At 31.1% G+C, this 57,671-nt stretch carries 55 protein-coding genes (2 of these 55 cut by a window edge); all 55 read right to left on the minus strand.

All coding sequences use genetic code 11. The features are described from left to right. Window positions 1–87: the beginning of a TIGR03936 family radical SAM-associated protein gene (locus B2694_RS07865; RefSeq protein WP_346885266.1), read on the minus strand. It extends 618 nt beyond the left edge of the window; only the first 87 of its 705 coding nucleotides appear in the window; its start codon is at window positions 85–87; its stop codon lies beyond the left edge, outside the window. Beyond that, complete coding sequence (locus tag B2694_RS07870; RefSeq protein WP_346885267.1) at window positions 59–1,918, minus strand: TIGR03960 family B12-binding radical SAM protein; 1,860 nt, start codon at window positions 1,916–1,918, stop codon at window positions 59–61. The genes B2694_RS07865 and B2694_RS07870 overlap by 29 nt, the downstream gene beginning before the upstream one ends. A gap of 104 nt (window positions 1,919–2,022) precedes the next feature. Beyond that, on the minus strand, window positions 2,023–2,871 hold the full coding sequence (locus B2694_RS07875) for a site-2 protease family protein (RefSeq protein ID WP_346848391.1): 849 nt from the start codon (window positions 2,869–2,871) through the stop codon (window positions 2,023–2,025). Between the two features lie 22 nt (window positions 2,872–2,893). After that, complete coding sequence (locus tag B2694_RS07880) at window positions 2,894–3,709, minus strand: M23 family metallopeptidase (RefSeq protein ID WP_346885268.1); 816 nt, start codon at window positions 3,707–3,709, stop codon at window positions 2,894–2,896. A 234-nt stretch (window positions 3,710–3,943) separates the two neighbouring features. Continuing rightward, a complete protein-coding gene (mgsA, locus tag B2694_RS07885) occupies window positions 3,944–4,312 on the minus strand; it encodes a methylglyoxal synthase (RefSeq protein ID WP_035128787.1) in 369 nt (122 codons plus the stop codon). A gap of 11 nt (window positions 4,313–4,323) precedes the next feature. After that, entirely contained in the window at window positions 4,324–5,430 is a 1,107-nt protein-coding gene (gene rodA / locus B2694_RS07890) for a rod shape-determining protein RodA (protein ID WP_346885269.1), read from the minus strand. A 74-nt stretch (window positions 5,431–5,504) separates the two neighbouring features. Beyond that, a complete protein-coding gene (minE, locus tag B2694_RS07895) occupies window positions 5,505–5,774 on the minus strand; it encodes a cell division topological specificity factor MinE (RefSeq protein ID WP_150843815.1) in 270 nt (89 codons plus the stop codon). Window positions 5,775–5,776: 2 nt separating this feature from the next. After that, complete coding sequence (gene minD, locus B2694_RS07900; RefSeq protein WP_035128778.1) at window positions 5,777–6,586, minus strand: septum site-determining protein MinD; 810 nt, start codon at window positions 6,584–6,586, stop codon at window positions 5,777–5,779. Between the two features lie 16 nt (window positions 6,587–6,602). Then, window positions 6,603–7,235 (minus strand): septum site-determining protein MinC, encoded by a 633-nt coding sequence (gene minC / locus B2694_RS07905; RefSeq protein WP_346885270.1) that lies wholly within the window; start codon window positions 7,233–7,235, stop codon window positions 6,603–6,605. Between the two features lie 156 nt (window positions 7,236–7,391). Next, on the minus strand, window positions 7,392–10,217 hold the full coding sequence (locus B2694_RS07910) for a penicillin-binding transpeptidase domain-containing protein (protein ID WP_346885271.1): 2,826 nt from the start codon (window positions 10,215–10,217) through the stop codon (window positions 7,392–7,394). 7 nt (window positions 10,218–10,224) lie between these two features. After that, window positions 10,225–10,740: a rod shape-determining protein MreD gene (gene mreD / locus B2694_RS07915; RefSeq protein ID WP_346885272.1), complete on the minus strand. Its 516-nt coding sequence runs from the start codon at window positions 10,738–10,740 to the stop codon at window positions 10,225–10,227. Beyond that, entirely contained in the window at window positions 10,727–11,572 is an 846-nt protein-coding gene (mreC, locus tag B2694_RS07920; RefSeq protein WP_346885273.1) for a rod shape-determining protein MreC, read from the minus strand. Before mreC ends, mreD begins: the two co-directional genes overlap by 14 nt. A 3-nt stretch (window positions 11,573–11,575) precedes the next feature. Then, complete coding sequence (locus tag B2694_RS07925; RefSeq protein WP_346885274.1) at window positions 11,576–12,583, minus strand: rod shape-determining protein; 1,008 nt, start codon at window positions 12,581–12,583, stop codon at window positions 11,576–11,578. 18 nt (window positions 12,584–12,601) lie between these two features. Continuing rightward, window positions 12,602–13,288, minus strand: coding sequence for a RadC family protein (gene radC, locus B2694_RS07930; protein ID WP_346885275.1), 687 nt, complete (start codon window positions 13,286–13,288; stop codon window positions 12,602–12,604). A 12-nt stretch (window positions 13,289–13,300) separates the two neighbouring features. Then, a complete protein-coding gene (locus B2694_RS07935) occupies window positions 13,301–13,876 on the minus strand; it encodes a Maf-like protein (RefSeq protein ID WP_150843821.1) in 576 nt (191 codons plus the stop codon). Between the two features lie 9 nt (window positions 13,877–13,885). Continuing rightward, window positions 13,886–14,146: a DUF4321 domain-containing protein gene (locus tag B2694_RS07940; protein WP_035128757.1), complete on the minus strand. Its 261-nt coding sequence runs from the start codon at window positions 14,144–14,146 to the stop codon at window positions 13,886–13,888. 207 nt (window positions 14,147–14,353) lie between these two features. Beyond that, complete coding sequence (locus tag B2694_RS07945; RefSeq protein WP_346885276.1) at window positions 14,354–15,118, minus strand: SPOR domain-containing protein; 765 nt, start codon at window positions 15,116–15,118, stop codon at window positions 14,354–14,356. A 157-nt stretch (window positions 15,119–15,275) separates the two neighbouring features. Next, the gene (locus B2694_RS07950; protein WP_346885277.1) at window positions 15,276–15,764 is read right to left on the minus strand and encodes a hypothetical protein; all 489 of its coding nucleotides are present in this window, start codon (window positions 15,762–15,764) and stop codon (window positions 15,276–15,278) included. 69 nt (window positions 15,765–15,833) lie between these two features. Then, window positions 15,834–16,808 (minus strand): tyrosine-type recombinase/integrase, encoded by a 975-nt coding sequence (locus tag B2694_RS07955; protein ID WP_346885278.1) that lies wholly within the window; start codon window positions 16,806–16,808, stop codon window positions 15,834–15,836. Between the two features lie 68 nt (window positions 16,809–16,876). After that, window positions 16,877–17,131, minus strand: a complete 255-nt coding sequence (locus tag B2694_RS07960; RefSeq protein ID WP_035128745.1) for an HPr family phosphocarrier protein — start codon at window positions 17,129–17,131, stop codon at window positions 16,877–16,879. Between the two features lie 23 nt (window positions 17,132–17,154). Next, entirely contained in the window at window positions 17,155–18,348 is a 1,194-nt protein-coding gene (locus B2694_RS07965) for a pyridoxal phosphate-dependent aminotransferase (protein ID WP_346848378.1), read from the minus strand. 375 nt (window positions 18,349–18,723) lie between these two features. Then, entirely contained in the window at window positions 18,724–18,993 is a 270-nt protein-coding gene (locus B2694_RS07970) for a stage V sporulation protein S (protein ID WP_035128739.1), read from the minus strand. A 198-nt stretch (window positions 18,994–19,191) separates the two neighbouring features. Then, entirely contained in the window at window positions 19,192–20,745 is a 1,554-nt protein-coding gene (gene rny / locus B2694_RS07975; protein ID WP_346885279.1) for a ribonuclease Y, read from the minus strand. Between the two features lie 389 nt (window positions 20,746–21,134). Then, window positions 21,135–22,169: a recombinase RecA gene (recA, locus tag B2694_RS07980; RefSeq protein ID WP_346885280.1), complete on the minus strand. Its 1,035-nt coding sequence runs from the start codon at window positions 22,167–22,169 to the stop codon at window positions 21,135–21,137. A 164-nt stretch (window positions 22,170–22,333) separates the two neighbouring features. Then, window positions 22,334–22,876 (minus strand): CDP-diacylglycerol--glycerol-3-phosphate 3-phosphatidyltransferase, encoded by a 543-nt coding sequence (pgsA, locus tag B2694_RS07985; RefSeq protein WP_035128734.1) that lies wholly within the window; start codon window positions 22,874–22,876, stop codon window positions 22,334–22,336. A gap of 236 nt (window positions 22,877–23,112) precedes the next feature. Next, window positions 23,113–24,432, minus strand: coding sequence for a 30S ribosomal protein S12 methylthiotransferase RimO (rimO, locus tag B2694_RS07990; RefSeq protein ID WP_346885281.1), 1,320 nt, complete (start codon window positions 24,430–24,432; stop codon window positions 23,113–23,115). Window positions 24,433–24,507: 75 nt separating this feature from the next. Further along, window positions 24,508–26,817: an FtsK/SpoIIIE family DNA translocase gene (locus tag B2694_RS07995; RefSeq protein ID WP_346885282.1), complete on the minus strand. Its 2,310-nt coding sequence runs from the start codon at window positions 26,815–26,817 to the stop codon at window positions 24,508–24,510. A gap of 168 nt (window positions 26,818–26,985) precedes the next feature. Next, complete coding sequence (locus B2694_RS08000) at window positions 26,986–27,813, minus strand: ClpP family protease (protein ID WP_346885283.1); 828 nt, start codon at window positions 27,811–27,813, stop codon at window positions 26,986–26,988. A gap of 53 nt (window positions 27,814–27,866) precedes the next feature. Continuing rightward, window positions 27,867–29,054, minus strand: coding sequence for an aspartate kinase (gene dapG / locus B2694_RS08005; protein WP_346885284.1), 1,188 nt, complete (start codon window positions 29,052–29,054; stop codon window positions 27,867–27,869). Between the two features lie 13 nt (window positions 29,055–29,067). After that, window positions 29,068–29,343 carry a YlmC/YmxH family sporulation protein gene (locus B2694_RS08010; protein WP_150843834.1) on the minus strand — a complete coding sequence of 92 codons (276 nt, stop codon included), beginning with the start codon at window positions 29,341–29,343 and terminating at the stop codon, window positions 29,068–29,070. A 189-nt stretch (window positions 29,344–29,532) separates the two neighbouring features. Beyond that, window positions 29,533–31,641 carry a polyribonucleotide nucleotidyltransferase gene (locus tag B2694_RS08015; RefSeq protein ID WP_150843835.1) on the minus strand — a complete coding sequence of 703 codons (2,109 nt, stop codon included), beginning with the start codon at window positions 31,639–31,641 and terminating at the stop codon, window positions 29,533–29,535. A 109-nt stretch (window positions 31,642–31,750) separates the two neighbouring features. Further along, window positions 31,751–32,014, minus strand: a complete 264-nt coding sequence (rpsO, locus tag B2694_RS08020) for a 30S ribosomal protein S15 (RefSeq protein ID WP_035132815.1) — start codon at window positions 32,012–32,014, stop codon at window positions 31,751–31,753. Window positions 32,015–32,160: 146 nt separating this feature from the next. Further along, on the minus strand, window positions 32,161–33,126 hold the full coding sequence (locus B2694_RS08025) for a bifunctional riboflavin kinase/FAD synthetase (RefSeq protein WP_346885285.1): 966 nt from the start codon (window positions 33,124–33,126) through the stop codon (window positions 32,161–32,163). A gap of 11 nt (window positions 33,127–33,137) precedes the next feature. Beyond that, complete coding sequence (gene truB, locus B2694_RS08030) at window positions 33,138–34,025, minus strand: tRNA pseudouridine(55) synthase TruB (protein ID WP_346885286.1); 888 nt, start codon at window positions 34,023–34,025, stop codon at window positions 33,138–33,140. Then, window positions 34,012–34,986 carry a bifunctional oligoribonuclease/PAP phosphatase NrnA gene (locus tag B2694_RS08035; RefSeq protein ID WP_346885287.1) on the minus strand — a complete coding sequence of 325 codons (975 nt, stop codon included), beginning with the start codon at window positions 34,984–34,986 and terminating at the stop codon, window positions 34,012–34,014. The genes truB and B2694_RS08035 overlap by 14 nt, the downstream gene beginning before the upstream one ends. Beyond that, complete coding sequence (gene rbfA / locus B2694_RS08040) at window positions 34,976–35,338, minus strand: 30S ribosome-binding factor RbfA (RefSeq protein WP_035132809.1); 363 nt, start codon at window positions 35,336–35,338, stop codon at window positions 34,976–34,978. The genes B2694_RS08035 and rbfA overlap by 11 nt, the downstream gene beginning before the upstream one ends. 18 nt (window positions 35,339–35,356) lie before the next feature. Next, window positions 35,357–37,441: a translation initiation factor IF-2 gene (gene infB, locus B2694_RS08045; protein WP_346885288.1), complete on the minus strand. Its 2,085-nt coding sequence runs from the start codon at window positions 37,439–37,441 to the stop codon at window positions 35,357–35,359. Window positions 37,442–37,458: 17 nt separating this feature from the next. After that, window positions 37,459–37,773, minus strand: a complete 315-nt coding sequence (locus B2694_RS08050) for a ribosomal L7Ae/L30e/S12e/Gadd45 family protein (RefSeq protein WP_346885289.1) — start codon at window positions 37,771–37,773, stop codon at window positions 37,459–37,461. Beyond that, the gene (rnpM, locus tag B2694_RS08055; protein WP_035132803.1) at window positions 37,763–38,032 is read right to left on the minus strand and encodes an RNase P modulator RnpM; all 270 of its coding nucleotides are present in this window, start codon (window positions 38,030–38,032) and stop codon (window positions 37,763–37,765) included. Before rnpM ends, B2694_RS08050 begins: the two co-directional genes overlap by 11 nt. A gap of 16 nt (window positions 38,033–38,048) precedes the next feature. Then, complete coding sequence (gene nusA / locus B2694_RS08060; protein WP_035132801.1) at window positions 38,049–39,134, minus strand: transcription termination factor NusA; 1,086 nt, start codon at window positions 39,132–39,134, stop codon at window positions 38,049–38,051. 16 nt (window positions 39,135–39,150) lie between these two features. Then, complete coding sequence (gene rimP, locus B2694_RS08065; protein WP_346885290.1) at window positions 39,151–39,612, minus strand: ribosome maturation factor RimP; 462 nt, start codon at window positions 39,610–39,612, stop codon at window positions 39,151–39,153. Between the two features lie 271 nt (window positions 39,613–39,883). Continuing rightward, window positions 39,884–40,015 carry a hypothetical protein gene (locus B2694_RS08070; protein WP_346848367.1) on the minus strand — a complete coding sequence of 44 codons (132 nt, stop codon included), beginning with the start codon at window positions 40,013–40,015 and terminating at the stop codon, window positions 39,884–39,886. Between the two features lie 121 nt (window positions 40,016–40,136). Next, complete coding sequence (locus B2694_RS08075; RefSeq protein ID WP_346885291.1) at window positions 40,137–44,468, minus strand: PolC-type DNA polymerase III; 4,332 nt, start codon at window positions 44,466–44,468, stop codon at window positions 40,137–40,139. 15 nt (window positions 44,469–44,483) lie between these two features. Next, window positions 44,484–45,533 carry a flavodoxin-dependent (E)-4-hydroxy-3-methylbut-2-enyl-diphosphate synthase gene (ispG, locus tag B2694_RS08080; protein WP_346885292.1) on the minus strand — a complete coding sequence of 350 codons (1,050 nt, stop codon included), beginning with the start codon at window positions 45,531–45,533 and terminating at the stop codon, window positions 44,484–44,486. 9 nt (window positions 45,534–45,542) lie between these two features. After that, window positions 45,543–46,544 carry an RIP metalloprotease RseP gene (rseP, locus tag B2694_RS08085; protein WP_346885302.1) on the minus strand — a complete coding sequence of 334 codons (1,002 nt, stop codon included), beginning with the start codon at window positions 46,542–46,544 and terminating at the stop codon, window positions 45,543–45,545. Window positions 46,545–46,608: 64 nt separating this feature from the next. Then, the gene (locus B2694_RS08090; RefSeq protein ID WP_346885293.1) at window positions 46,609–47,763 is read right to left on the minus strand and encodes a 1-deoxy-D-xylulose-5-phosphate reductoisomerase; all 1,155 of its coding nucleotides are present in this window, start codon (window positions 47,761–47,763) and stop codon (window positions 46,609–46,611) included. A gap of 259 nt (window positions 47,764–48,022) precedes the next feature. Then, window positions 48,023–48,817: a phosphatidate cytidylyltransferase gene (locus B2694_RS08095; protein WP_346885294.1), complete on the minus strand. Its 795-nt coding sequence runs from the start codon at window positions 48,815–48,817 to the stop codon at window positions 48,023–48,025. Between the two features lie 15 nt (window positions 48,818–48,832). After that, window positions 48,833–49,591, minus strand: a complete 759-nt coding sequence (locus B2694_RS08100; protein WP_414632722.1) for an isoprenyl transferase — start codon at window positions 49,589–49,591, stop codon at window positions 48,833–48,835. A 90-nt stretch (window positions 49,592–49,681) separates the two neighbouring features. Next, window positions 49,682–50,239, minus strand: coding sequence for a ribosome recycling factor (frr, locus tag B2694_RS08105; RefSeq protein WP_035132788.1), 558 nt, complete (start codon window positions 50,237–50,239; stop codon window positions 49,682–49,684). A 17-nt stretch (window positions 50,240–50,256) separates the two neighbouring features. Beyond that, a complete protein-coding gene (pyrH, locus tag B2694_RS08110) occupies window positions 50,257–50,979 on the minus strand; it encodes a UMP kinase (protein ID WP_035132786.1) in 723 nt (240 codons plus the stop codon). A 192-nt stretch (window positions 50,980–51,171) separates the two neighbouring features. Further along, window positions 51,172–52,092: a translation elongation factor Ts gene (tsf, locus tag B2694_RS08115; protein ID WP_035132784.1), complete on the minus strand. Its 921-nt coding sequence runs from the start codon at window positions 52,090–52,092 to the stop codon at window positions 51,172–51,174. A gap of 128 nt (window positions 52,093–52,220) precedes the next feature. After that, a complete protein-coding gene (gene rpsB / locus B2694_RS08120; protein WP_035132782.1) occupies window positions 52,221–52,922 on the minus strand; it encodes a 30S ribosomal protein S2 in 702 nt (233 codons plus the stop codon). A 473-nt stretch (window positions 52,923–53,395) separates the two neighbouring features. Continuing rightward, entirely contained in the window at window positions 53,396–54,172 is a 777-nt protein-coding gene (gene codY, locus B2694_RS08125; RefSeq protein WP_035132780.1) for a GTP-sensing pleiotropic transcriptional regulator CodY, read from the minus strand. A 232-nt stretch (window positions 54,173–54,404) separates the two neighbouring features. Continuing rightward, a complete protein-coding gene (gene topA / locus B2694_RS08130) occupies window positions 54,405–56,489 on the minus strand; it encodes a type I DNA topoisomerase (RefSeq protein WP_346885296.1) in 2,085 nt (694 codons plus the stop codon). A gap of 181 nt (window positions 56,490–56,670) precedes the next feature. Beyond that, a protein-coding gene (dprA, locus tag B2694_RS08135) for a DNA-processing protein DprA (protein WP_346885297.1) crosses the window boundary here: on the minus strand, window positions 56,671–57,671 show its 3' portion. 79 nt of this gene lie beyond the right edge of the window; 1,001 of the gene's 1,080 nt are visible here — the last part of the coding sequence; its start codon lies off the right edge, out of view — the gene reads right to left on this strand; the stop codon is at window positions 56,671–56,673.

Here is a 57,671-nt window from a genome sequence, read left to right on the forward strand (position 1 = left end):
AACCCTCTGTATAGTTCTCATTAAATCTAAATGAGATAAAAACTTTATTTCACTTTCTTTAGTGTATTTTATTAAATAACGCACCATGAAAGCACTCCCTTTCCTTAAAGCTAGTATTGATTCCACATCCTGTACATCTCTCTCTACAGTCTGGTGTTAAAACCATTTCTTTAGCTTTTTCATTTTCACTTATTAGATAGCTTTTACTTACCCCTATATCAATGAAGTCCCATGGTAAGATTTCATCATAACTTCTTTCTCTATAAGCATAGAATTCTCCATCTACCCCACATTCTTCAAAAGCTTCTTGCCACAATTCAAAGTTGAAGTACTCGTTCCAACCATCAAATCTAGCTCCCTTTTCAAAGGCCTTTACTAGAACATCACAAAGTTTTCTATCCCCTCTTGCAAATACTGCTTCTAGGTAGCTAAGTGCTGATTCATGCCAATTGTAGTTAATAGCCTTACTTTTTATAGCATCTCTCAGACTTGAAATTTTTTCTCTCACTTCAGCCACTTGATTCATTGGAGCCCATTGGAAAGGTGTAAATGGCTTTGGTACTAATATAGAAGTACTTACTGTAACTCTTAAGCCCCTCTTTCTTACATCCCTAGGTACATGGAAGTATTCCTCTACTACCTTTTCTGCTAAGTGTGCAATTCCTTCTACGTCTTCTACGGTTTCATAAGGAAGTCCTATAACAAAGTATAACTTTATAGTTGACCAACCTGATTCAAAGGCATTTCTAGCAGATCTTAATAAGTCTTCTTCTGTTACACCTTTGTTTATTACATCTCTCATCCTTTGAGTTCCAGCCTCTGGAGCAAAGGTTAATCCTGTCTTTCTTACCTTTTGTATCTCCTTTATTAAATCTACAGAGAAGGCATCTATTCTAATTGATGGTATAGATACTCCTATTTTTTCTTCTCCATACTTTTCAATTAAAGAAAATATTAAGTTTTGGATATTAGAGTAATCACAAATACTTAAGGAACTTAGAGAAATCTCCTGATAACCTGTGTTTTTTACAAGAACATCGATTTCTTCCATAAGTTTTTCTGTGGTTTTTTCCCTAACTGGTCTGTATATCATTCCTGCTTGGCAGAATCTACATCCTCTTGTACATCCTCTAAAGGTTTCTATAACTATTCTATCATGAATAATTTCTGTATAAGGAACTATGAATTTTTCTGGAGAATTGTTAGCATTAAAATCTGAAACTATTCTCTTTTTAACAATTTTAGGTACATCCTCATACTTTGGAGCCATCTCCTTAATAGTGCCATCTTCATTGTAATTTACGTCATAAAGGGATGGTACATAAACTCCTTGAATCTTTGAAATAGCTCTTAGGTATTCAGCCTTTGATTTACCCTTTATTTCCTTGTAAACATCTAAAACATCATGGGTAACTTCTTCTCCTTCACCTAATATGAAGACATCCGCTATATCATATAAAGGCTCAGGGTTATAGGCACAAGGACCTCCCATCATGATGATAGGATATTCTTCTCCCCTTTTTGAAGCTCTAACTGGTATATTACACATATCTAACATATTTAAGATATTAGTATAGCTCATTTCATATTGAAGGGTGAATCCTAAAATATCAAATTCACTAAGGGAATCCTTAGTTTCAAGAGTTCCTAGTGGAATGTTATTTTCTCTTAGTAGTTTTTCCATATCTGGCCAAGGTGCAAAGCATCTTTCACAGAAGGTATCCTCTCTCTCATTCATAAGATGATATAGAATTTTTGTTCCCAAGTGGGACATAGCCACTTCATAAACATCTGGGAAACAAAAAGCATATCTAATATCTACACTGTTTTTATCTTTATTATATGAGTTTAATTCTCCACCTATATATCTAGCTGGTTTCTCAACTCTGTACAAAATATCGTCGGAAATTTTATTCATTGAGTATCCTCCTTAAGTTAATTCAACTTAGCTTCAGAGGATTTTACATCCGCTGAAACTAAGTTTCATTTTAGCACAACTATATAATATTTCAAGTAACTATACTATTTTTCATAGCTTTCTAGAAGTTCTTCAAGAGTTATATTTCCCAATTCCTTAATTCCATTTAATATGTCCTCTTCATATAAAACTCCTATCATGTTCATTTCATCATCAAGTACAGTAAATACATTATACTTGTTTTTATCTATTAATTCTATTAATTGTAATATATTTATTTTGTAATAAACAGAAATACTTTTATTTTCTAGGTATCCTCTACCTATTAGCTTTTCCTTTTTTTTGATGATATATCCCATTATTATATAAGCTATCCTCCCTTTTTCCTTATAGGAAATCATTAATATAAATATAGAAAAAAAAGCAAAATCTAAAACCAGTCGCTCCATGCATAATCCCATTAAAAAGATTGCTCCAAATATATATCCTATTACTATACTTATATTTAGCGCAATCTTATTAGCTTTTTTATATATGAGCTTAATATTAAGAATATCTCTTAATATACGACCTCCATCTAAAGGAAATGCTGGTATAAGATTAAATATGCCTATAACTAAATTATAATTGCAAAATTCAATAAAATTAGAATTAGAAAAATATCTGCCTAAAAAATAACTAGTTAAAGCAATTAAAAAATTCCCTATAGGACCACTTAAGGATATAATAATATCTTCCTTAGGAGTTGCCTCTTCTAGCTCCTTTAATTTTAGTGTAGTACCTATTGGTAATATATCTATAGAAAATCCTGAATAACCTAATATTCTTGCTGTTATTAAATGAATGATTTCATGGATGATTATGATTATAAAACCTATAATTAACTCACTTTTAAATCCTATAATCAATATTAAAATTATATAGGGTATTAAGTATTTGCTTATTCGTATCAATGATTTCCCCCTAATAATCTTGCTATATCATAGTTTCAAAATTAAAGCATTTCTCTGGGTTTAAAATATTTCCCATATAAAATACTTCTATACTTAATATATTGCCTTCATCTCCCTTAACTGTACCAATAACTTCTCCTGTATCAACAGCATCTCCAATTTTAACTTTGCTACCACTTAGACCAAAATATTTCATCTCAACACCATCACCATAGTCTAGGATTAAGGTAATTTCTTTTCCTTCTGTGACACTCTTTACCTTTCCTGGAAAGGATGCCTTTATATCACTTTCACTAGTTAAACTTAAAGAAAGTCTGTTATCTTTTATAGTGATTTGATTTTTATCCTTTATGGCTATGGGGTTTACATAATTTTCTTTTATATAATTTTCTTTCTTTTCTTCAAAATTAACCATAGACTTTACTTCATTAAAAACTTCAGTTATTTTTTCTTCCTTAAATATATCCAATATACTTTTCTCTTTAAATGCTTGGACTATATTCTCCATAGTTATATTTTTTTCCTTCAATAAACCATTATTTATAATTGCTATACTCTTATCATATACCTTATTAACATGACTGTTAGGATATGTTCTAGCTAGAAATAGTCCAGCTAGAAGAACTAGAATTATTACGCATTGAATAATCAATATATTAGCAAAGCCTTTCCCAAAAATGTTTAAATAAATAGGGAAGGTATTTCTTCTACTATTTAATTTATAGTTACTACCTTTAGTACTATTTCCACTATATTTTGTAGGTTTATACTCACTAGTTCCTGATTGCTTTTTCATATTAGAATAATATTTTTGATAATATTCATTATAAATCCCCATAAAATATCCCCCCATAATTTATTATTACTAATTTATATATATTAAAAAAAACTAACTTTATGATGGGTATGAAAATTTATTTTCATCAGAGCCTAATAAAAAAAGGCTGTCTCAACATATACCAATCCAAAAATAATGTTAATCATGGACTTATATTAAAGTACAAATTCAACATTTTGAAAAGATTGACAAATTGTCTTGAGACAGCTTCTTTTATTAATATTATTAATTTTATTATCTGTTTTTTAAAGCCTTCATGAATACTTCTGCTGTACCTATATTCGTTGCAAGAGGTATACAGTGAACATCTGAGAGTCTTATAAGGGCTGTTACATCAGGTTCATGGGGTTGAGCTGTAAGAGGATCTCTTAAAAAAATTATCATATCCATATTTCCTTCTGCAAGTCTTGCTCCTATTTGTTGGTCGCCACCTAAGGGGCCTGATAAAAATCTATATATAGGAAGACCAACTATTTCATTAATAAGTTTTCCTGTAGTGCCTGTAGCATAAAGTTCATGATCCTTTAGCACATCCTTATATCTTTTAGCAAAATCAATGATGTCATCCTTCTTTTTATCGTGTGCAACCAATGCAACTCTCATTTTAATCACTCCTAAAAATTAATTTTATTCTTTCTCATACCTATATTTAAAGCTAATCCTAAAGATATAAAATAAGTTAACATAGAACTTCCACCATAACTAACAAAAGGTAATGTTATACCTGATATAGGAAGTAATCCAATGGTCATCCCGATATTTTGAATTATTGAAAATAGTATAGATGCTATTACACCTACTACTATAATACCTCCAGCTATATCTTTTGAGTTCTTTGCTATATTTATAAGTTTGTATAAAAGTATTCCATATAACATCATAAGTACTAGAGCCCCAACTAATCCCCATTCTTCACCTAATACAGCAAAGATAAAGTCTGTATGGTTTTCTGGTACAAACTTATATTGTTTTCCTTTCATAAATCCCATACCAAATATTCCACCAGAACCTATGGCTATTTTAGATTGAATTAACTGCATCCCTTCTGTTTGTGCATAGTCTTCCGGGTTAATAACTGCTAAAAACCTTGCCTTCCAGTATAAAGGCATAATATCAGACCTCAATATTCCCACAACTGCCAATGTCACTGCGGAAAGGCCTCCAACTATGACCTTCCAATTTAAGTTTGCCACAGTTACAATTCCCAACATTATAAAAAATGAAACCATGGTAAGCCCCATATCTGGCTGTATTACAATTAGTATCATTGGAATAGCTGCATAAAATAAAACCTTAAAAAATGTTTTTAAATTATTTATATCCCCTTCAGCATCCTCTATAACCTTTGCAACCATAAGAATCATACCTATTTTTGCAAACTCTCCAGGTTGAATGGCTCTATTTCCTATTTGAATCCATGCATTAGCCCCATTTACTGCTTTACCGGTTATATTATTGAAAATCAAAAGTATAACTGCTGCCCAGTATATAATAGGTGCATAATTTAAAAGTTGAACATAGTCTAAAGTTAATATGAAGTATATAGTTATCATACCTACAATCATCCAAGCAAATTGAAGCATGGCATATTTAGCTCCAATGGCAGAGTAAATATTAACTATACCAAAGGCTACAATTAAAAATACTAAAATTAAAATACTAAAATCTATATTTTTAATTAACTTATCATTAATTTTAAATTTCTCTAATAATTTATTCATTTGCATCTCCCTCCATACCTGTTCCTATTATATCATAACAAGGAAAAAAAGCTATGAAAACATAGCTTTTTTGATTACCTTCTCTTAACTTTTTTAATAGGTATACTAGCCACTAAAGCTGGGGAATTCCCATCATATTCATCACTAGTAGTTATTCTTATTTCAATTTCTTCTCCACTTTCAATTTCTGCATAATTAGATATAGTCTTAAGCAACTCCATTTTAATATTCTCTAAAAAATCTGGCGAAACGGTAGCTCTATCATGGACTAGAATAAGTTTTAATCTATCTGCAGCAATATCCTTTGAAGATACTTTGCTTGAAAAAATTTTAAACAAGTCCATATCTAATTTCTACCTCCTCCAAATAATTTTTTTATTGCACCCATAAATCCTTTTTGACCGTATATTTCATTAAAATCTAGGAATGGTACTTCTTCTCCTAAAATTCTACTTCCTATATTCTTAAAAGCTTGACCAGCATAAGCAGAACTGTCTAACACTATAGGCTCACCTTTATTGGTAGATATAGTTACTTTTCTATCATCAGGCACTACCCCTATAACTTTAATAGCTAAACACTCCTTTATATCTTCTATAGTCAACATTTCCCCATTTTTAGCCATATCAAAGTTCATTCTGTTAACTATAAGCTCCTGTCTTTCTATCCCCTTAGCATCTAACTTTCCAATAACCCTATCTGCATCTCTGACAGATGTGATTTCTGGATTTACAACAACAATAGCCCAGTCTGCCCCTACAATGGCATTTTCAAAGCCTTGTTCAATACCAGCAGGACAGTCTAAAATTACATAATCAAACTCTTGTTTTAACTGTGTTACCACTCTTAACATTTCATTTATATCTACATCATTTTTATCTCTAGTTTGTGCTGTTGGAAGAAGAAATAAATTGTTAAACCTCTTATCTTTTATAAGTGCTTGTTTCAATCTACACTTTTCTTCAATAACATCAACTAATGTAAATACTACTCTATTTTCAAGTCCCATGAGAACATCTAAGTTTCTTAATCCTGTATCTCCATCGATAACAACTACTTTTTTATCCATTGATGCTAAAGCTGTACCTATATTTGCTGTAGTAGTAGTTTTTCCTACTCCACCTTTCCCAGATGTTATAACTATGGCCTCTCCCATTTACTAATACCTCCGATTAAATATATTTATTTATTGAATATGGTTCTAAAACAATATTTCCATTTTTAATTCTTGCCAATTCTGGATACCTAGGTTTGTCCATGTCTTCTGGAGATCTAGTGATAAGATCAGCAATTTGCATTATTTGTGGTGTTAAGGCAAAGGCTGCTATTATAGCACCACTATTACCATTAATCCCAGCGTACACGCTACCTTTAACAGAGCCTAATACTACTATATTTCCTGCGGCATATACCTCTGCTCCAGAATTTACATCTCCTACAATAACTATATTTCCTGAATATTCAAATCTTTGACCACTTCTTATAGTTTTTCTGACAAATTTAGTTTTCCCTTCATGTATACCATTAAAAACCTTTTTATTACTATCTTCTAAATTGATAAATGAGCAATCCTTTATCATAAATTCCGTTGATAAAAAGTCTCGTATTGCTCTTAAATCTCTAGCTTCTAATTGCCTCATATCTACAGTTATTTTAATGGAGGCACCCTTATAGAACCTTCTACCCTTTCGAAGCTTTACTCTCAATGCTTCAATTAAGCTTTCTATAGAGCTAAAGAGTTTAATATTTACAACTAAATTAAGTCCATCTTTTTCGCCTTTAAATTTTATACCATCATCTTGCATATGTAACCTCCACATATCGAGATATTCTTACTATTTCAACGTATAGAGCCTAAATTCCTTCTTTATATTGAGAAAAAATAATTTTTTGTTGAAATACTTATTATATAACAATATTCCTTTAAAAAAATAACAAATGGTAATCCATTTGTTATTTTTTTATTTATATTTAAATTCATAATTAGGATTAGTTTTTAATATTTCTTCCTTAAAATAAGCTTCGAACATTGCCTTGGCAATAGTTCCATCACCATGAGCAGCATCGAATACTATAGAACATACTACAATCTCTGGATTATCATAGGGTGCAAACCCTACATATACAGAAGCTGCATCCCTTCCAAGGGGTTTTTGCAGATCATAAGTTACAACGTTAGAAGTACCGGTTTTACCTCCAGTAGGTATAGGAAACCCATTAAATACAGCTGAAGTTGTACCATTTTCTCCTTGGGTAACCTTTCCCATTCCCTCTTTAATAATATCAATATTTGCCTTATTGAAACTAGCTTTGCTTATAAGCTTTGGTTCTATATCTTCAATAACTTCTTTAGTTTTACTATCGATAATTTTATCAACTAGCTTTACCTCATATCTTTCTCCACCATTTAAAAGGGTAGCAAGATAACTAGCTAGTTGTAGTGGTGTAAATTGATTAATACCTTGACCTATGGATGCATCATAGGCATTAGCTGGAGATTTTATATATCCATTAGTATCATTTACAGCATTATAAATTGCTAAAACAATATTATCTATATCTGCTTCAGAATATCCTAATGCCTTTATCTCTTCGTTAGTGTTAATAATATCTTCAACTAAAGGTTTCAATTTTTTCATAATATTATCATAGTCAGGTTTTTCATCTTTTTTCATTTCACCCTTAATCATATCCACTAAAGTCTTTTTCTTAGTGTTAGTAAGCTTTATTTGATCTAATTCTTTTCCATTACCACTTTCATCCTTTTGAGTAATATCAAAAGGTTTATAATGTGATGCTGCATTCACTGAGCTAATTCCCTTTTGTAAATATTCAACCATTTGATTTGTAAAGGTATTAACTTGAACATTTTTATTTGATTCATAATTGTACACTTGACCGAAGTACTCTTCAATTTCTATGCCCGTAGATGCCTTTAGTTCACTACCTTGTGGTAACCCTAAACCTAGTTTCCAACCATATTCTGCTATTAAATTTAAAGCACTTTCAGGGTTTTTCATTCCACCACCTTTTGTAAAAAGACGATCTGCTACATCAAAGAAAAAATAGTTACAAGAAACTTCTAAGGCTTCTTTAACATTAATTCGACCATGGGAACCATGTCGATTATTCATATTATATATCCAACAAGATCCCCCGTATCCGTATTTTCCATATATACCATCATCTAAAATATCAGTATCTCCAGTAATAACACCTTCCTCTAGCCCTGCAAGAGCTGTAACTGGCTTAAAGGTAGATCCTGGTGGAACTAGTGATAAGGTTCCGTAATTATAAAAAGGTTTAGGGAAAATATCATATCTATCTTCTCTTTTTTTAGTATTTCCTGGTATGCTTTTATCTATTGGGAACATTCTATCAAGCAATAGTTTTTCTCTCTCTGCTAAACTTAAAGTTAATTCCTTATCTGTTAAAATACCCTTTATATTTGCAAGACCTCTTTTTTTAATATACTCTTTTCCCATAGCTTCTAAATCTGGGTTAAAGTATTGCTGTGACAATTCAGTAGTTAATTTTCCAGGGTCTGTGAATATATTAGGATCAAAACCTGGTTTACTAACAAGGGCTAACACTTCCCCCTTAGTACTTATGGCTACTGCTGCTCCTCTAGTGGCATTAGTACTATCTCCATAATAATTTTTTCCACTTTTTTGAAGATTAGTCATCACTTCATCTAGCGCCTTTTCTGCAGCTCTTTGTACATCCATATCAATATTTAATTGCACAGTTTTTCCTTGATAAGCTTCTACCTGTCCTAGAGTTCTAACTCTACGTCCCTGCTTATTAATTTCTATACTCTCTTGTCCCTTAGTTCCCTTCAAATAGGATTCATAGGCTGCTTCAATACCTGCTTTCCCTATGTTATCAGTACTTACATCATAACCCTTTTCTTCATATTTACCTTGTTCCCAAGGATTAATTTGAGACATATACCCTAGAAATGCAGAACCTAACTCTCCATTCGGATAAGATCTCATAGGCTGAGTATCAACTATTATACCTGGCATATCTGGTTGTAGTTGCTCAAATACAAAGGCAGTTTCTTGATCTAAAGTATTTGCAATTACTACTGGGCTATACCCTGAAAAACTTCGCATCTTCATAGCATCTTTTAATAGTAAAAATCTTCTTCTTTCATGAAGTGTTAACTCATAGTATCTATCTACACCATAATCTTTCTCTAAAGTTTTATAGGCCTCTTCTGCAGTTATCTGTAATAACAAAGTATCCATATATTTTTTTTGCTCTTCCGTAAGCTCTGAACCCTTCTTACCCTCACCATATTCTTTCTTTACTACGTTCTCTAAAAAACCTCTATCCTTTTTAAATCTAAGTTCTAGCCATTTTCTACTTGATTCATCAGCAGCTTTGAAGTTATATTCTAGTTTTCCTTTATTATTTATAATTATAGGAAATTCATCTACAATTGGTATTTGCTTTTTATCTAATATTTCAAAAACTTTAGACATAGTTTTAAAGAAATGCTTTTTACTTTCTTCCGTCTCACTAAATTGTAATACATAATTTTGTATACTCTCAGCAAAAACTTTACCATTTCTATCTACTATATCTCCCCTAGCTGCTGCAACGGATACTGTTTTATATTTATTGCTATTTGCTGTTTCTCTATAATCATCTACCATTACTATTTGTAAAAAGAGCAGTCTTGATGTAATTCCAACGAAGATAGCTACCATAGCTATATAAAATAAATTATATCTTGAAAAACTTTTTTTATTTTTAATTGATTTTTTATTTTTTTTCATACTTTCTTTAGAATCTCCATTCCTTTTTTATAGTTTTGGTTTCACTAAACTTAAGTATAATCCTATATATCAGTAAAGCTATTACCATCTCATAAATAGCTTTATATATGATTAAGTGTAAAAAATTATTACTAGCTCCTATTAATATAAATATAGCAAAAATAGCAATACTCTTTAGTAAACTTAGTAGAAATGTTGAAAAAATAGGTATTATAACCTTATCCTTGAAAATTCCTTTTCCAATTTTAGCTGCCATTAAACAAATTAACATGTTTATTAACATGTTAATTCCCATGACTCCCGGAAAATAAATATCTTGAAGAATCCCTGTTATAACACCAATAATCATTGCTTCATCATATCCATTTATCATGGAATAACAAACTATAAATACAAAAAGAACGCTTGGATATATATTTTTAATAGCAAAAAAAGTTATAATGGTATTATCAAAAATAAAAAGAATGGTGATTATTAAAAATAAATATAATATTTTTTTAAATTTATTATTAGTTTTTAACATCTCTTTTTTCCTTTGGCACTATTATTACAAGTTGCTCTACCTTATTAAAATCTACTGCAGGCTTCACAATTGCACTCTTTACAACCTTTGCTCTATCCTCATAACTTTCTAGAACTTCTCCTATTTTAATTCCTTTTGGATATATGCCACCTAGTCCAGAGGTTAGTATAGTGTCCCCTTCTTTAATTTTTGAATCTAAGGAAAGTCCTGTAATTTCCGTAAGAAATTTATCTTCATTTCCCTTATAACCCTTTACAATACCATTACTTTCTTCAGTGCTCAATACATATCCTGCTACAGCCATATTCTCATTACAAATAGATTGAACTATACTCCAATTACTACCAACACTAGTAACTTGACCAACTAGTCCTTCTCCTTCCAATGCAATCATACCTTTTTCTATCCCATCTTTTTCGCCTTTATTGATTACATATCCATCCAAAAAATTATTTCCAACTAAACCCAAAATATCTACACCTATATAATTATACTGACCATTTGCATCAGCAAAGTTTAACATGCCTCTAAGTCTGTCATTTTCTTTTCTTAAAATATCATTTTGAATATCATTAAATTTCAACTTCTCATTTTGTTTTTTCAACTCATCATTTTCACTTTTTATGTTTCCTATATTAAGTACTAAACTAAAAGAACTTTTTATTTTACCACCTATTTTATAAACAACACCTTGAACAGAGTTTATAGCACTTCCTACACCATTTTCCACCATGGACATCTTGTCTTTTTGAACTGAATAACCAATTAACCCCAAAAAGGACACTGACAGTAGTATAACTATTACTGCCAGCTTATTCTTGAATATCTTCATTTTTTATCTTCTACTCATAATATCTACATTATCTAATGCTTTTCCAGTTCCTACAGCTACACAATCTAATGGTATTTCTGCTATATTTACTGGCATATGGGTTTCATGGGATATTAGTGCATCTAATCCTTTTAATAAGGCTCCGCCACCTGTAAGCATTATACCTTTATCCATAATATCTGCTGCAAGTTCTGGTGGTGTTTTTTCTAGTGTTGTTTTTATAGCCTCTATAATAGAGTATACAGGTTCTCTTAAAGCTTCTCTTACTTCATCTTCACCTATTTCTACTACTTTAGGAAGACCACTTATCAAATCTCTTCCTCTAATTTGCATATTCTCTGCCTTTTCTTCTACCTCGTAAGCTGAACCTAATTGTATTTTTATATTTTCTGAAGTTCTCTCACCAATCATTAAGTTATACTGTTTTTTTATGTATGCTATTATTGCTTGATCTAATTCATCACCTGCAACTCTTAATGACATACTTGTAACAACTCCACCTAAAGATATTATTGCTACTTCTGTAGTACCTCCACCGATATCTACAACCATACTTCCTGTAGGTTCTCCAACCGGAAGTCCAGCACCTATAGCCGCTGCCATTGGTTCCTCTAATAATCCAACTTCTCTAGCTCCAGCACTCTTGGTTGCTTCTTCAATTGCTCTCTTCTCTACTTCAGTTACCCCAGATGGGAAACAAACTATGATTCTTGGACTTTTAAAGGAATTTTTACCTCCAACCTTTTCAATAAAATGTCTAAGCATTTTTTCAGTCACATCAAAATCTGCTATAACTCCATCTTTCATTGGTCTTATTGCTACAATATTTCCTGGTGTTCTACCTATCATATTTTTAGCTTCATTACCTACAGCTAAAACTTTTCCTGTATTTTTATTTATTGCTACAACGGAAGGTTCTCTAAGTACGATACCCTTTCCTTTAATATATACTAATGTGTTTGCAGTTCCTAAATCTATCCCAATGTCTCTAGAACTTCCAAAAAAACCCATAAAAACTCTCCTCTCAATCTATATAATACCTTTTTCTTTTAAGCTTATATAAGCTTTGTTACCAATAATAATATGATCTAAAACTTCAATTCCTAGTAATGTTCCACACTCCTTTAGTCTTTTAGTTATTAGTATATCCTCTTTGCTAGGTGTTGGATCACCTGATGGATGATTGTGACACAATATCACTGATGCACTACTAAGCTTTATAGCTTCTATAAAAACTTCTCTCGGATGAACAATGGAACTATTTAAATTTCCTATAGAAATATCTTTAACTGATATAATTATGTTTTTAGTATTTAACATAATTAGCTTAAAATATTCTTTTTTTAAACCTTTCATTTGTCTCATCATATAATTAGACACATCTTTAGGACTACTCACAATATGATCTTCACCGGATTTAAAAGAATTAAATCTGGTAGCTAGCTCTGCAAGGGCTAAAACTTGAGTAGCTTTAACCTCCCCTATTCCTTTTACCTGCTTTAAATCATTAATACTGGGGCTGGAAATTCCATTTATGCCTCCACAATGAGATAATAACCTATCACATAGATTTAAAACACTATCTTCCTTTGTTCCAGTCCTCAATATAAGGGCTAAAAGTTCAGAATTAGACAGGTATTCTGCCCCATACCTTAACATTTTTTCTCTAGGTCTTTCATTTTTAGGTAAATCTTTAATCTTTAATTTATAGTTCATAAACTAACTCCTTTATTGATTTACCCCCATCTCCCTTAGTGATAAATATAAAGTATTTAAAGGCAATCCTACTACATTGTAATAACAGCCATTAATATTCTCCACAAAAATAGCAGCATTATCTTGTATCCCATAGGCACCAGCTTTACCATTACATTGACCTGATTCAATATACCTAAGTATCATATCCTCAGATAGGTTCATAAATTTAACTTCAGTACAAACGCTTTTTCTTATTAATTCATTGGTTTTACTGTTTATTAAAACTAGCCCGGAATAAACTTTATGTACATTTCCACTGAGTGACCTTAGCATTTCAAATGCATCTTTATCATTTATTGGTTTCCCAAGAATTTTCCCATTTAAATATACTACAGTATCACAGCCTATGACAATACTATCTTTCTGCACTTTATTCAAAATATTTCTAGCTTTTCCTTCAGCTAAATCACACACATGTTTATCTATATCACCTTGAAATTCAACAGAATCCTCATCAAAGTTACTAATCTCTATTTTAAAATTATCTACTAACCTTTTTAATAATTCCTGTCTTCTTGGTGATGCAGAAGCTAATACTATATCCATAACTTCCTCCTAGAATCTCTTAAATAATACTATTGCTAAAACCATACCTACTATAGCCATTAAATTCAGACCAAATCCTAGTCCAAAAGTTAATTCTAAGACCTTTAAATCAATGACTAAAGGATTTTTTAATCCTATAAAGTAGTTTTTTCCTAAAAAATCTAAGGCTTTAAAAGTATTTCCTAAAAATTCTCCAATAAAGCTTCCAGAAATAGCCCCCAGAAGAGTTATAAATACATACTCTTTAGCGGTTTTATATGATTTTCCCATAAAAAACATCCCCCAGTATATTTAAAATGTGCAATATACTATTTGTATTAACCAATATAACATTTTATATCTAATATAGTGTAACATTTAATATTTTTTTACACAAGACTATAACAAATTTTTTAAACTTTTTTTATAAATTAAGGCTATCTGTGAACTTTTGTTCACAGATAGCCTTATATCAACTTATTAAAAATAATATATACCTTATTTTTTAAACTTTATTAGCTGGTCATAAACATATTTTAATACTTCTCCATCCTTATTTTTATCTACTTCATCTGGAAGAGCCTTTATATATTCCTTCAAAGAATTAACTTCATTGTATTGTTTCATGTTCTCATCTATTTTCTCCAATCCATCTATCCACTTTTTAAGTTCACTGGTATTAATAGATTTTACACCACTTTCTGAAGTCTTATTTACAACTTGCAACAAACTATCTACAATTTCACAAAATTGTTTTGTAGAATTATCTTCCATAGGTATATTTATAGTTACTTTAGTATTATCTATTCCCTTTTCTTTTAATATTGAAGCTCCATTTTCTATGTTTTTATCAGAATACATTCCAAAATACACCTTAGATAGCTCTCCCTCTTGCCCTATAAAAGGATTACCAAAGGCTGATAATTTATTTAATGTTTCATCAGCATTACTTTTAACTTTAAATACACCACACTGTAGTATATAAAAATTATATTCTGACACAGCTTTTTCTTCCTTTGTTCCAGTTGAATTTCCTTCTTCCTTTACTTCACTTTTACCAGGCACTTTACCACTATTTTGTTGTTGTTTAGAATTATTCATATCTATGCCTTTAATGAATCCTATTTTACCTGAGTCTTTAAGTACAAATTTAAATATAAAAGTTCCTAATAGTAATGCCAAAAGTAAAGTTATAGCTAAATAAAATAAAAAACTGTTACTACTCTTTGGTTTAGATTTAATATTGTATCTTGTGTACTTCATTTTATACCCCCATTTCTAATTAATAAACATTAATTTATAATTTAAACCTTAAAATAATGTGTCCTATTAATTTATATATATAATTAAAGGTAAATATTACTATATAATTCATTATAAAAATTAAAAAAAATCGACATAGTCGATTTTTTTATTCATGTTATTCATTATAACGAATTGATAGCCTTACTACTCTTCTAATAAATTTTTTTGCCTTATCATAAGGCATTCCATTAACTTCTAAAAATTTGAATACTCCTAGATTATTTCTTTCTATGGATTTAATAACTTTTTCTATCCTCATAAGTTCATCATTATTATCTTCTTTTGATGAAATCGGTGTAGAATTAAAGTCTTTTTCATCATCAAAGTCTTTCAATAATCTATTTCCATTCTCCTCTACATATCTCTCTACATCATCTTCAAAGTCTTCATCTAAATAAGTCTCCACAGGAATATCTATGTCCTCATTAGTTTCTTTTAAATCTATAACTTGAGCCAGCTCTTTTTGCATTGGATGTATAAAATTATTTCTTGGCATTATTCCCATCATACCACATACAGATATGAAATCTTTCATTTCATCGGGCAAAGAATTATGTGTCATAGGCGCCAAGGGTACAAATTCATATTCATTATCAAAAGCCATGAACATACCTCCATTTTTTATATTACATTAAAAATGTATGCCTTTAACCTCTAATAAATTCCTATAACTTTATATTATATCCATATTATCTCCTGGATTATCTTTAAGCTTGTCTATAGAGTGAACATATCTATTGGTAGTAGCAATACTACTATGAGCTGCAAATTCTCTAACTTTTTCTATGGTAGCTCCTTGAGTAATGGCCATAGTTATAGCTGTATGTCTAGTGGAGTGAACTTTTAATTTTTTATTTATATTGCACTTACTACATATATTTTTAAGCATATAGTTTAAAGTACTAGGATTTAACTTCTCTCCATTTCTATTATTAGATGAGTGTCCTATAAATAAATAGCTATTGTTAAACTCTTCCTTATCTCTTCCTGTAACTAAAATATATTTTTTAATTAAACTTTTCACCTTAGGTTGAAGCTTTACTAAATCTTTTTTATTTCCTTTTCTAGTGACTTCTATAACATCATACTCTCCATACTTTTTTATATGACATATTTTTATATTTATCATTTCTGATTTTCTTAGTGCAGTGGTGAGTGCTAATGCTAATATAGCTTTATTCCTAAGTCCTAGTGCAGTTGTAGTATCAATACTTCCCAGTAAAATCTTACTTTCTTCCTCAGTCAAAAATTCTGTAACTTTATTAGTTACAATAGGTTTTTCTTCCTTCACATTAGCAAAAGGATTAAACTTAATAATTCTTATATCGCTGTAATTATCTTCATACTTCATAAGCCACTTATAAAGAGCAGAAAGAGATGATATCTTTCTATTAATAGTTGCAGAAGATAATCTTTGATTTTGCAAATCAAGGATAAATTTTTGAACATGAAATATGTTTATTTCTCTTATATTTTCTATGGTTATTTCAGTTACATCAGCCTTATTAAAAAAATCCTTTATGTCTTTCTCATAGCTAATGGCTGTATATTTACTTCTTCCACCCTTAATATCTAGGAAGCATTGAATAAAATGTTTATTTTTTTCTAAATAAAGTTCCTTTTTACTATGTAATATTATTTCATTCATAAAATCCTCCTCCTTTACAAAATCTACTATAGAACAAAAGAACCGCCTAAGCAGTTCTTTTATTTGAATTATAATCCTTCTACAGTAGAAATGATTTCTGTAAGTGCAAGTTCCTCATCAGTTCCGTTAGTTATAATTTTTACTGTATATCCCTTATTAACTCCTAAGGATAATACTCCAATGAGACTTTTTGCATTAGCTCCTTTACCATTACATTCTATAGTAACTTCACACTTAAAAGTAGTAGCCTTTTGAACTAATAAAGTTGCTGGTCTTGCATGCAATCCCTGTGGATTATTAATGATTATTTCCTTTGTTAGCATATTATCACCTCATTTACGAGAAATTATTTTATGCCATTAACAAAGTCTTCTATTCTATTCAATCCTTTTTCTATGTTTTCCATAGATGTAGCATAAGATAATCTTATAAAATCATCTACTCCAAAAGCAATACCAGGTATTACTGCAACCTTCTCCTTCTCAAGAAGTAAGTCACTGAATGTAAGAGAGTCTTTTATAATCTTTCCGTCCACTTCCTTATTTAACACCTTTGATATGTTTACCATAACGTAGAATGCACCTTCTGGTTTAACGCAGGATAAGTTATTTATAGAATTAATTTTATCTACCATAAAATCTCTTCTCTTTTTAAATTCCTGTTTCATTTTTTCAACTTCGCTTTGATCTCCATTTAAAGCTTCTACAGATGCATATTGAGATATTGAACATGGATTTGAAGTAGTGTGACTTTGTATGTTTGACATTAATGAAGTTATCTTTTCACTAGCTGCTGCATAACCAATTCTCCATCCAGTCATAGCATAAGCTTTTGAAACCCCATTTATTACTATTGTTCTATTATAAGCATCTTCAGATAAACTTGCTATAGAAATATGACCACTTTCTCCATATAAAAGTTTTTCATATATTTCATCTGATATAATTATTATATCATGTTTTTGTGCAAAAGTTGCAATTTTCTCTAACTCTTCTTTCGTATAAGCTGTTCCTGTTGGATTATTAGGGCTATTTAGTATCATAGCTTTAGTTTTTTTAGTTACTGCTTTTTCTAAAGATTCAATTGTTAGTTTAAAAGAATTACTTTCTTCTGTGTCAACAAAAGTTGGAACTCCATCAGCCAATTGTACAAGTTCTGGATAACTAACCCAATATGGAGCACCTATTAAAACTTCATCTCCCGGATTTAATATAGCTTGAAAAATATTTGCTAAGCATTGTTTAGCTCCTGTTGAAATAATAATTTGAGAAGTTTTATAAGTTAAGTTATTATCTTTTTTAAACTTATTTACAACTGCTTCCTTTAATTCAATTATACCTGAAGCCGCTGTATATCTTGTTTGACCTGCTTCAATTGCCTTTATAGCAGCTTGCTGTATATTTTTTGGAGTATTAAAATCTGGCTCTCCTGCACCGAAGCCTATAACGTCAATCCCCTCTGCTTTCATCTTTTTAGCCTTTGCTGTAATTGCTAATGTAAGTGATGGTGAAATTTCCATTGCTTTTTTTGATAGCATCATTATAACTACCCCCATTAATATTTATTCTTTACGATATAAAATAATTAAAACTATCCAAATAAAAGAAATATTATTTAAACCTTTTCATTCAATTATATTCTCAAAAATATAATAAACAAATTGGATATTCTACATCTAATGAATTTTAAAATGCATTAGAACTTCATATGAAAGATATACTTCATATCTGTATAATAACACTTATTCTATATAGTGTAAAGATTATATGGTAATTTTAACTTACTATTATTATTCTCATTTTTTATATTTACATACTAACTTTTTATAACATTTGTCCAAAGTTCTGAAGCTTATCTACATACATATAAAGACTAAAGACATGAAATTAAATTTTTAATTTCATGTCTTTATAACCTAAAAATTATTTTTAGATTGTACTATCAATTTAATTGCAGTTCTTTCTTCACCATCAATTTCTACATCTGTAAATGCTGGCACACACACCAGGTCCATTCCACTAGGCGCTACAAATCCTCTAGCTATAGCTACAGCCTTTACTGCCTGATTGATTGCTCCTGCTCCTATAGCTTGAATTTCTGCCCCACTACTTTGTCTTAGTACTCCTGCCAGTGCTCCTGCTACTGAATTAGGATTAGATCTTGCTGAAACTTTTAATACTTCCATATTAAACCTCCTACTACTATTACTACTTATTAAACTAATATTATTAGAATCCTATATATTATTTCTACATTTAATTGAAAATTCCTTTTATTGAAAATACAATTTTAGATTATTGCAAATTATAGTTTCACTTAATATAATAGACAAAAATAAAAGCCTCCTATTAAATAGGAGACTCACCTTTTTCATTACCTAATTTTACTTTGCATATTCTACTGCTCTTGTTTCTCTGATAACATTAACCTTTATTTGGCCTGGATATTCTAGTTCTGATTCTATTTTCTTCACAATATCTCTAGCCACTTCAATAGCACCTGCATCATCAACATCATCTGGTTTAATCATAATTCTGATTTCTCTTCCGGCTTGAATTGCATATGACTTTTCTACACATTCATATGAGTTTGCGATTTCTTCTAATTTTTCTAACCTTTTTATATAAGCTTCTAGAGTTTCTCTTCTAGCACCCGGTCTAGCTGCTGATATAGCATCCGCTGCTTGAACTAGTACTGCTTCTAGAGATTGATACTCTACATCTCCATGATGAGCTGCAATAGCGTTTACAACTATTGGAGATTCATGACATTTTTTAGCTAACTCAGCACCTATTAGTGCATGTGGTCCTTCTACCTCATGATCTACAGCTTTGCCGATATCGTGTAATAATCCACACCTTTTTGCCATGGTAGGATCCATTCCAAGCTCTGACGCCATAAGACCCGCTAAGTATGAAACTTCTATAGAATGTTTTAATACATTTTGACCATAACTAGTTCTATATTTCAATCTTCCTAAAAGTCTGATTATTTCCACATGTAATCCATGGATACCAGTTTCGAAGGTGGCTTGCTCGCCCTCTTCTCTTATGTCATTCTCAACATCTTTTTTCGCTTTTTCAACCATTTCCTCAATTCTTGCTGGGTGTATTCTTCCATCAACTATTAGTTTTTCTAAGGCAATTTTAGCGACCTCTCTTCTAATAGGATCAAAAGCTGAAAGAATAACCGCTTCCGGAGTATCATCTATTATTAAATCAACTCCAGTTAAAGTTTCAAGGGCTCTTATATTTCTACCTTCACGCCCAATAATCCTTCCCTTCATTTCATCATTAGGAAGTGATACAACATGTACTGTAGATTCAGCTACATGGTCTGCTGCACATCTCTGTATAGCATATGTTATAACTTCTCTTGCCTTTTTATCGGCTTCTTCTTTAGCTTTAGCTTCAATTTCTTTAATCATTATTGCTGTTTCATGTTTAATTTCTTTTTTTACTTCGTCTAATAGTATTTGCTTTGCTTCTTCTGAGGTTAATCCTGCTACTCTTTGTAATTCTTCTCTTACACTATTATATAATTCTTGTATTCCTGATTCTAATGTCTCAACCTCTTGTTGTTTTTTAGATAATACTTCTTCTTTTCTTTCTATTGTTAGGGTTTTCTTATCTAAAGTTTCCTCTTTTTGAAGAACCCTTCTTTCTAATCGCTGAATTTCATTTCTTCTTTCTCTGGACTCTTTATCAAAATCAGCTCTTAATCTATGAACTTCTTCTTTAGCTTCAAGGATTGCTTCTTTCTTTTTAGATTCTGCTTCTTTTTGTGCCTCACCTAAAATCTTTTTAGCATCTTCCTCTGATTTAGATACATTAGCTAAAGATATATTCTTTCTTGTATAAATAAAAACAAAAATAGCGACTAAACAAACAACTAGCGCAATAGCTATTATTAAAATAATTTGACTTGGTTCAGTCAATTTCCAACACCTCCTTTGCTTTTTTTATGACATATATTAGCAGTAAAATGAAAGCTCGAAAAGGTGCATATTCTATTCAATTCCTCTTATATTAAACCAGTATTTGTATTCATTTTATATTACTTTAACATCATTGTCAAGGTTATTACTAAATACTACAAATTCTCTCAACTTAGCTCTTAGGCTCGACTTGAACCTTTTTAAAAAAATTTTTAATTAGAATATCACCTTTAATTTTTACATTAAAATATCACATACTTTAATTATACATTTATTTGTATATTTCATACACAATATTTAAAATTTTAATTAAAAAAGATATGTAAAGCTTAAGTTATATATTTTTACTTAAAGCTTCACATATCTTTTATCTGATTTAATAAAGTAATTTACTTTTCTTCTACTTTATTCTCAGCTTTTACTAAATTGTTATTTAGTGGCAAAGAGTATTTTTCTCTTATTTTATTTTCTATTTCATTAGCAATTTCTGGGTTTTCCTTAAAAAAGTTTTTAGCATTTTCTCTTCCTTGGCCTAGTCTTACGTCTCCATAGGCAAACCAAGCGCCACTTTTTTGGACAATTTCTTCTTTAACACCAATGTCTAATATATCTCCAACCCTAGATATTCCTTCACCATACATAATATCAAATTCTGATTGTTTAAATGGTGGTGCAACTTTATTCTTAGTTATCTTAGCTCTAGTTCTATTTCCTAAGAAGGTTTCTCCTTGTTTAATAGTATCTATCTTTCTTACATCAATTCTTACAGATGCATAGAATTTAAGGGCTCTTCCTCCTGGAGTTGTTTCTGGATTTCCAAACATAACTCCAACTTTTTCTCTCAATTGGTTTATAAATATAGTAGAGCATTTTGATTTGTTTATAGAACCTGTAAGTTTTCTTAAAGCTTGAGACATAAGTCTAGCTTGAAGACCTACATGGGCATCTCCCATTTCACCTTCAATTTCAGCCTTTGGAACTAAGGCAGCAACAGAGTCTATAACTACTATATCTATTGCACCAGATCTAACTAAGGCTTCTGTAATTTCAAGAGCCTGCTCACCTGTATCTGGTTGAGATACTATTAAGTTATCTATGTCTACGCCTAATGCCTTTGCATAAACTGGATCAAGGGCATGTTCTGCATCTATATATGCTGCACAACCACCGTTCTTTTGAGCTTCTGCAACTACATGTAAAGCTACAGTAGTTTTACCAGAGGATTCTGGTCCAAAAATCTCAATTATTCTTCCTCTTGGAACTCCGCCAATTCCCAGTGCAATATCTAGCCCTAAACATCCTGTAGATATGCAGTCTATATTTAAAGTGCTCTCTTCCCCTAATTTCATTATTGAGCCTTTACCAAATTGCTTTTCTATTTGACCCATAGCTGCTTCTAATGCTTTTAATTTATCGTTATTCATAAATTCCCCTTTAGGGTTCACATCCTTCCATCACGAACAATAGTTCTTATATATTTATTATATAGTATTTAATTTATCAGGTCAAGTGTTATAGTAAAGAGTTCCTTTAAATTTCTTTCAAGGAACTCTTTACCATTTTTGACACAGTTATAGAATTATAAACATTATTCATTAATATTTATAATATCTTTTCCTTTAATAAAATAATCCACTCCAGATCCAATAGTTATAACAGCTGCTAGGTATATGGTAACCTGGGTTGTAATATTAAGCCACCCTGGATTATATACTAGAGATAATAGTCCCATTATGATAGCTATCATCTGAATTACAGTCTTCAGCTTTCCCCAATTACTTGCAGCTATTACCACGCCTTGTGAAGCAGCTAATGTCCTTAATCCTGATACTATAAATTCCCTAGCAATTATTACAACTACTACCCAGGCTGCAACAATTCCTTTTTCAACTAAAAGTATTAGAGCACAGGTAACTAAAAGCTTGTCTGCTAGAGGATCCATGAATTTTCCAAAGTTAGTTATCTGATTTCTGCTTCTAGCTATATAGCCATCTAATTTATCTGTTGCTGAAGCTATAATAAATATTGATAAAGCAATAATATTAGTTGTGGTGGTATCAATCATTGCACATATTAAGAATATCGGAACTAACATTATTCTTAGCACTGTAAGCTTATTTGCAAGATTCATCATTAACATCTCCTACTCCTGAAATTTAACAATCTTATAATCTGTTTACCTAATTAAAATTTAATTCTTATTGTAAATAGAAAAACAAATTTTCTATAATAGTAATTATTTTATCTTATACAAACATTATACAATAAAATCTAAAAATTATTTAGTTTATTAATACTAATTTTACTTTATATCCTTATCTATATTATTAATTAATATTTTTTATTATAAATATATAAATCTAAAAATTATTTAAGGATTTCTCCTATTAAATCATACTCTAGTGCATCTTTTATTCTTACCTTAACAAAATCACCTATACTTAATTTATTAGATTTTACATAAATTTCTCCGTCAATTTCTGGAGCCATTTCATAACTTCTTCCACAACATGTTCCTTTTTCTTTACTTTCAATCAATACATCATAGATTCTACCTATTTTATTTTCATTTATTTCTGTTGAAATACTTTGCTGAGCCATCATTATAGAGTGAAGTCTTTCTTCTTTAATATTTTCTTCTATTTGACCTTCCATTTCTGCTGCCACAGTACCTTCCTCTTGAGAGTAAGTAAATACTCCTAGCTTATCAAATTTAGTTTCTTTGACAAAATTTAATAATTCTAAGAAGTCCTCTTCTGTTTCTCCTGGAAATCCTACTATAAGAGTAGTTCTTATAGTTATATTAGGAACTGCATCTCTAAGCTTTTTAATATTTTCAGTGATTATTTTCTTTCTTCCTTTTCTTCTCATAGCCTTTAAAACATCATCACTGATATGTTGTATAGGAATATCTATATACTTACACACCTTATCATTGATAGCTATTTCATTTATAACTTCATCAGTTAGCTCTTCTGCATAACAATAAAGAAGTCTTATCCATTTTATACTTTTAATTTTACCTAGCTCTTTTAAAAGAATATGTAAAGTTTTTTCTCCATATATATCTACCCCATAATTAGTAGTATCTTGAGCTACTATAATTAACTCCTTATATCCATTTAAAGCTAACTCTTTAGCTTCTTTAAGGATATCTTCCATATCCCTACTTCTGTATCTTCCTCTTATTTTAGGAATTGCACAGTAGGCACAAATATTGTTACACCCTTCAGATATTCTTATATAAGCAGTACTTCCTCCTGTTGTAACCTGTCTCTTACCAATGTTTATATTGGTATCACTATAAGTTGTAATACAGCTCTTTTCTCCGGTTTTCATAGATTTTTCAATACATTCATGCAATTTATCATAATCATTTACACCTAAAATTATATCTAGTTCCGGCATAAGTTCTAAAAGCTCATTACCGTATCTCTGAGTTAAGCACCCAGTAGCTATGAGCACCTTACATTTATCTTTCTTATATTTTGCCATTTCTAATATGGTATCAATAGATTCTTGCTTTGAAGTTTCTATAAATCCACAGGTGTTAACTAGCAATATGTCTGCCTGCCTTTCATCTGTCACCGCTTCATATCTACTCTTCAAACTACTTATTATAATTTCTGCATCTATTCTATTCTTGTCACAACCTAAATTTATTACTCCAAATTTTAATTTTTCCACCTTTATCCTCCTAAGTTATCTCTATATTATTTAAAACCTCTTCTTTTGTGTTGTACTGAAAGTTTCTTTAAGAAGTTATTGTCTCATGGTATCATCTCTTCCAAAAACCTGTCTTGGCTTACTTCCATTACGACCAGAGATAATCCCTTCAGCTTCCATTTCATCTATAATTCTAGCCGCTCTATTATACCCTATTTTTAGTCTTCTCTGCAACAAGGATGTTGAAGCTTGCCCTTCTTCTAATACAATTTTAATAGCTTCATCTATTAACTCATCACAATCTTCTCCACCCTTAGATTTGGAAACACTATTTTCTATTTCATCCATGATTTCTTTTTTATACTCTAATTCCTTTAATCCATTACGAATAAATTCTACTACAGTCTCTACTTCTTCCTCAGACACAAAGGCTCCTTGAATTCTAAGTGGCTTCGATTCACCTACAGGATAATATAGCATATCCCCTTTACCTAAAAGCTTCTCTGCTCCCGAAGAGTCTAGTATAGTTCTTGAGTCTATTTGACTTGAAACAGCAAAGGATATCCTAGATGGTATATTAGCTTTAATTACCCCTGTAATTACATCTACAGATGGTCTTTGTGTTGCTATTACTAAATGCATTCCTGCAGCCCTAGCCATTTGAGCAAGTCTACCTATATATTCCTCAACATCATTTGGACATACCATCATTAAGTCTGCTAACTCATCGATTATGATTACAATCCATGGAAGCTTTTCTTCTATTATTCCCTTTTCTACAAAGTCGTTATATCCCTCAATATTTCTTACGTTATTATCTGCAAAGAGTTTATATCTTCTAGTCATTTCATTAACTGCCCAATTTAATGCTCCTGCAGCTTTTTTAGGTTCTGTAACTACTGGAATTAATAGGTGTGGTATTCCATTGTATATATTAAGTTCTACCACTTTAGGATCTATTAACAGCAATTTAACCTCTTGAGGTGTATATTTATATAATAAGCTTATTAAAAGAGTATTAATACATACACTTTTTCCTGACCCTGTAGCTCCTGCAATCAAAAGGTGAGGCATCTTAGATAAATCTCCCACTACACAATTTCCTGCAATATCCTTTCCAAGAGCAAAGGCTAATTTTTTCTTAGTGAGCGTAAACTCTTCACTTTCTATTACCTCTCTTAAAAATACTGCTGATAAATCTTTATTCGGTACTTCTATCCCCACTGCTGCCTTTCCGGGGATTGGAGCCTCTATCCTAACTCCTGAGGCTGCTAAGTTTAGAGCTATATCATCTGATAGATTAACTATCTTACTAACCTTAACTCCTACATGGGGTTGTAATTCAAATCTAGTTACAGATGGACCTTTTGTAACCTGTATTACCTTAGCTTCAACTCCAAAACTTTCTAAAGTTTCTTGAAGTTTATTAGCACTATTAAGGAGGTCTTTTTTATCGCTATTTTTACCTATGCTACTTAAATTTTTATGAAGAAGTTCTGGCGCAGGATGTTCATAAGCATATATTTTGTTTCCATCACCAAAGGAAATGTCAATATCTATATCCTCTATATTATTTCTATTTTCCTTTGACTTATTAGGTTGTTCTATACTTGTTTCTGTTTTTCCTTCAAATCTATTCTCTTCTTCATCCATCTTCATAAAATCTATAATTTTAATCTTCGACTCATCACTGCTTCCATTGTCTCTAGTATTCCCATCTGCTGATACATATTCCATAGCTTCATCAATTGCAATATTAGTTGGCTTCAAATCCCCTGACTTTTTCTTGCTTTTTACTTTTCCAAAGGTAAATAACTCTTTTATAGTAATATTATTAATTAAAACTAAAGATATTATATATAAAGCAAATAAAACTATATAACTACCTACCTTTCCTAAAAGTGAACTTATAGGAACAGTAATTATTAAAGATATAATACCTCCGTGAAGTACAGACTTAGATTTAAATTGATCTATAATAGCACTTGCCATATTTCCTTTTACATAGTAAGCAGGTAATACTATAAGTTCAACAAAAATCATGGTAGTAACTATAAATATTAAAATTCCAAGGGATTTTTTTGTTACCTTTAGATATTTATCTATTTTTATGTAACTTACTCCCATGTAAATAAGCACAAAAGGTAAAACATAGGCACCAATTCCAAGAAGTCCTATAAAAATTCTATTAATAAATACCCCCATGGAACCTGCCAAAGATGTTGGGTCCGAAAACATAACTGATAGTAAAGCTAAAAATATTAAAACACCTAGGGTTATCAGTATAATTCCATTAAAATCAAAAAGTTTATCCTTTTTTGCTCCCTTAGCTTTTGAACTATTATTTTTAACAGTGCTTTTTTTACTACTGTTTTTCTTTTTTAAAGGCTCTTTTCCTTTAGTCATAGTATCTCCTCCAAAACTCTTCCTAAGATTCATGAAAATAATTTCCATTTATCCATCTCAATATATTGTACATTGAAATCCACCTATATTTCAAATTTTTTTACAAATAAAAAGTTGCCAACATGATTTTGCTGACAACTCGATGGTTAATTGTTAAATTTTGTCTATTTATTCACTAATATTTTCTTCCGAACTTATTTCTAGTTGATTTTTTTCACCTTCACTTATTAACTCTTCTAATTTATCTAAGGCTTCTCTAATTCCACCTACTTCATCAATAAGACCACATTCTACGGCTTGATCCCCAATCAATATAGTTCCTATATCATTTAGTAATTCATCTGTTTGACTCATAAGTTTTCTAAAATCATCTGAATCAATTTTTGAAGTTCTAACTACAAACTCAACTATTCGCTCCTGCATCTTTCTAAAATATTCAAAGGTTTGAGGCACACCTATAACAAATCCATTCATTCTTACAGGATGCACTATCATTGTAGCTGAAGGAGTTATAAAGGAATAATCTGATGCCGTAGCTAATGGAACTCCTATAGAGTGTCCTCCACCTATGACTATGGATACTGTAGGTTTACTAAGACTAGTTATCATCTCTGCAATGGCTAAGCCTGCTTCTACATCTCCTCCTGCAGTATTCAATACTATGAGTATACCTTTTACATTAACATCTCTCTCAATAGCTATTAACTGGGGAATAATCAACTCATATTTAGTAGACTTAGTTTGATTACCAGAAATATTATGACCTTCAACCTGACCTATTATAGGTATAACTTGAATCCTGTCATCAGCCTTTGCTACAGACATGACCCCTACTTCTTTAAGGTTTGCAACTTCTTTACTTACTCCTTTAGAGTTATCATCTTCATTTTGTTCATCTTCATTTTCTTCATTTATTATAACTTTACTTTTATTATTTTTTTTGTGTTTAGTATCTTTATCTTCCTTATGTTTTTTATTTTCCGCTTCATTAATCATGGAAAAACACCTCCTAATGTTTCTTATTCTGTGCATTAAGAGGTGTTTATATACTACCCTAATTTAAATTCATTATGAAGTAAATTTATAGCATCTTCAACTTTTTTACTTTCTACAAGACACCAAATAGTTGTATGTGAATCAGCAGTTTGAAGAATATCTATATTGCCTTCTTCTAAAGCCTTTAGAATTCTAGACATAACTCCAGGTATTCCTCTCATCTTTGAACCTATTATAGATATTTTGCTACAATTTTCTGTATACTGATAATCAATTTCATAGTTAGCTGCTATATTCTTAAACTTATCTAAATCTACTTCGCTTATAGTAAATATTTTATCATTTACAAATACACTTATCAAATCAATACTTATTTCATTTTCAGCTAAAATATGAAATATATTATTGCAGTGCTCCTTTGAGCCTCCATTAATTCTTATTTGAACTCTATTACCCATATGAGTAATTCCAGTAATAATTCTTTCATTGTCCTCCCCATAAGAAGAAATAGTAGTCCCTTCACAATCACTAAGAGTATTTTTAATTACTAATGGAATATTATATTTTCTAGATATTTCAACAGCTCTAGGATGTATTACTTTAGCTCCTTGATCAGCAAATTGGAATACTTCATCATAGCTTATACTCTCAATTAATGAAGCCTTAGAAACTATTCTTGGATCTGCTGTCATTATACCATCAACATCTGTATATATTTGAACTTCCTTTGCCTTTAGTGCTGCTCCTAAAATTGCCCCTGTAACGTCACTTCCACCTCTTCCTATGGTAGTGATGCTACCTTCTTCACTTATACCTTGAAAACCTGCTACTACAGGTACTTTCCCCTGCTCTAATACCTTTAGTACATTTTTCGGATTAACATCTAAAATAGATGCATTATTAAAATTATTATCAGTCCTTATACCAGCTTCTCCACCCATAAGTGGAACTGCCTCTACACCTTCTCTTAATAAATCATTACACATTACCACTGTACTTAAAGTTTCACCACAGGACAAAAGTAAGTCTAAGGCCCTTGGATTATTTATCTTAAATTCTTCACTAACTAAAGATAATAATGTATCTGTTGCATAAGGAGAACCTTTTCTCCCCATAGCTGATACTACTACTACAGGTTTATATCCATCATTTATAGCTTTTTTTATCTTTTTTGTAACTAATATTCTATTATTTTCACTAGATACTGATGTACCACCAAATTTCTGAACAACTATATCCATACTTACCTCCATATTATATATGGGATTTTCTTAGTGTTTCCCCATCAACATCGATGATTATAGTTTTAGAGCCTATCTTCTTTACATAATCCCATGAAACTTCCAGCATCTCATTATTTCTAAAAAACATCTTACTAGACTTTCCATCTCCAAGTAATAGTAGCTTTAGCTCACCATTTTCATTTATAACTATATCATTATTGCCCAGGACACTATACTTATCTCCATCATTAATGTTTATTATTTCATATCGTTCCATTTCACTTAAAAATCTATATTTTTCTTCCATCACATATCACCTCATACATAATTATATAAATTACTATGATTAATATGTTTTCTATTATATATTTATGAGTAAATTAACGAAACTTAATACAATTATAATATAATTTATGAAATTATACACTAGTATGTTCTTATGTTTTATAATAAAAAAAAATAAAAAGGCATTTTACCTTTTTATTTTAACTTCTATTTACTCTTCTGTTTTAGACTCTTCACTATCTTTTAATGCATCTTTTCTTGAAAGATTTACTCTTCCTTGAGAATCGATTTCTGTTACTTTTACAAGTATTTCATCACCTATAGCTACTACATCTTCTACTTTATTTACTCTTTCGTTAGCTAATTTAGATATGTGTACTAATCCTTCTTTACCAGGAAGTATCTCTACAAAAGCACCAAAAGCCATAATCTTAGTAACTTTACCTAAGTATATTTCTCCAGCTTCTACTTCTTTAGTGATTTCTTTAATGATTCTTAATGCTTCATTAGCACTTTCACTATCAGTAGACATTATAACTATCTTACCATCATCATTAGTATCAATTTTAACACCTGTATCTGCTATTATTTTCTTAATAGTTTTTCCACCAGGTCCTATGATATCTCTAATTTTATCTGGTTTTATATTTATAGTGTACATTCTTGGAGCATATTGAGATAGCTCTGCTCTTGGCTCAGCTATACATTCATTTATCTTATCTAAGATATATAATCTAGCAGTTCTAGCATCTTCTATAGCTGTTCTTATACAATACTTAGATAATCCTTTTATTTTTGTATCAACTTGAATTGAAGTTATTCCTTTTTCTGTACCAGCAACTTTAAAGTCCATGTCTCCAAAGAAGTCTTCGATTCCTTGAATATCTGTAATTACAGCTTCTTCACTTAAATCTTCGCTAGTTATAAGTCCCATGGCAATTCCTGCTGCTGGTCTCTTTATTGGAACTCCAGCATCAAGTAATGCTAATGTACTTCCGCATACACTTGCTTGAGATGTAGATCCGTTAGAGCTTAAAACTTCTGAAACAAGTCTTATTGCATATGGGAATTCCTCTATAGAAGGAATTAGTGGTTCTAAGGCTCTTTCAGCTAAGGCACCGTGTCCTATTTCTCTTCTTCCTGGTCCTCTAAGTGGTCTTACTTCTCCAACACTGTATGCTGGGAAATTGTAGTGATGCATATATCTCTTGAAGTCTTCTTCTCCAATACCATCTATGATTTGAACATCACCTAAAGCTCCCAATGTAGCTACAGTCATTACTTGAGTTAATCCTCTTGTAAATAATCCTGTACCATGAGTTCTTGGAAGGAGTCCAGTTTCACAAGATATAGATCTAATTTGATTAAATTCTCTTCCATCTGGTCTTCTCTTATCTCTAAGTAACATATTTCTTACAATTTCCTTTTGAATATTGTAAACAACTTCTCCTATGTCACTTCCACCCTCTGGATACTTCTCAGAAAATTCTTCATTTATTTTAGCTTTAATTTCACTTACTTTAAGATTTCTTTCATCTTTATCAGTGATATACATAGCTTCTTTTAACATATCAAAAGCAAAGTTTCTTACTTCACCTTGGATTTCTTCATTTGCTTTGTATAGTACTGGCTCAGGTTTAACCTTTCCAAATTTAGCTCTAGCCTCTTCTTGGAACGCTATGATAGATTGACACTGATTAAATCCAAAGTCTATAGCTTCAATCATAGTTTCTTCTGGAATTTCATCTCCACCAGCTTCTATCATCATAACTCTGTCTTTAGTAGCACATACAGTTAATTGCATTGAGCTTAATTCTCTTTCTTTAGATGTAGGGTTAACTACAAACTTTCCATCGATTAATCCAATTGATACTGTAGCTACTGCATCAGTAAATGGTATACTTGATAAAAGTAATGCTATTGAAGCTGCATTCATAGCTAATATTTCTGGAGAATTATCTTGGTCTACAGATAATACCGTACAAACCACTTGAACATCATTTCTATATCCTTTTGGGAATAGAGGTCTTATAGGTCTATCTATAGCTCTACAATTTAGTATAGCTTTTTCTGATGGTCTTCCCTCTCTCTTTAAAAATCCCCCTGGGATTTTACCTACTGCATATAGTCTTTCTTCATACTCTACACTTAGTGGGAAAAAATCTATTCCTTGTCTTGGTTCTTCAGACGCATTTACATTTACAAGGATTACAGTCTCTCCATAACTAATAAACATAGCACAATCAGATAACTTTCCAATTTTACCAATTTCTATCTTCATTTCTCTTCCTGCTACAGAAGTACTTAACGTATTTGTCATTTAATCTCCTCCTTTCGGTTATTAAAAAAATATATATATAGATATATACTTATTATTATCTTTTTTTTGCTATTTAATTAAAATAATAGAGCGGCTTTGCCGCTCTTAATTATTTTCTAATTCCTAATTTAGCAATTATAGCACGGTATCTTTCGATATCTTGCTTCTTTAAGTAGCTTAAAAGTCCTTTTCTTTGTCCAACCATCATTAAAAGACCTCTTCTTGAGTGGTGGTCTTTTTTGTGAACTTTTAAATGCTCAGTTAATTCTTTAATTCTTTCTGTTAATAATGCTATTTGTACTTCTGGAGAACCTGTATCTCCTTCTGTTCTTGCAAATTGTTGCATTATTTCTTGTTTTCTTGCCTTTTCCATATTGTATGCACCTCCAATAGTTAAATCGCCATATGCCATGTATCCCGTTGGCATTCAGAATACATAGCATAAGGTTCATATGAAATTATATCAAACTAAATTTATTTTGTAAATAGAAAAACTAATTAAAAATTTGTAAAAATTAGTTATTTATGAATTTTATCTATATATATAGAATAATCCTTGCCATTTACATAATTTTTATCCTTTGATAGTTGATTCTTCAGTTCATCAATGGATCCGAATCTTTTTTCTTCTCTTATTTTCTCTATAAAATATAGTTTAATTTCTTCTCCATATATATTTTTATCAAAATTTAAAATATTAGTTTCAATACTTAATTTAATACCTTCTAGGGTAGGATTGTATCCAATATTAGTTATGGCTTTATAAAAGCAATTTTTATACTCTACAATAGTTCCATAAACTCCACCCTTGGGTACTACGAATTTTTTATCATAATTTAAGTTTACAGTAGGGAATCCCATGGTTCTACCTATCTGCTTACCCTTAATTATATTTCCACTTAACATAAATGGTCTACCAAGAAACTTATTAGCTCTTTCTATATTTCCTTCTTGAAGATTATGTCTAATGGCAGAGCTACTTACCACTTCTCCATCTGAAGTTATGGGCTCTACTACAAAAAGTTCATAGTCTAATATTTCACTATATTTTTTAAGAATTCCTACATCACCTAAATTTTTATATCCAAAACGATAATTAAAGCCAACTACTATACCTTTAGCATTATAATGCTTCTTTATACTATTAATAAATTGTTCTGGTGAAATTGACATGAATTCCTTATTAAATTCCATAAAATTTAATATATTCACTTGAAGTTTTTCAAATAAAATAGCTTTCTCTTCATTGCTCATTATTAGTTTTGGACAAATCTCTTTATTAACAACAGACAAAGGATGATTTTTAAAGGTACATACCATGACCTTTACATCTTCTATCTTTTTAGTTAATTTAATCTTCTCTGCTAATTCCTTAGCACTATTAATTAATTCTCTATGACCACTATGTATACCATCAAAACTTCCCAGAACAATTATACTAGGAGTTTCAATGACTTCATTAAAATTATCTTGTATAATTTTCATAAATATATCCCCTAAAGAAAAAGTTTTATTAATTTAAATCCTGAATCGCTTTCTGCTCCAATTCCTATAAGCTTATTTGAATTGTTGTATACTGCATATTTGCAAAACTTTTCAATTCTATTTAAAAGAGTTCTATCATTTATGGTTACACCATTTAATATTAACCTTTCAAACTTTTCATTAACTACAAGTTTAGGAAACTTACTAAATACTTCATCTAAGGAAATAATATAATCATTTATATTATCCTCTGTTAAATCTTTTAGTTCCACACTCCTATCTATAGTAAAAGGACCAGTAGCTGTTCTCTCTAACTCCCACATCATAGCTCCACAACCAAGTTCTTCTCCTATATCATAGCATAAACTTCTTATGTAGGTTCCTTTAGAACATCTAACTTTTATGTGGATTATAGGGCTATCTATGGATAATATATCAATACTATGGATAGTAACTGTTCTTGGCTCTCTATAGACTTCTTTTCCTTCTCTAGCTAACTCATAAAGTTTTTTCCCATTTTGTTTAAGAGCAGAATACATAGGTGGAACTTGAGCAATAGTTCCTACAAATTTATTTATAACCTTAGTAATTTCTTCTTCTGTAGAATCTACCTTACTCTCACGAAGTACTTTTCCTTCTCTATCGTAAGTATCTGTTATAACTCCCAATTTAACCTTTGCTATATATTCTTTCTCGCCTTCCATGATAAAGTCTATGGCCTTTGTTGCTCTTCCTATACATACTGGAAGCACACCACAAGCTTCGGGATCTAAGGTACCACCATGTCCCACCTTTTTCTCTTTAGCTAGCTTTTTTATTTTTCTCACTACGTCAAAGGAACTAATGCCAAGAGGTTTATTTATATTTAAAACTCCAAAGGGTTTATTATTTTCTATCATAAGATATCAACTCTTCTTCTAATATTTTGTATATTTTATCCTTTACTTCAATGATGGAACCCTCACAAAAAAGACCAGAAGCTCTTTTATGACCTCCACCATTAAAATTTTCTGCTACTTTACTAACGTCAACTATTTCTTTAGACCTTAAGCTTACTTTTATTCCACCCTTACTTTCTTTAAATAAAGCTACTACTTCTACTCCACTTATCATAGTTCCAAAGTGAATAACCTCGGAAGAATCCATGGATTCTAAGCCTACTTCATTAAGCATAGCATCATTAATCTCCATAAATACAACTTTATTATCAAGGTGTAATGTCAAAGTATCGATGACTTTCCCAAAGAACTTAACTTTATTAAATTCTTTATTTTCAAAGACTTGTCTTTGAATTTTATTAAAGTTAACTCCAGTTTTAATAATTTCCCCAGCTATCTCATGAGTTCTGCTTGTAGTATTAGAATGCTTAAAGGAACTTGTATCTGTTAAAATAGAAGTATAAATTGATTTACCTATATTCTTTGTAATATCTACTTTTAACTGATTTAATAGGTCATAAATTATTTCTCCAACTGCTGAAGAATTTATATCCACATAATTAAAATCACCATACTTTTCATTACTTAGATGGTGATCTATATTTATAAGCTTATATTGCCTATTCTCCGCATCTAAATTGGCATTTATTCTCTTGAAATCTCCACAATCTAGTACAATTACTAAATCTGTACCATCCTTTACCTGTTGAAGTAATCCTGTGATTTCCTCACTACAAGGCAAATACTCAAAAGTATCTGGAATTTTCTCCTTTGAAAGTATATATGCTTCTTTATTAAGTGCCCTCAGCCCTTGAAGTAGGGCTGTGGCACTTCCTAGAGAATCACCATCTGGTGATTGATGAAAAGTAATTCCTATGGAATTACTTTTCTCTATGATATCTGCTATATTCCTAGTTATCATTAGAATCATTCTCCTTTATCTTTCTAAATAAAGACTCTAAATGATTAGCTTTATCTAAAGTTGTATCTAACTCTATGATAACTTCTGGAACATGTCTTAACTTAACATTTTTTCCTATCTCTTTTCTTATAAAACCTGTTGAGCTTTTAAGAATTTTAAGAGCATCTGTCTTTTGATCCTCTGTACCAAATATACTAACAAATACTTTAGCATAGCTTAAGTCTCTTGTTACTTCTACATCTGTTACACTTACCATTGCTGTAAGTCTAGGATCCTTTATTTTGTTTTGAATAGTGTTGCTAACATCTTTTTTTATCTCTTCATTGATTCTGCCGCCTCTATAGTTAGCCATGGAGATCACTCCTTCCTATTACAATTGTTTTGGTTTAATTTCTTCCATGATATAGCCTTCTATAATGTCTCCTTCTTTTATATCATTGAATTTCTCAATGCTAAGTCCACATTCGTATCCAGCTGCTGCCTCTTTAACGTCATCTTTAAATCTCTTTAAAGATGCAAGAGTAGATTCTGTAATTACTATACCATCTCTTAGTACTCTAACTTTACAGTTTCTTGTTATCTTTCCATTAAGAACATAACATCCTGCTATAGTCCCAACGTTAGAAATTTTATATACCTGTCTTGCTTCACAACGTCCAGTAATAACTTCTTTGTATTCAGGTTCAAGCATACCAATCATTGCTGATTTAATATCATCCAAAGCATCATAGATAATTCTATAAGTTTTAATTTCTACATTATCTCTTTCTGCAACTGTAATAGCATTATTGTCTGGTCTTACGTTGAAACCAATAATAATAGCATTAGAAGCATAAGCTAGAGATACGTCTGTTTCAGTTATAGCTCCAACTGCTCCGTGGATAACTCTAACTTTTACGTTATCTGTAGAAAGTTTTTCTATGGATTGTTTAACCGCTTCTGCTGAACCTTGAACATCAGCCTTAACTATTACGCTTAATTCTTTAACCTTACCTTCTTGAATTTGGTTATATAGATTTTCCATAGACACTCTATTAGAGGTTTGGAAATGTTCTTGTCTAATCTTTTCTTTTCTTGACTCTGCCATTATTCTAGCTGTCTTTTCATCTCTAACAACAGTAAATCTATCTCCTGCTGCTGGAACTTCTGAAAGTCCTAATATTTCTACTGGCATAGAAGGGCCAGCTGCTTTTGTAGTTTTACCTTTATCATCAATCATTGCTCTGATTCTACCATAAGTAGTTCCAACTATTATAGAATCTCCTGATTTTAAAGTTCCATTTTGAACTAGTATACTAGCTACAGGTCCTCTACCTTTATCTAATTTAGCTTCTATAACTGTTCCTTTAGCTCTTCTGTTAGCATCAGCTTTTAATTCTAACATTTCAGCATTTATTGTAATCATTTCAAGAAGATTATCTAAGCCTTCCTTAGTGTGAGCAGATACTGGTACACATATAGTATCTCCACCCCAATCTTCAGATACTAATCCATATTCTGTTAACTCTTGCTTAACCCTATCTGGATTTGCACTTTCTTTATCCATTTTATTTATAGCTATAATCATAGGTACTTCTGCAGCTTTACAGTGATTTATAGCTTCAACAGTTTGTGGCATAATTCCATCATCTGCTGCTACTACTAATATAACTATATCTGTAACTTGAGCTCCTCTAGCTCTCATAGAAGTAAAAGCTTCGTGACCTGGAGTATCAAGGAAGGTAATTCTCTCACCATTTACATCCACAGTATAAGCACCTATGTGTTGAGTAATTCCACCAGCTTCTGTTGCTGTAACTTTAGATTTCTTTATTGCATCTAGTAATGATGTCTTACCGTGGTCAACGTGACCCATTACTGTAACTATTGGTGGTCTTTTAGTTTCTTTTGCTTCTGATGCTTCGTCTTCTATCTCATCAATCTCATCCTCTTGTTCTTTAGCAATGTCACCAACATTTTGCTCTTTTAATACTGCAATAGATCCAAAGCTATCTACAAGCTTTTCGGCTGTATTAAAGTCAATCTCTTGGTTTACACTTGCCATAACTCCTTGGAATATTAAAGCTCTTATAACTTCTACCACTGGTTTTTTTAGCTTATCAGCTAAGTCTTTTACAACGATAGTTTGTTCCATTTCGATTACTTCATCTGGAGTTTCATCAACTTTTTCTTCGTTTCTCTTATTTCCACCTTTTCTCATTTTGCTATTTTTTCTTTGCTGCTTACTTATATCTTCATTGATTTTTGATTCATATTCTTCAATGATTTCTTTCTTTTCAGCTGCTTCTTTTTTCTGTTCTTCATATAGCTCTTTTATAAGATCAGCATCCTCTTCATCGATGACACTCATGTGATTCTTAGCTTCTACACCGAACTCTTCCATTAATACACTTATAAGTTCCTTGTTTGTAACTTCTAATTCTTTAGCTAACTCATATATTCTTATTTTCGACAAAACTTTCACCCCCGAATTTACATTCCGTAATTCTCTTTCCATAACTTTATTAAATTTTCACAAATTTTTTCATCTCTTACTGCTAACACATTGATTTCTTCTCTACCTATGGCCATACCCAATTCATTTTTAGGTATATTTCCTATTACAGGCACTCTTCTGTCATCACAGTATTTTTCAAATTTTTTCTTAGTGTTTTCTGAACACTCTAAGGATAAAATACATAGACGGATTTTATTTCTTTTTATCTCTTCTTCGCATCCATTATATCCTTCTACTAAGTTTCTAGATTTTTTTGCAATTCCTAGAAAACTTAAAAATTTATTCTGCATTAACTATCTCTTCCTTTAGTTTATCATATATTTCATCATTTATCTTAGTTTCTAGATTTCTTTCTAGTCTTTTAGTCTTTACGGCTTTTTCTAAACATTGAATATTTCTGCAGATATAGGCTCCACGACCAGGTTTTTTACCATGTAAATCTATAGATATCTCATTTTCCTTATTTTTAACAACTCTTATAAGTTCCTTCTTAGGTTTCATTTCCATGCATCCTGTGCACATTCTTTGAGGTATCTTTTTTACCTTCATAAAATATCACCTACCTTTAAAGGTTACTTTCTTCGTTTTGTAAGCTTTCAGCTTGACTCTTACTCTTAATATCTATTTTCCATCCAGTAAGTCTTGCTGCTAATCTAACATTTTGACCTTCCTTACCTATGGCTAATGATAATTGATTATCATCTACTACAACCTTAGCACTCTTTCCATCCTCATCTACATCAACTGATAGAACTTTAGCTGGACTTAGTGCATGAGCAATATACTCTTCTGGTAACTTACTCCACTTTATTATATCAATTTTTTCATTTCTGAGTTCATTTACTATGTTTTGAACTCTAATTCCTTTAGGTCCAACACAAGCTCCCATAGGATCTACTTCTTCATCGTTAGACCATACAGCTATTTTAGTTCTTGAACCTGCTTCTCTAGCTATACTTTTTATTTCTACAATTCCACTGTATATTTCCGGAACTTCTAACTCAAATAATCTTTTTACAAGGCCTGGGTGTGTTCTTGAAACTACAATTTGTGGTCCCTTAGAACTTTTCTTTACTTCTACTATATATAGCTTTAATTTCTCATTAAATATATAAGATTCTCCTGGCATTTGCTCATTTGGGCCTAATACAGCTTCTAGTTTACCTAGATCTATAAATACATTTCCTCTATCTTTTCTTAGAACTATACCTGTTATTATGTCAAATTCCTTAGTTATAAATTCATTATATATAAGAGTTCTTTCAGCTTCCTTAATTCTTTGAATAACAACTTGCTTCGCAGCTTGAGCCGCAACTCTTCCAAAATCTCTTGGAGTAACTTCAATTTCCGCAATATCTTCTAAGTTATATTTGGCACTGATTTCTCTAGCATCCTCTAAGGATATTTCTATTACATCATCATATACTTCTTCTACAACTTCTTTTAATGAGTATACATGAGTTTCTCCTGTATCTCTATTAACCCATACTCTTACGTTTTGTTCCTTGGCATGAGACTTTGCAAAATTTTTCTTATATGCTGCTACTAAAGCATCCTCTATGGTAGTAAAAAGCATTTCCTCACTAATTCCTTTTTCAACAACTAGTTGTTTTACAGCATCTATAAATTCTTCCTTAAATCCGGTGCTCATTATATTTATATCCTCCTTATAAAGTTGGGTTTAACGCAACTAAAGAAACCTTTGACATTGGTATTGCAACTTCATTGTCATTGATTTCTAACATTAAGTTTTCGCTATCTAACCCCTTCAATATCCCTTCATATTTTTTCTTTCCTTCAAATAATGCTGAAAGTTTTACAGCTACATCATGATTTATATACTTATTAAAATGTTCTTTTGTATATAAGGTTCTAAATATACCTGGAGATGATACTTCTAAATTATATTCTTCTGTTATAGGATCTTCTTTATCTAGCATTTCTCCAACAGCCTTACTTACTTCTACACAGTTATCCAAAGCAACGCCTTTTTCATTATCTATAAAAACTCTTAAAATATTTTGTCCGCCTTCACGTACATATTCTAAGTGATAAAGTTCAAATCCGAGTTTTTCTACTATATTAGTAATTTTACTATGGAGTTTTTCCACAACACCGCTACTGTTCATAATACATTTCCTCCTTTTTATTATATTTACTTTAAATCTTTAGTAATAAACTTAATATTTTTTATTGCTACACAACTTCCATCTTTTTATGAAGTTGAAAGTATTTGGTCAAATAGTCATGGGATAATATTTACATTACCACAGTACCCTTTAAGGTATGAGTTCAACTAGCTTTAGTGAGATGTAAAACCTCAGTTCAAACTAAGGTTCACTTTATAATTAAAACGCAACTTGGGGTTGCGTTTTAATAAATAGAGAGTAGGCATAAATCCTACTCTCCCTCAAAGATTATCATAATAACTAGCTCATTAAGTACAATTATATCATAGCTATTTTCAATATGCAATGATTTTAGCTCCTTTGAGGTATTTATGCCGATGACTACCATCTCTAATACTCCCATTTTATTTAAAATTGGAGTAAAGAGCTGCTACGTCCCTGGATAACGATTTCTAAGCTTCAAAGAAGCTAAGAAATCTGTTAATGAAATGGCACCTAACTTAAATTATTTAAATAAACAGTTGTTAAAAAAGACTTAATTGATTTGTTTCTGGTAAATCCCCTATGGCTCCGTGATTTGCCAAAGCTTCTACTACAGTCTTTGTAGCTTTACTTCTTATACGAAGATCTTCCTTAGATATAAATTCTCCATGATTTCTAGCTTCTGCTATAGCCTTTGCTGCATTTTCCCCTACTCCAGTAAGTCCACTTAAAGGAATTCTTATATTATCTCCTTCTATTGTAAATTTTACTGCCTCTGATTTATATACATCTACCGGTAGAAATTTTATACCTCTTTTGTACATTTCATAACAAAGTTCTAAGGTGGTAAGAAGACCTTTTTCTTTCGTACCTATATTGTTCCCCAAAGCATTTAATTCATCCATAGTATCTTTCATTGCTTCTTCACCCTTTATAACTAAATCACCATCAAAATCGTCTGCTCTAACAGTAAAATAAGTTGCATAATAAGCCTTTGGGTGATGAACCTTAAAATAAGCTATTCTCATAGCCATCATTACATAGGCAACAGCATGACCTTTAGGAAACATGTATTTAATTTTTTTACAGGACTCTATATACCAATCTGGAACATTATGTTCTCTCATTATGGCTTCAAACTCTTCTGATACCCCCTTTCCTTTCCTAACCTTCTCCATGATGGTAAACGCAGTCTTGGGCGGAAGGCCTTTATATATAAGATAAACCATAATATCATCTCTGGTAGATATACAATCTTTAAGAGTAGTATATCCTTCTTTTATATAATATTGAGCATTATTAAGCCATACGTCAGTACCATGAGAAAGACCAGAAATTCTAACTAAGTCAGAAAATGTTTGTGGTTTTGTATCTAATAGCATCTGTCTAACAAATTTAGTTCCAAACTCTGGAACACCATAACATCCAACTTCACAACCCAGTTCTTCAGGAGTTATTCCAAGAGCTTCTGTCCCTGTGAAAAGACTCAAAACCTTTGGGTCAGATAAAGGTACACTTTGAGGATTTATTCCAGTTAAATCTTGAAGCATCCTAAGCATAGTAGGATCGTCATGGCCTAGTATATCAAGTTTTAAAAGCCTACCACTAATAGAGTGATAATCAAAGTGAGTTGTTATTATATCTGATTTTGGATCATCTGCAGGATGTTGTATTGGACAAAAATTAAATATTTCATTGTCACTAGGTACAACCATAATTCCTCCTGGGTGTTGCCCTGAAGTTCTCTTTACCCCAGTACATCCAATAGTTAATCTTTCTATTTCTGCATTAGTAGTATTTATATCTCTTTCATCTAAATACTTTCTAACATATCCATAGGCAGTCTTATCTGCAATAGTCCCTATGGTTCCTGCTTTAAAGGTATGACCTTTTCCAAAAAGAACTTCTGTATATCTATGAATATCACCTTGGTTATCCCCTGAGAAATTTAAGTCTATATCTGGTTCCTTATCTCCCTCAAAGCCTAAGAAAGTTTCAAAAGGAATATCATGACCATCTTTTATATAAGGAGTTCCACATTTTTCGCAGTTTTTATCTGGTAAGTCAACTCCCGAACCTATGGATCCATCTAAAATGAATTCACTATTTTTACAATTAGGACATACATAATGAGGTGGAAGCCCATTAACCTCTGTTATATCTGACATGGTAGCTACAAAGGAAGATCCAACAGATCCCCTAGATCCAACTAGATATCCATCACTGATAGACTTTGCCACTAATTTTTGTGCTATAAGATAAAGCACCGCATATCCGTTATTTATAATAGAGTTTAATTCCTTATCAAGTCTTTTCTGAATAACTTCTGGAAGATTATCTCCATATATAGATTTTACTTTATTTAAAGTCATGTTTCTAATGTCATCCTCTGCACCCTCTATTTTAGGAGCATAGGTTTCATCTGGAATTGGTTTAACCTCTCCAACTAAGCTTTGTATATACTCAGGGTTTTCCACCACAATTTCCATGGCCTTTTCTTCACCTAAATACGAAAACTCTCTTAACATTTCTGTAGTGGTTTTGAAATATAGTGGAGGTTGATTATCAGCATCATCAAACCCTTTTCCAGCCATTAAAATTCTTCTAAAGACTTCATCTCGTGGTTCTAAAAAGTGTACATCCCCTGTGGCAACTACTTTTTTATTATAGAAATCTCCAAGTTCACATACCCTTCTATTGAGATCCCTAAGTCCTTCTTCATCCTTAACCATGTTCTTCTTTATTAAAAACTCATTATTCCCAATGGGTTGTACTTCTAAATAATCATAAAACTCCACTATATGTTCCATGTCTTCTAGGGATCTTCCTGCTAGAACTCCCTTAAATATCTCTCCAGCCTCACATGCAGAACCAATAATAAGTCCCTCTCTATATTCTTCTATTAGACTCTTAGGAAGCCTTGGTCGTCTTTGATAATAGTCTAAGTTAGAAAAGGATATTAGCTTATATAGATTTTTTAATCCAATCTGGTTTTTGGCTAAAATTATTACATGGTATGTAGGAGCTTTTTTTACATCAAAGGATTTTAAATATTCCTTATTAACTCCATCTAAATTATTAAAACCCTTCTCTATTAACATATCAAAGGATTTTAAAAGAATATCTCCAGTAGCCTTAGCATCATCCACAGCTCTATGATGGTTTTCTAAGGATATCTTTAAGTGTTCACATATTACATTAAGCTTATGCTTTTTAAGTTGTGGAAATAAAAATCTAGCTAAAGGTAATGTATCTATAATTCCATTTTTAAATTGCAACCCAAGATTTCTGCACTTAGACTTAATAAATCCCGTATCAAACTCCGCATTGTGAGCTACTACTACAGAACTCCCTACAAAGTCTAAAAACCTAGGAAGAACATCTTCTATGGTTTTGCAACCCCTCACCATATCATTACTTATACCTGTAAGCTCTGTTATTTTATATGGAATGCTCATCTCTGGATTTATAAGTTCATTAAAGCTATCAATAACATGTCCATTCTCTATTTTAACAGCTCCTATTTCTATAATACGATCTTGGTGACTTGAAAATCCTGTAGTTTCAATATCAAATACTACAAAGGAACTATTAAAATCTATTCCTCTACATCCGGTAGCTATACCTACTCCATCATTAACTAAATATCCCTCTATTCCATATATAATTTTTATATTATGTTTCTTCCCTGCATCCATGGCCTCTGGAAAGGCTTGAGCTACTCCATGATCTGTTATAGCAATTGCCTTATGTCCCCATTTAGCAGCTTTAGCAATAAGATTTGAAGGTGTAACCACTGCATCCATGGAGCTCATGGTAGTATGAGCATGAAGCTCTATCCTCTTAACTTCACAACCATCCATTCTTTCACTAGGTTTCAACTTTACAATAGACTTTGCATTAATCACTAAATCTTTAGAAAATCTATCAATTTCTACTTCCCCATAAACCTTGCAACATACCCCTGGTTTTAACTCTTCTAGCAGCTTTTCTACTTCTTCATTACTTCTTGGATATATTTTTATAGTTATAGAGCTAGTGTAATCAGTAATATATAAAGAAGGATATATTTTTCCACTTTTAGCTTCAAATATATTTACCTTAAATACATCTCCAGCCACAGCTACTCTCCCAGAGCCCATATTTAATTCACACATTTCTGTGGTTTCTTCATTTATATTTCTATTACCATATACCACATTGTCATCTAAAGGCTCTTTGCTCTTTCTATAATTCTCCTTCCAAGGACTAGCTTTTTTATCTCCCTTAGTTTCTTTAGCCTTTTCTTTAGCTTTATCACTAGATCTACTAGAAATCTTAGGACTATTTGCTATAATATCACTTACTATTCTCTTTTCTTCAATTTGCTTTTCTAGAATATAATCTTCTTCAATAGCCGATTCATCATAGTATATTTTTACTTCTACTTTAATGTTGAACATATTATAAATTTCGCTTTGTATTAACCTATCTATATTCTTATGACAAAGCATCTTAGATATAAATTCATTGGATATACCTATATTAATTCTGTCATTTTCTAGCTTTTTAACTGCTTTTAGTAAACTAGTCTTAGCAGAAGGAAAAGATGAGGCAAGAGAGTTAATCACATCTATCCAATACTCCCCCACCACATCTTCTAAAGCAACATGTTCTACATCTCTATACCACAAGATATCTATAGTACCTAAATCACTAAGTTTATCCTTAATAAGATTACATATATTCTCCTTCATAGGATCATCTAAGGAACTCTTGTGTTTTAATACTACCTTAACCATCTCGCTTTGTTTTAGATATTGAACTTTATTTATGATGATATCTTCATAAATAGGCAATCTACTATCATATCCTAGTAGTTCTGACAATGTCATTTAGATTCCTCCTATCTATAAACTTTCAATCTCCTTAATCAATTCATCCAGTAAATCTTCTTCTTTTACTTTTCTTACAATCTCACCTTTTCTAAAGATGAGACCTTCTCCATTACCACCAGCTATTCCTACATCTGCTTCTCTAGCTTCTCCTGGTCCATTAACTACGCATCCCATAATAGCTACCTTTATATTTTTATTTATGTGGCTTAATTTTTTTTCTGCTTCTTCTGCTATGCTAATAAGATCTATTTGAGTTCTTCCGCAGGTTGGGCAAGATACAAATTTTATTCCATCCTCTAACATGCCAATGGATTTTAATATTTCTCTTCCCACCTTAACTTCTTCAACTACATCTCCTGTAAGGGAAATTCTTAAGGTATCTCCTATGCCCTGTGCTAAAAGCGCTCCTACACCTACGCTGGATTTAACAGTGCCTCTCCATGTGGTACCTGCCTCTGTAACTCCAATATGCAACGGATAATTAACCTTACTAGAAACTATATTATAAGCCTCTATCATTTGAACTACGTCAGAAGATTTTATAGATATGATTATATCTTCAAAATTTACTGCTTCTAGAATTTTCACATGATTAAGAGCACTTTCTGCTAAAGCCTCACTACACACTCTACCGTATTTATTTAAAACTTCTTTTTCTAGAGATCCAGAGTTAACCCCAATCCTTATTGGTATATTTCTTTCTTTTGCAGCTTTCGCCACCATCTCAACTCTACTTATGTCACCAATATTTCCTGGATTAATTCTAAGTTTAGAAACTCCATTTTCTATAGACTTTAATGCTAATCTATAATCAAAGTGTATATCTGCAACTAAAGGAATGTGAATTTGTTTTACAATTTCCTTTATAGCTTCTGCAGCCTCCATACCGGGAACTGCACATCTTACTATATCACAACCACTTTCTTCAAGTCTTAAAATTTGCTCTACTGTGGAGGGTACATCTCTTGTATCTGTATTAGTCATGGATTGTACTGTAATTGTAGAATCTCCTCCAATGTATATATCTCCAACTTTAACTTTTCTTGTTTCTTTTCTCTTCATAATTTCCTCCTAAAACTGAATAGGATTTATAATATCTTTTAGCAATACCAAAACCATAAGAGACATCAATGCTAAAAATCCATAGTAATTAATTGTTGCAACCTTTTCTTTATTTACTTCCTTACCAGTTATGATCTGGAATAGTAATAGAAATATCCATCCACCGTCTAAGGCAGGGAAGGGAATTACATTAAATATTGCTAGTTGAACACTGAATAAAGCCATAATATTTAATAATGTAAGAATTCCTTGCTGAGCAGCTCTTCCTGAAATTTTCATAATGCTTATAGGACCTCCTACATCATCAGCAGAAACATTTCCTTTAAACAGTTGACCAAAAAAACCAAAGGTCTGTCTTATGGTGCTTCCCGTTTGATTAAGTCCATATTTTATAGATTCAATAAAGTTAGGCTTTACAACCTTAGAATATATCCCAACTTGAAATCTTTCTTCTCCTTCATTATAGGATGGTACTAAATCAAATTTTATTTTTTGTCCAGCTCTCTCTATTTCCATATTAACAGGCTTTCCTTCTCCTGTAAAAATCTCAGTAAGAAATTCTTCCCAGGTAGTAACCCTCTTACCATTGACTTCTGTAATCTTATCTCCAGCTTTTATTCCCACTTCCATGGCTGGTGAATTTTCTATTACTTTATCTACAACGTTAGTAGAATGTCCTTGAATACCTCCTACTAAACTAAAGAATAGTATAGCTATTATAAAATTCATTATAGGACCTGCTGCTACAATAGTTAACTTCTGAAAGGAAGTCTTATTAGAAAAAGCCCCGTCATCCACTACAGTTACATCATCTTCTTCTCCATACATTTTTACATAACCACCAATTGGAAGTGCTTTAATAAGATACTCTGTCTCCTTCCCCTTAATAGAAAATAACTTTGGTCCCATACCTAAGGAAAATTCGAGGACCTTTACACCATTAACTCTAGCCATTATAAAATGTCCAAACTCATGACCTATAATTAATACACTAAATGCAAGTAAAGCCATTAAAAAATACGGTATATTACCTATAATACTTTGCAATATTTTTCTCCCCTTCCACTCTATTCACTTATACATATCTCTTTAAAACATATTCCCTAACCTGCTTATCTATGTCTAAAACTTGTTGTAAATCTGGATTTTTCACATGCGGAAACTTATTCATGGCATCTTCTATTATTTCTTCAATCTGTAGATACTTAATCCTTGCATCCAGGAATAATTCTACTGCAATTTCATTAGCTCCATTATAAATTGCTGGCATATTACCACCAAGTTTTCCTGCTTTAAATGCTAATTCTAAGCATCTAAAAGTGTTTATATCGGGCTGTTCAAAGGTTAGACTTGAAACGGTTTTAAAATCTAACTTATCTGCTATAGCTGTCCTTCTATCAGGATAGCTTAGGGCATATTGGATAGGTAACCTCATATCTGTGCTTCCTAATTGAGCAATAATTGAACCATCTTTATACTCTACCATGGAATGTACAATACTTTGTGGATGAACTATAACTTCAATGTCATCATAAGAAACTCCAAATAAAAAGTGTGCTTCTATAACTTCTAATCCCTTGTTTACCAAGGTTGATGAATCTATAGAAATCTTTCTTCCCATGTTCCATTTAGGATGTTTTAAAGCCTCTTTAGGGGTAATTTCCTTCAAATCATCTCTAGTTTTGCCTCTAAATGGCCCACCTGAAGCGGTAAGTATTATCTTATTTATATCTTTTTTTTCATTACCCTGAATACATTGAAATATAGCTCCATGCTCTGAATCCACTGGAAGAATTTTAACACCATTTTCCTTTGCCTTTGCCATAACTATATCTCCAGCAACTACTAAGGTTTCTTTATTAGCTAATGCTATATTTTTCTTAGCTTCAATAGCCTTAATAGTTGGTTTCAATCCTGCAATTCCTACTACAGAAGTCAAAACCGTATCTATTTCTTTTAAAGTAGCAACTTTTTCTAGCGCTTCTTCTCCACCAAATAGGTTTACTTGTTTATTTTCTCTTTCACAATACTCCTTTATAGCTTCATAACATTTCTCATCTGTTATACCTATATATTTTGGACTAAACTCTTCTATAATATCCACTAATCCATTAAAGTTTCTATGAGCTGTAACCCCTATTAGGTTTACTTTATTTTCTTTATTTCTTATTATATCTAACGCCTGTGTTCCAATGGAACCAGTAACTCCAAGTATGCTTATGTTTTTCACTATTAACGCTCCTTTAATTTTATCTAAAAACATTATACCCTATAATATGTAATAATACAAAATACTAATAGTTAAATTAATTTTAATGCCAATAGCTAAATTAATTTTAAAGAATCAAAAATTAAAAGGGATTTCCCAAAACAAGCTACTCTTAAGTAAATGTTGAGCATCACTTATCTTATTCCTGCTCAGTACTTAAAGGCTTGTAAATTTTTCGAGAAATCCCTTAAATTAATAATACCTTAATAATTTCTTATAATTACGCTACAAAAATATTAATATAATAATATACCACCACGGATACTAGCAATATACTATCGAACCTATCTAATATACCACCATGTCCAGGAATCAAATTTGAGTAATCCTTAACACCCGCATGTCTTTTTATTGAAGATGCCACCAAGTCTCCACACTGTCCAAAAATTCCACCTAATAGACCAATTATCATATAGTTATATAGTGGGACTACTACTCCAAATTTAGTTATGATATATCCATAAATTGTACATCCTAAAATACTTCCTATAAGTCCGCCTACGGCTCCCTCTATGGTTTTTTTAGGGCTAACCCTTGGATTTAATTTGTGTTTTCCTAGATATCTACCAAAATAATAAGCTAAAGTATCACATCCCCATGAGGATATAAATATAAGCCATATGAAGAAGTTTCCATTTTCCATATTATTAAGTAATAATATAAAACTAAAAAATATGCCTACATAAAAACAAGGTAATATGGTCAATGCTACATCAATGAAGTTTCTATCAGTATCAAATACCGGAACTATCATTAAAAGGAATACTGCAAGGATAAATACACCCACAGCAACGTTTAAATTAAATCCATGTCCTAAATAGATATAATAAAGTAAACATAATAAATATCCTACTATAGATATAGGTTTATATCCATCCACTTTGCTTACCTTATAGAATTCATACATTCCACCAAGGGATAATAAAACTACAGAAATCTTTAAAAAATACCCCCCTAAAAATATAAACAGTAATAGAGGAGCTAATATCATTGCCCCTATGTATCTTTTATTCATTTGCCTCACCTCTTACTATACTCCACCAAATCTTCTATTTCTCTTTTGAAAATCACTAATTGCTCTTCTCAAATCTTCTTTTGTAAAGTCAGGCCAATTTATATTGGAAAACCAAAATTCAGAATAAGCACTTTGCCATAATAAATAATTACTAAGTCTTAATTCTCCACTGGGCCTTATAATAATATCAGGATCTGGCATACCACTAGTATACAAATGGTCTGATATGATTTTATCATCTATGTTATCTATTTGTAACTTTCCTTCTAATACTTCCTTAGCTATTTCTTTAACTCCTTTTACAATCTCATCTCTTCCTCCATAATTTAAGGCTATATTAAGAGTTAAACCTGTATTATTTCTAGTTTTATACATTGCATCCTCTACGGCAGCCTTTGATTTCTCCGGAAGTTTACTTATATCTCCTATAGAATTAAGTTTCACATTATTTCTATGTAGCTCCTCAAACTCCTTATTTATAAACTCTACTACTAAGTCCATCAAAGCTCCTACTTCTTCTTTTGTTCTCTTCCAATTTTCTGTTGAAAAAGCATATAAGGTTAAATATTTAACTCCCAGATTACTAGACTCCTCAACCATCATTTTAATATTTTTCATACCAGCTCTATGCCCCATAGTTCTTGGAAGTTTTCTTTGTTTAGCCCAACGACCATTCCCATCCATAATTATAGCTATATGGGCAGGGATTCGCTCCATATCTAATTGTATTTTTTCTTTAATTGTGTCTTTTTTAAACTTAAATATATCCAAAATATACCTCTCCATTTCAAGTAATCATGATGCTATTATATCACAAATACATAATAATAAAACCTGCAATATTTGCAGGTTTTATCTTACATATTATACTGACATTATTGACTTTTCTTTTTCTTCTATAGCCTTATCAATTAATTTGATAAACTTATCAGTTTCTTTTTGAATCTGATCTTCAGCTTTTTTAGATTCATCTTCACTGATTTCACTATTTTTCTTTAAGTTTTTAATCTTATCATTTGCATCACGTCTTATGGATCTGATAGCAACCTTAGCATCTTCACCACATTTTTTAACTGATTTAACTAAATTTTTTCTAGTCTCTTCAGTTAATTCTGGAACAATTAGCCTAATAACCTGACCATCATTACTAGGATTAATACCTAGATCTGATTTTAAAATTGCTTTTTCTATATCTTTCATGCAACTTTTGTCCCATGGTTGAATAAGAAGAACTCTTGGCTCTGGAGCAGATATGTTCCCTACTTGGTTAAGAGGTACCATTGTTCCATAACTTTCTACTAATATTCTATCAAGCATTGTAGGATTTGCTCTTCCAGCTTTTAATGTTCCAAGCTCATTTTGTAAGCTTAAAATAGTTTTGTTCATTTTCTCATCAGCATTTTTAATGATATCTTTTACCATAAAATTACCTCCATCAATTATTTGCATATATTAGATGATACTAAAGTACCAATATTTTCACCTTTTACCGCTCTTATAATATTATGAGGCTCATCTAAACCAAATACTAGAATAGGTATTTGATTATCCATACATAAGGATGTAGCAGTAGAATCCATAACCTGCAATCCTTTTTCTAATACCTCAATATAAGATAAATTATTAAACTTAACTGCACCCTCATGTTTATGAGGATCTTTATCATATACCCCATCAACTTTTTTAGCAAGCAAAATAACTTCTGCTTCTATTTCTGCTGCTCTTAAAGCTGCTGTAGTGTCTGTGGAGAAATATGGATTTCCTGTTCCTGCTGCAAATATTACAACTCTTCCCTTTTCAAGATGTCTCATTGCTCTTCTTCTAATGTAAGGTTCTGCTATTTCTCTCATTTCAATAGCTGTTTGAACCCTTGTATTAACACCTATAGCTTCCAAGGAGTCTTGTAATGCTAAAGCATTTATACATGTAGCAAGCATACCCATATAGTCCGCGGTAGTTCTATCCATGCCTTCACCACTTCTACCTCTCCATATGTTGCCGCCACCAACAACTGCACCTACTTCAACACCCATTTCAACTAACTTCTTAATTTGTAAAGCAATAGTGTTCGCTGTATCAAAATCAATGCCGTACCCCTTCTCTGACGCTAATGCCTCTCCTGAAAGTTTAAGCATGACTCTTTTATATTTCGCAGTTTCCATATATATATTATACCTCCAACTCAATATATTTACACCATATTTTTGTATTTTATCAATTAATAACTAAAATTAACCATAGAAATTACATTAGATACTTCAATGTAAATATGACTTTCTCTAGTTATATAGTTATTATAATACATGTAGATTTTAAAAAAAGAGAACCTAGGTTCTCTTTAATATTATCTTGTATTATTTTCCTTGCATTTGTCTTTGAACTTCTTCAGCAAAGTTTTCTTCTTTCTTTTCGATTCCTTCGCCTCTTTCAAATCTTGCAAATTTAACAACTTCCATAGTTGCTCCAAGTTTCTTTCCTTCTTCTTGAAGATACTTGCTTATAGTGTAATCTCCATTTTTAACCCATACTTGATCTACTAAGCAAACTTCTTTGTAGTATTTGCTTATTCTTCCCATAACCATTTTTTCAACTATGTTTTCTGGTTTTCCTTCGTTAAGAGCTTGAACTCTGTAAATTTCTTTTTCTTTTTCTAAAGATTCATTGTCTACTTGATCTTTGTTTAAGAATAATGGGTTAGCTGCTGCTACTTGCATTGCTACATCTTTAGCAACTGTTTTTAATACTTCATCTTGTTTTTCACAAGCTAATTGAACTAAAACACCTATTTTCCCATTTCCATGGATATAACTTTGAATTATTCCATTGTCAACTACAAACTTTTCAAATCTTCTTACAGACATGTTTTCACCTAATTTTGCAATTAGAGCTGTAACAGCGTCTTGAAGAGTTATGCTTTCATCTCCAACATATTTTTCTGCTAATAATCCTTCTACAGTAGTTACATTAGTAGTTGCTGCCATTTTAGCTACATTTGCTGCTAATGCTTTAAAGTCATCGTTTGCTGCAACGAAGTCAGTTTCACAGTTAACTTCTACTACAGAACCTATTTTCATATCTTCTGATATATAAGTAGTAACTATACCTTCAGCTGCTATTCTTCCAGCTTTTTTAGTTGCTGCTGCTAATCCTTTTTCTCTTAAAACTTCTACTGCTTTTTCCATATCTCCATTTGTTTCGCTAAGAGCTTTTTTACAATCCATCATTCCTGATCCAGTTCTTTCTCTTAACTCTTTTACCATTGCTGCTGTTATCATCTTTATTCCTCCTTTAATTTCCTAACAAAAAGGTAAATGAAAGATTTCTCTCTCATCTACCTTTAAAATTTCATATGTTTTACAACCATAGATGAGGCTGTTTGAAATTTACTTAGAAAGTTGCTATATTATTCAGCTACTTCTTCACCTTGTCTTGCTTCAATTATAGCATCAGCTAATCTTTCAGTTATTAATTTAACTGCTCTTATAGCATCATCATTTCCTGGGATTACATAGTCAACATCATCTGGATCACAGTTTGTATCAACTATTGCTATTACAGGAATTCCTAGTGTTTTAGCTTCAAGTATAGCATTTTTTTCTTTTCTTGGATCAACTATAAATAAAGCTCCAATATTCTTAGCATCCATGTTTCTAATTCCGCCAAGGTTCTTTTCTAATTTTTCTCTTTCATTTTTAAGTTGAATAACTTCTTTTTTAGGAAGAACATCAAATGTTCCATCTTCTTCCATTTTATCTAAAGCTTCAAGTCTACCTATTCTTGTTTTAATAGTTCTGAAGTTAGTTAACATTCCACCTAACCATCTGTTGTTTACAAAATGCATGCTTGATCTGATAGCTTCTTCTTGGATAGCTTCTTGAGCTTGCTTTTTAGTTCCAACAAATAATATATCTTTTCCTTCTTCTGATACTGATTTTATGAAATCATATGCTTCATCAATTTTCTTAACTGTTTTTTGTAAGTCAATGATATAGATACCATTTCTCTCAGTGAAGATGTATGGAGCCATTTTAGGGTTCCATCTTCTTGTTTGATGTCCAAAATGAACACCTGCTTCTAATAATTGTTTCATTGAAATAACTGCCATTTTAATATACCTCCTGGTTTTTTCCTCCACTACCATCATTTTTATTAAATACTCCTTAAAGCACCTTTTAATAAATTCAGTAGTGTGTGTATTTTCTTACCTTGTGTATTATATCACATAGAAAATCAATGTTCAACAAATTTATTTCTAAATAACAAGGTTAATTTTAAATTTTTATTATTTAAAATTCTGTTAATACAATAATTATAATTTTTCATAATTAATATATATTAATTCTAGAATTTTAAAAGATAGATCCCTGAAACCCGCATGGATAGAACAAATAGTAAACTATTTAACTATTTACCTAGTTAAATAGTTTACATTGTAACTGTTTAACTAGACAACTATTCATATAGTTTCCTAGAAAACTTTTAAAATACATGTGAGTATTGAAAGAATCCTTTTTATTAAAAATAAAAATCCTTTATCAGGATTTTTATTTTTAATATTTTTCTACATATTGTATTAAATTATTTAAGCTTATTTAATTCATCTATTAATTTCTCATTTAGAATCTTTATGTGAGTACCCTTCATTCCTAAAGATCTAGATTCTATAACTCCAGCACTTTCAAACTTTCTAAGAGCATTTACTATAACAGATCTAGTTATTCCAACCTTATCTGCTATTTTAGATGCAACTAAAAGTCCTTCACTACCATCAAGTTCATTAAATATATGTTCTACGGCTTCTAACTCTGAATAAGATAATGTTCCTATTGCTAATTGAACTATAGCTTTTTTTCTTGCTTCTTCTTCTATTTCATCAGTCTTAGCTCTTAACATTTCCATTCCTACAATAGTACCACTATATTCTGCAATAACTAAATCATCTTCAGTAAACTGGTTAGAAAATCTTGATAACAATAAAGTTCCCAATCTTTCTCTATTCCCATTAATAGGAACTATAGTTGATAGCATATCTTTGAAGTCACATTGAACTTCTCCATTAAATACACAAATACCACTGCTTGGCATATTTGCCTTTGTCTCATCTATATTTAGCAGTTTAGCATTATATTGCTCTGGAAATCTTTTATTTTCAACTACTTGTTCTTTAACTTTATCGCATTCAAATCCATAGGAAAGATTATATCCTAAAACTTTCCCCTTTCTACTAATAACATATACATTACAATCTAACACTTCACTTAGAAGTTCACATATATCATCAAAAACTACTGGTTCTGAACCTGACTTTTGTAAAATTTTGTTTAATTTTCTTGTTTTTTCTAATAATGACATCACTATTCCTCCTTCTTCTTTTTTCACTTTTCATAATGCTATTTATCACTGCAACCTTTTAAATAATTCAAAATATTCTTTTCTTTCACAAATTTTAGAATTGTTTCGTTGCCATATACCATCATAACATATAGAATTTATTCTATCAACATGTTTTTTATTAATTTTCGACATATTTAACCTATTTTTAAATTAAATTTTACTTCAAGGTAATTTTTAACTAATATAACCCATTTTATTTATTATCTGTTAACTCCTTATGCTTACATTCTGAGTTAATGCATTCTAAATAATCACCTTTTGCTTTGCTATATCTTTTAGCCATTACACTTCCACACTGAGGGCACTTCTTTTCTGTAGGTTCATGCCAACTTACAAAATCGCATTGTGGATAATTTCCACATCCATAAAATATCTTACCTTTTTTGCTTCTCTTTTCTAAAACATTTCCTCCACACTTAGGACACTTTACGTCTAATTCTCTAGCCATGGTCTTTGTATTTTTACACTCTGGATATCCTGGACATGCAAGAAACTCACCAAATCTTCCTTGTTTTATCACCATAAGTCTTCCACATTTATCACATGGTATGTCAGATACCTTATCTTCTATAGTTATCTTAGCTATTTCTTTTTCGGCTATTTCTATAGCTTCCTTTAGTGGTACGAAGAATTCTTCTACTACAGATTTCCAATTAGCATTTCCTTCTTCTATGCTGTCTAGTTTACTTTCCATTTCAGCAGTAAATTCTACATCAACTATTTGTTTAAAATATTCACTAACTATATTATTAACTATGAATCCTAATTCCGTAGGAAATAATACCTTCTTTTCTCTATCTACATATTTCCTGCTTAATAAGGTGGTAATTGTAGGTGCATAAGTACTCGGTCTACCTATTCCATTTTCCTCTAAAGTTTTAACTAAGGATGCCTCTGAAAATCTTGCTGGAGGTTGAGTAAAATGTTGTTTTCCATCTACAGATTTTTCTATTAACTTTTCATCTGTATTTAAAGTTGGTAATTTTGCATTTCCATCCTCTTCTTCATTATCTGTAGCATAGATTTTAGTAAACCCATCGAATCTCACCTTAAATCCTGAAGCTTTAAATAAATAATCCCCATTGCTTATTGAAATTGATGTAGTATCAATTATTGCAGACTCCATTTGGCTAGCTACGAACCTATTCCAAATTAAAGTGTAGAGTTTTAATTGATCATTGCTTAAGGTTTCCTTAGCAATTTCTGGAGTAATCTCTACATTAGTGGGTCTTATAGCTTCGTGAGCATCTTGTGCTCCCTTCTTACCTTTGTAAGCTCTTTTAACCTTTGGTGCATATTTATCTCCATAGATATTTTTTATAAATTCAAGAGTAGCTCCCTGAGCCTCCTCTGATACTCTTACTGAGTCTGTTCTCATATAAGTAATAAGACCAATAGTTCCATGTCCTTTAATTTCTATACCCTCATACAACTGTTGTGCTGTTGCCATGGTTTTTTTAGTTGAAAAGTTTATTTTTCTATAGGCATCTTGTTGAAGAGTACTAGTAGTAAATGGTGGTAGTGGATTTTTAGATTTAGCTGTATCTTTTATATCTTTAACCACAAATTCACCTTGCTGTACAACTTTTATAATATTATTAGCTTCTTCTTCCTTATTTATAATAATTTTTTTCCCTTTTTTACTATGCAATTTCACTGTAAAGGTTTTTGTTTCTGCTAATTTAGATACTTTTGCTTCCACAGTCCAATATTCTTCTGGTACAAAAGCTTGAATTTCCTTTTCTCTATCGCATATTATTCTAAGAGCTACAGATTGTACTCTTCCGGCACTTAATCCCCACTTTATTTTTCTCCAAAGTATAGGACTTATCTCATATCCTACTAATCTATCTAATACTCTTCTAGCCTGTTGAGCATCAAATACATTTTCATTTATCTTTCTTGGAGATTTTATGGCATTTTTTACAGCACTTTTTGTTACCTCATTGAACTCTATTCTACATGACTCTTCAGTGTCTATTTTTAATATGTTAGCTAAATGCCAAGATATAGCTTCCCCTTCTCTATCAGGGTCCGTAGCAAGATATATTTTTTCACTTTTTTTAGCTTGCTTCTTAATCTTATCTAAAAGTTCCCCTTTACCTCTAATAGTTATGTATTTTGGTTCATAATTTTTTTCTATATCTACCCCTAATTGACTTTTAGGTAAATCTCTTACATGACCCATAGATGCTTCTACTACATAATTTTTTCCTAAATACTTCTTTATGGTTTTCGCTTTTGCTGGCGACTCAACTATGACTAATTTTTGCCCCATTCTAACCCCTCCATTATAGCTTATAATTTTTTACTTTATTACATATTTATAAGCACCATGCAGATTTCTCATAATCTTTTTATTATATATAAAATTCTACATCCTACTATATTTTAAAATATTATTATCTCATTGCAAGTCATAATATACAAACCTTATTAAATATTTCATAAAATTTTAACTATTTATTAATTCTAACATAAAAGTTTCCACTTAAACATAAAATCTCCTCTTTTACTTGCAACTCAAATAATAACTTATATAATCGATTAATGTCAACATCAACTAATTTAATTATTTTATCAATGTGTATAGGATTATCATCTATAACTTGATATATTCTTTCCTCTAATTTGCTTTTTACAGTAGTTATATTTTTATTATCTATGGAAACTCTAGAAATATTCAATAAATTTAACACATCTTCTATGTCTGTATAAACATAGGCACCATCTTTTATTAATTTATTGGTCCCTTTACTTTCACTGGAGAATATACTCCCTGGCACAACAATTATATTTTTCCCTTGCTCTAAAGCTGATCCTACAGTAATTAGCGTCCCACTTTTTTCTCCGCCTTCAGTGACAACTAACAATTCGCACATACCACTAATAATTCTATTTCTCATTGGAAAATTTCTACTTAAAGGTGGTGTTTCCAAGGGAAACTCACTAATTATACAACCACCGTTTTCTAAAATTTCATGGTAGAGTCTATAGTTTTCTTTAGGATATATAACATCAATTCCACTACCTAAAACTGCAATTGTATTAATGTTGTTCTTTATTGCGGCCCTATGAGCTACAGAATCAATACCTTTAGCCATACCACTTACAATATTTATTTCATAAGGACTTAACTGTTCCACCATACTATTAGTTACGTCTATCCCATATCTAGTACACTTCCTAGAACCCACAATAGAGATATTCTTTTTTTCATTAACCGTTGAAATATCCCCCTTGTAAAATATACCAAAAGGTGCATCCTCATACTGCAGTAAACTTATAGGATAATCTATATCATAAATAGTACAAATATGTATATCCTTAATGGATTTACATTCTTCAGCAACCAACTCTTCAATTTTTATATATGACTTTTGAAACTTTTCTACAATTTTTTTAGGCAATAGTGTCATATTATCATTAATCACCATTTTTCTCAAGGTATCAAAATCAT

Source organism: Clostridium sp. UBA4395 (assembly GCF_002390995.1).
Classification (GTDB): Bacteria; Bacillota; Clostridia; order Clostridiales; family Clostridiaceae; genus Clostridium_J; species Clostridium_J sulfidigenes.

What these genes read in the sequence shown, in the direction of transcription:
- minD (WP_035128778.1), bottom strand. Translation starts at nt 6,586, where the DNA reads ATGGGAGAGGCCATAGTTATAACATCTGGGAAAGGTGGAGTAGGAAAA.
- pyrH (WP_035132786.1), bottom strand. Translation starts at nt 50,979, where the DNA reads ATGGAAACTGCGAAATATAAAAGAGTCATGCTTAAACTTTCAGGAGAG.
- tsf (WP_035132784.1), bottom strand. Translation starts at nt 52,092, where the DNA reads ATGATAACAGCAGCAATGGTAAAAGAGTTAAGAGAAAGAACTGGATCA.
- B2694_RS07880 (WP_346885268.1), bottom strand. Translation starts at nt 3,709, where the DNA reads ATGGGGATTTATAATGAATATTATCAAAAATATTATTCTAATATGAAA.
- B2694_RS08075 (WP_346885291.1), bottom strand. Translation starts at nt 44,468, where the DNA reads ATGACATTGTCAGAACTACTAGGATATGATAGTAGATTGCCTATTTAT.
- frr (WP_035132788.1), bottom strand. Translation starts at nt 50,239, where the DNA reads ATGGTAAAAGATATCATTAAAAATGCTGATGAGAAAATGAACAAAACT.
- minC (WP_346885270.1), bottom strand. Translation starts at nt 7,235, where the DNA reads ATGCAAGATGATGGTATAAAATTTAAAGGCGAAAAAGATGGACTTAAT.
- B2694_RS07870 (WP_346885267.1), bottom strand. Translation starts at nt 1,918, where the DNA reads ATGAATAAAATTTCCGACGATATTTTGTACAGAGTTGAGAAACCAGCT.
- B2694_RS07910 (WP_346885271.1), bottom strand. Translation starts at nt 10,217, where the DNA reads ATGAAAAAAAATAAAAAATCAATTAAAAATAAAAAAAGTTTTTCAAGA.
- B2694_RS07965 (WP_346848378.1), bottom strand. Translation starts at nt 18,348, where the DNA reads ATGATGCTATCAAAAAAAGCAATGGAAATTTCACCATCACTTACATTA.
- radC (WP_346885275.1), bottom strand. Translation starts at nt 13,288, where the DNA reads ATGAACTATAAATTAAAGATTAAAGATTTACCTAAAAATGAAAGACCT.
- mreD (WP_346885272.1), bottom strand. Translation starts at nt 10,740, where the DNA reads ATGTTAAAAACTAATAATAAATTTAAAAAAATATTATATTTATTTTTA.
- B2694_RS08025 (WP_346885285.1), bottom strand. Translation starts at nt 33,126, where the DNA reads ATGAAAATTATACAAGATAATTTTAATGAAGTCATTGAAACTCCTAGT.
- recA (WP_346885280.1), bottom strand. Translation starts at nt 22,169, where the DNA reads ATGAATAACGATAAATTAAAAGCATTAGAAGCAGCTATGGGTCAAATA.
- rimP (WP_346885290.1), bottom strand. Translation starts at nt 39,612, where the DNA reads ATGAACAGTAGCGGTGTTGTGGAAAAACTCCATAGTAAAATTACTAAT.
- B2694_RS07940 (WP_035128757.1), bottom strand. Translation starts at nt 14,146, where the DNA reads ATGGGAAAATCATATAAAACCGCTAAAGAGTATGTATTTATAACTCTT.
- mgsA (WP_035128787.1), bottom strand. Translation starts at nt 4,312, where the DNA reads ATGAGAGTTGCATTGGTTGCACACGATAAAAAGAAGGATGACATCATT.
- B2694_RS07970 (WP_035128739.1), bottom strand. Translation starts at nt 18,993, where the DNA reads ATGGAAGTATTAAAAGTTTCAGCAAGATCTAATCCTAATTCAGTAGCA.
- B2694_RS08035 (WP_346885287.1), bottom strand. Translation starts at nt 34,986, where the DNA reads ATGATAACTAGGAATATAGCAGATATCATAGAGAAAAGTAATTCCATA.
- rpsO (WP_035132815.1), bottom strand. Translation starts at nt 32,014, where the DNA reads ATGGAAAAGGCAAGAAAACAAGAAATAATGCAACAATTTGCAAGAACA.
- truB (WP_346885286.1), bottom strand. Translation starts at nt 34,025, where the DNA reads ATGATAGAAAATAATAAACCCTTTGGAGTTTTAAATATAAATAAACCT.
- B2694_RS08050 (WP_346885289.1), bottom strand. Translation starts at nt 37,773, where the DNA reads ATGCAGAATAAATTTTTAAGTTTTCTAGGAATTGCAAAAAAATCTAGA.
- rnpM (WP_035132803.1), bottom strand. Translation starts at nt 38,032, where the DNA reads ATGAAGGTAAAAAAGATACCTCAAAGAATGTGCACAGGATGCATGGAA.
- B2694_RS08010 (WP_150843834.1), bottom strand. Translation starts at nt 29,343, where the DNA reads ATGGAAGAAAAATATAGATTTTTAAGTGAAATGGAACGATATGAAATA.
- dapG (WP_346885284.1), bottom strand. Translation starts at nt 29,054, where the DNA reads ATGGATATAGTTGTTCAGAAATTTGGTGGTACATCAGTATCTAGTGAA.
- pgsA (WP_035128734.1), bottom strand. Translation starts at nt 22,876, where the DNA reads ATGAATCTTGCAAATAAGCTTACAGTGCTAAGAATAATGTTAGTTCCG.
- B2694_RS08000 (WP_346885283.1), bottom strand. Translation starts at nt 27,813, where the DNA reads ATGATTAATGAAGCGGAAAATAAAAAACATAAGGAAGATAAAGATACT.
- B2694_RS08095 (WP_346885294.1), bottom strand. Translation starts at nt 48,817, where the DNA reads ATGAATAAAAGATACATAGGGGCAATGATATTAGCTCCTCTATTACTG.
- B2694_RS07935 (WP_150843821.1), bottom strand. Translation starts at nt 13,876, where the DNA reads ATGGATATAGTATTAGCTTCTGCATCACCAAGAAGACAGGAATTATTA.
- B2694_RS07945 (WP_346885276.1), bottom strand. Translation starts at nt 15,118, where the DNA reads ATGAAGTACACAAGATACAATATTAAATCTAAACCAAAGAGTAGTAAC.
- B2694_RS07995 (WP_346885282.1), bottom strand. Translation starts at nt 26,817, where the DNA reads ATGACTAAAGGAAAAGAGCCTTTAAAAAAGAAAAACAGTAGTAAAAAA.
- nusA (WP_035132801.1), bottom strand. Translation starts at nt 39,134, where the DNA reads ATGAGCACCGGATTTAAGGAAGAATTTATAGATGCTGTAAAACAACTA.
- rpsB (WP_035132782.1), bottom strand. Translation starts at nt 52,922, where the DNA reads ATGGCAGTTATTTCAATGAAACAATTATTAGAAGCAGGTGTTCATTTT.
- mreC (WP_346885273.1), bottom strand. Translation starts at nt 11,572, where the DNA reads ATGAAGATATTCAAGAATAAGCTGGCAGTAATAGTTATACTACTGTCA.
- B2694_RS07925 (WP_346885274.1), bottom strand. Translation starts at nt 12,583, where the DNA reads ATGGGTTTTTTTGGAAGTTCTAGAGACATTGGGATAGATTTAGGAACT.
- rbfA (WP_035132809.1), bottom strand. Translation starts at nt 35,338, where the DNA reads ATGGCTAACTATAGAGGCGGCAGAATCAATGAAGAGATAAAAAAAGAT.
- B2694_RS07960 (WP_035128745.1), bottom strand. Translation starts at nt 17,131, where the DNA reads ATGCTAACAAAGGAAATAATCATTAATAATCCACAGGGATTGCATGCA.
- B2694_RS08015 (WP_150843835.1), bottom strand. Translation starts at nt 31,641, where the DNA reads ATGACAAATACGTTAAGTACTTCTGTAGCAGGAAGAGAAATGAAGATA.
- ispG (WP_346885292.1), bottom strand. Translation starts at nt 45,533, where the DNA reads ATGAAGAGAAAAGAAACAAGAAAAGTTAAAGTTGGAGATATATACATT.
- B2694_RS07955 (WP_346885278.1), bottom strand. Translation starts at nt 16,808, where the DNA reads ATGAATGAAATAATATTACATAGTAAAAAGGAACTTTATTTAGAAAAA.
- minE (WP_150843815.1), bottom strand. Translation starts at nt 5,774, where the DNA reads ATGGACTTGTTTAAAATTTTTTCAAGCAAAGTATCTTCAAAGGATATT.
- B2694_RS07950 (WP_346885277.1), bottom strand. Translation starts at nt 15,764, where the DNA reads ATGGCTTTTGATAATGAATATGAATTTGTACCCTTGGCGCCTATGACA.
- rseP (WP_346885302.1), bottom strand. Translation starts at nt 46,544, where the DNA reads ATGGCTTTACTTGCATTTAGTGTATTAATTATAGGTCATGAGTTTGGA.
- topA (WP_346885296.1), bottom strand. Translation starts at nt 56,489, where the DNA reads ATGGGGCAAAAATTAGTCATAGTTGAGTCGCCAGCAAAAGCGAAAACC.
- rodA (WP_346885269.1), bottom strand. Translation starts at nt 5,430, where the DNA reads ATGAATAAATTATTAGAGAAATTTAAAATTAATGATAAGTTAATTAAA.
- B2694_RS08070 (WP_346848367.1), bottom strand. Translation starts at nt 40,015, where the DNA reads ATGGGAGTATTAGAGATGGTAGTCATCGGCATAAATACCTCAAAGGAG.